Below are 57,671 nucleotides of genomic sequence, written 5' to 3'. Positions count from 1 at the left end.
ATGCACAGCAAACATCCCCGGCGCTGGAGCCAAGCGGTCAACATGACCTGGATTTCGACAAAGGCAGTTATTATTTTGTCGACCACTTAAGTGCACAGCTGACCCGATTAGCCGATGCCAATAATGCGCTGCTGGCGAACTTCGGCACCGCCGCCGCAGGAGGGAATACTTCCCTACAGGCTCGTTACCTGGCTCTACGTAAGCAGCTACAGGATCTGACGGTGCAACTGAATGAATTTGAACATCGCAGCGAAAAGCTGCTAGTGTCGGCCTCGCCATTGTTAAAGCGAAAAATCCATGCTTCCCTGTCCAGTGGCTTGTTGTTGGCGGCGCAACTGCCGGCGCAACTTAAGGACAACACCACCTTGACCCTTTCCTTGGAGGCCTATCGTTAATTGATGGCCGAGCGTTAAACATCCTCTTTCCATGTTCTCCGGGCTCTTCAATTGCTGATGTGGCCCGGAATTTTCCCCCGCAAATTCATACCCCTAAGTTAAAAACAACAAGTAAACAAAAATAACATCCTGTTAACTGATAATTGTCAGTTACAGCCCGACGATAGTTTCGTACTTTGGCATGAGTATACAAAAGGCACAAATGTAACGGCTATTTACACGTATCTAGATCGCATAATTTCGAGTTTGGTTACCGGCAGTGCGAATACGTGAGTCATAAAAGTAAATAACAGGAGACTTTTGATGAACTTCAACAAGTCAAAATTGCAAAGCTGTGTGCTTATTGGCTTGCTCGGGCTAATAGGCAGTAATCATGCCTTTGCCGAGATGCCGCAGGCTCCAGTGGTTGGTGAGTCAGTCAAGAATGTAACAAGCCAGAGTACTAGCAATGCAGCCATGGCGTTAAAACCGGTGAGCCCAACCTTGGCCACCGCGGGTAAGGCGCCGCTTTCAAAGTCAGTAACAGGCCAGTTCGAGGATCAGCTCGAATTGTATAACGCACAACAACAAAGCCTGGTTTCAATGGCTTTAGATGGATTTACCGATCCCCTAGTACAAACTACGCTGGGTGAGCGAGCCATCCCCGAACCCAGTCTTAACCTGGATGGCCAGGGCGCCGACTGGGGCGATGCCGCCGTACCTGATACCAGTTTAGATGTAGGCGCCAACCACGTAGTGCAAGTGGTCAACATGTCCTATGCGGTATGGGATAAAAACGGCCAATTAGTTCAAGGGCGTACGCCAACTACACAGCTTTGGCAGGAGCTTGGTGGCGTGTGTGCCGATCCAGATGCCAAGCCACCGGCTATTGTCGGTTGGACAGCGCAACAAGACCGCGATGGCGCGGTCCTGTATGACGTTTTAGCGGATCGCTGGTTACTAAGCCAAACTGCGTTTGACGGCGCCAAGATGCACCAATGTGTGGCGGTGTCGAAAAGTGGCGATCCCACCGGCGAGTGGCATCTTTACGATTTTATTGCCACCGACTCGAAATGGTATGACAAGGCGCAATTCGGTGTCTGGGGTGATGGCTATTATATGGCCGCGCCACAATATTCTCCTGTCGACAAGTCTAAGCAAGGGATGGCGGTTGTGGCCTTTGAGCGTGAAAAAATGCTCCATGGTCTAGCGGCACAAACCTTGTATTTCGACCAAGCCGATATGCACAACGCCTTACCGGCGGATATGGATGGCATGCGCGCACCACAGGCAGGCTCGCCTAACTACTTTATGCAAATGCTCGATGATCAGGTTCATGGCGTTGCCGCGGACGCATTGCAGCTGTGGGGCTTAGAGGCCGATTGGCAAAACCCGGAGCAAAGTAACTTTGCCTTGCTAGCGACCTTGGCTACCGAGCCTTTCGATATCGATCAAAGCTGTGGTAAAACCTGTGTTGCTCAGGACTCCTGGGGTGGCGACAGCTATAACGCCCTAGACGCTCATCAGCAAGCGCTGATGTACCGTTTGGCTTACCGCAACTTTGGCGATCATGACAGCCTGGTGGTAAACCACACGGTGGCAACCGGTGATAAGCATTTTGGTGTGCGCTGGTATGAAGTGCGTAACCCAGGTAGTGAAGCCACGATTCATCAGCAAGGCACCTATGCGCCCGATGCCGCCAGCCGTTGGCTAGGCACTATGGCCATGGATGCGGTGGGCAACATCGCTCTAGGCTACAGCGTTTCCAGTGCCGATATGTTGCCGGCGATGCGTTACAGTGGCCGTTTAGCCAGTGATCCTCTTGGCCAACTTGGCTATGGCGAAGGCAGCGTCACCGAAGGTTTAGCACCTCAGGTGAACTCGTTCGACGGCAGCTGGGGCGAGCGTGCGCAAATGACCATCGACCCAAGTGATGACTGCACCTTCTGGTTTTCCAGTGAGTACGGTGCTGACACCGATTTCGAAACCCTTTGGGGAACACGCATCGCGAAATTCCAGCTCGATCAATGTCAGGCCGAGCCGCAAGGCGTGGTCACTGGGGTTGTCCGTGACAGCGAAACAAATGCAGCACTGGCAGGTGCCGAAGTACGTTTTGGCGACTACAGCACCATAGCCGATGCACAAGGCGTCTATACACTGTCTTTACCTCTGGGCAGCTATGAATTTAAGGCACGTGCCTATGGTCACCCGATGACCGACTTGGGTTCGGTGCAGGTGGCCAGCGAAGGTGAGTTAACTAAGGACGCGTCTTTGGTTTCCCTACCTAAGGCAACCATTAGCGGTAAGGTGGTTGATGGTTCAGGTCACGGTTGGGGATTACCAGCAAGCTTGCAGCTAAGCGGCGAGTTGGTGCCTTATACGGTGATCAACACCGACCCCATCAGTGGTGAATTTACCCTGGATGGTTACGCCGGATGGCCGGTAACCTGATGGCATCGTCCGTCAGTTATAATCCGCAAAATGTGGCGACTCAGGCCAATGGCGATACCGAGCTAGGTAACATTGCCCTGCAGGTGAACAAGGATGTGTGTGTTGCTCCCGGTTACAATAAGGCCGATAGCAGCACCTCCTCTGTGGTCGAATTTGAAGATGTGAACTTCCCACCTACGGATTGGACCGTTGTCGATAATGCCGGTACTGGCGTGGTGTGGAAAACCAGTGAGCAATGGAGTCGTCCTAACTTAACCGCTGGCAGCGGTATGTCGGCGGCGGCGGACAGCGACCGCGGCGGTCGTAACCTTTACGATACCGAGTTGATCACTCCTGTTATCTCTGTTGCTTCGTTGCAAGGCTTTGAAACCGTGAGTTATGAGCAGGCCTTTAAGGCGTATGCCCAGTCGGTGTTCGATTTTGATATCAGCGTTGACGGTGGTCAATGGCTGAACATTCATAATCTGATCACAGACAGCATCGGCAAGGTCGTTGTTGACTTGGGCACTTACCTAGAGGGGGCTGAGAGTTTCAGACTAAGATGGCGTTATTACACCCTGAGTGTTGATAATGCCTATGACTGGTATGTGCAAATCGATAATGTTGAGTTCGGTTTAGGCTGTGGCTTTGCCGAGGGTGGCTTGCTGGCAGGGATGATCACCGATGCCAACACCCAGGCCCCGTTAGCGCAAGCTCAGGTACAAAACCAGCAGGGTAAGGTTACATTAACCGCTCAGGATGGCTTCTATCGTCAGTTTAATGCCGCCGGTGAGCAGAGCATGAGCATCGCGCTTAGCGGCTATGCGCAGGCCGAGCAAAGCGTAAGCATTGCCAACGATCAGGTCAGCGAGCTTAATGTTGCCCTTAATGCCGGTCTGCTAACCAGCTCGGCGCAGGCGCTCGAACTGGATGTGGTTGCCGGACGCAAAGTTGCCAGCGATATCACCTTGGCCAACGAAGGCAGTTATGGGCTTAACTACAAGGTTGCTGAAGTCGCACCACCCAGTGGTGATAACCCGAGTGAGGCAAGCCTGGGCGATAACCAGCAAGCACAGGCTTTGAACATTGCCCGCCCATATGGCATGGTGGTTGATAAGGTGACCAACAGCGTTTGGGTTAACAGTGCCAAAGCCTTCGGCGGTGATAACAAGCTCTATCGTTTAGACGAACAGGGCCAGAAAACCGGCGATGTAATCGACCTGAATCCGCTAGCGGCAGGCGATGATCTGGTTGCGGATCTTGCGTTCAACACCCGCACCAACACCGCTTGGCAGGCCATTTTCAGTGATGCAAACTGTATCCATGAGCTTGACCTTAACGCCATGCAGTTGACGGGCAAGCGCGTGTGTCCAGACCTGGACGGTAATGGGGTTGGCGGCTTGGCCTATGATCCGCATGCCGATCAGTTACTGGTCAGTAGCTACAATGCACAGAAATTGTATCGCGTGAACTTCGATGGCAGCGTCAGCGCCGAATACGACCTTGGTCTACCTGCCTTTGGTTTGGCCTACAACCCGAATGTTGGTCATCTGTATGTCAGCGCCAATGGCGAGAATGGGGTAGGCAGTGACAAGGCCGATCAGATCTTAGATCTGTACGTTGTTGATTTGCACAACGAACTAAGCCTGGTTGGGGCAACGCGTGTAGATGGTATGAATAGCTTTTCGCAAGCAGGTCTAGACCTCGATTGTGATGGCACCTTGCATGCCATGGACCTGGTAATGTCGCGCACCTTTAGCCTTGCCTCGGGGCAGCAACAGGTGTGTGCACAGCCGCAAGCAAGCTGGTTCACCTACTCCGAAAATGGTGGAGCGTTAAATGTCGGCGAGCAACAGGCCCTGACCTTGGGTGCCGACGCGGCCGCCTTGGCTCCGGGTGTCTACCAGACCACCTTGTTACTGCAAGACGATACCGCCTACGCGGCCCACGAAATTGCCGTAACCCTGAATGTCAACGAACCCGTGTTGGGCGAGTTTGGCTTTGCGGTGAGCGCCTATGAAGTTAATGAAGGTGACAATCAAGTCGTGGTGACGGTACAACGTACCGGCGGCAGCGATGGCGCCGTGGCACTGAACTATCAAAGTCTTGATGGCACAGCTAAAGCGCTGGCGGATTATCAACCTGCGTCGGGCATGCTGTACTGGGATGACCAAGATGGGGAGGCGAAGTCCTTCACCGTTAAGCTGGTGGATGACGCCGAGGTAGAAACCATGGAGTCGTTTAATATCCTGCTCAGTGCCGACGATGAGACGTTATTGAACGCCGAGGTGGTTACCACGGTCAAAATAACCGATAACGACAAGCAGAAGGGCAGCAGTGGTTCACTGTTCCACCTACTGTTCATGCTAGCAGCGTTAACTCTGGTTCGCAGAAAAGCGTAAAACTAACCCTAAGGCGCCGAGTTTCGGCGCCTTATTTGCTTTAGGAGACAGTTATTATGAAAACCTTTAAGCCCGGATTATTAATTGGCATGACTGCGTTCATGATTCTGAATGTAAGCGCACCCGTTTTTGCCCATAACGGCGAAGTTGACACCAACCAAAGCAAGCCTCCTAAGGTGACAACTAATGTCAAACCTGAAAAGGAAGCACAGCCTGAACAAGTGGCTTCTAAACCGGAGTGTGAGGGCGAAACCAGGGTGATCCCTTTGCATCAATTGCCCGTGGAGCGCAAACTCAATGAACAGAAAACGTCTATGACTGAGCAACAAAAGCCGAACCAAACACAGCCTGCCAAGGCTAAAATAGCTGCTAATGCGGCCAAGGGCGAATCAAAATCGCTACGTGATATCAGCGCCGAGGAGCGTCAGCAAGAGTGCGCAAACGCCAAGCCCGTTAAGGTGATGCCCATTGGCCGACTGCCGGTAGAAAACGCCATCAGCAAGCAGAAAAAGGACCAAAAGGATAAAGGAAACAATTAATTGTCGCTGTGTTTATAGTGGCTGTTTGCGTCATTTAAGGTATGGTAAAGAGAGTAATACACCGCCTTGGCGCAGGCTAAGGGAGGTAGTCAGTTGAGGACTCATACCATGCGTACCTTTTCTTCTCGGCATAGAACGGTCAGACGGCTGATCCTCTATATCATCCTGTTTAGCTCGGCGATCACTCTAATATCGTCGGCGCTGCAACTGTACTTGGAATACACTCAGGGGGTGGCGGAGATCAATGCCGAGATCCATCAAATCAAAGACAGCCAGCTTGAAAGCATTGCCCTCAATGTGCAAGACCGCAATATACAGTTGCTCCAGCTGCAACTTGATGGACTGGTTAAACTGCCTGGGATCGAGCGTATCAGTATTGTTACCACCGACAGGGTGAAATGGCGTGCCGGTGAGGTGATGTCCAATGAAATTATCGATGAACGTTTTGTCTTGTATCAGCATGGCAGGGAGCAAGAGCCGCCCCTGGGGATTTTGCAAATCGTGGTGGGTCTGGATGAGTTATATAGCCGCCTCACCGACCGAGTGTATTTTATTGTTATCAGTAATGGCATTAAAACCTTTTTGGTGGCCGGTTTTATCCTCTATCTGTTTCAATACCTGGTCACCCGTCATCTCAGTAAAATCAGTGACTTTGCACAAAACCTGACCTTTGATAAGCCTATACCACCCTTAGTTCTGGATAGAGATGCTAAGGAAAGAAACGCTCCGGATGAGCTGCAAACCGTGGTGAGCGCCCTCAACGGCATGCAATTACGTCTTGGCGATGAGCTGCAAAGACGCCAAGAAGCAGAGCAAAAACTATTGGCCAGTCGCGACCAAATCGCCCACCTCGACAGGCTCAACAGCATGGGTGAGATGGTCAGCACCATCACCCATGAAATCAATCAGCCTCTAACCGCCATTGCCAGTTATGCCCAAAGTGCCACCCGCCGTATCGACAACGCCCGTCCCGAGCAGCAGGCTGAGCTGCAGCAATGGTTAGCGACTACCTTAAAGAAAATTTCCGAGCAGGCGCTGCGCAGTGGCAAGGTGCTGCAACGGATCCGCAACTTTGTGAAATTGCGGGCCATGGATATGCAGCGGCTGGATGTGAATACCATGCTTCGCGAAGTGGGCGATATGGTGGAGACCACGGCCAACAGTAACCAGGTGAGCCTGGTACTCAAATTCAATCCGTCGCCCTTGTATGTAGAGGGCGATCCGGTTCAGTTGCAACAGGTGAGCATTAACCTGATTAAAAACGCCATTGAGGCCAGTCACCCGGGCGCTCAGGTGGTTATTTCTACCTGCCTTAACAGCGAGAATAATGAGGTGGAGTTGTGCATTCACGACGAAGGCGTGGGGGTGAGTGGCGAGGCCGTCGAGCATCTTTTTGAACCCTTTTATACCAGTAAGAAGCAAGGCATGGGTGTGGGACTGTCAATCAGCTTGGCGATTGCCAAGGCGCACAATGGTACCTTGAAGTATCAGGCCAATGCTCAGGGCGGATGCGACTTTACTTTGACCTTACCTGCCGTTGGCGAGGAGGTGGCTTATGACGTTTAAAATGAGCTTTGCGCTGCGAGTGACCCTGCTGCTGTGCGCCATTTTTATCATCATAGCGGCCTTGGCGTTTTCTCAGCTGCAGCGAGTTGAACAAACACAGGTTGAAGACGAATTATCCAAGGTGTTGCAGGTCAATTTACACGGTCACTCCAGCTATTATTCCTTTGAGGGCGAGGGCGACCAAGTACTGGATGACTTTGCCAGCTTTTGGCCAGGGACCTTGCACGGCGCCGTGCGCAGTGCCGGTAAAACCGGCAAGGGTCTAGACTTCTCGGTGCATCAGGACGCTCATATGGGCGTGGATATTTGCTGTAAAATCGGTAAGCCGCTGTCGACTACGCGTTGGCGTGAGGTGACCTTTGAAAATGGTGGCATCAGTATCGCCATGTGGCTCAAGCCCCTGGCCCTGGAAGACAAGCAAATTTATCCCTTGTATGGTGGCTGGTATGGCGATGTACAAAGTAACAAGCTCAGGGTGGTGGATAGGCGTGTAGAACTGTTGATCTACTCAAGCTCCGGATACCAGCCAAAATCAGTGGTTAAAAGCAACACTCGCCTGGTAAACGGCCAGTGGACGCACGTTGCTGTGGTGCATAATGGTAAACAAGCGCGGCTGTTTATTAACGGCGAGCTTGATGCCGCCCAAGACGCCAACATTAGCGTTAGCTCTATCGTCAATGATGTGTTTTTAGGGGGGATCCCCAAGCAACATGCCACCCAAGGCAAGCATGCCTTTGCCGGCGTTATCGACGACTTTTTTATGTCGGAACTAATTTTAACGGATAAAGAAGTCAACGCATTGTTTAATAAAGACAAGCTGGCGGCACAGCAGTTGGGCGAAAACTAGCACCCAACTGCTTCAATAGCGCTCAAAACTGGTAGGTGATGGCAATGCCCACGTTTCGCCCCGGCGCGTAGGGTGCACTGTCATCGGCGCTGACGCGATAGAGGCGATCACCAGCATTGTCGAGCCACAGACGTACCTTGGTTCGTTCATTGAGCTGATAGGTCAGCTTGGTCGAAAGCAAGGTATGGCTGGGCAGGGGTAACTCGGAGGGTCCCACCTCGTCCTTGGCACTGCGTAATGTTGCACCCAGATCCCATTGCCAACGGTCGCCCTGGTAGATCGAAGTGAGTTTATGTTCGCCGGCGCCAATGTCGGCAAGGGGGCGACCCTGTTCATCCTCGCCGTTAAGCCACTGACCACCGAGGCCGAGGGAGAAGTTGTCGGTTACCTGATATGCCGCCTTGTATGCCAGTCCTTTAATTTTCCCGGAGCCAACATTGATATAGCGACGCGTATCGGCATCGATATCGATGCGCTCGATATAGTCGTCAATGTGCTGGGAAAAGGCGCTAAGGCTCCAGTTAAAATCCGATTTCTGGTAGGAGAGCTTGGCTTCAAAGCCCAGGCTTTGCTCCGGCTCGAGCTCCAGATTGCCCTCCACGCGGCCGCGGGGGGTTTCACCAAAAAAGTAGCTTTCCGTCAGCGCCGGCTGGCGAAAGGCCGTACTGGTGATAAACTTCGCCGCTAATTCGGGCGTGAGTGCCCAGCTAATACCGGCAAAGCCACTGACATTGGTGTCGTTGCGGCTCCCTTGTTGTGCCTTGGTTTTACTGTAATCGAGGCGGCCACCAAGCAACAGGTCGATGTTATCCAGGCTACGGGTGGCATCGTACACAAGGGCGCCCTGGTACTGGCTGGCGTCCAGCACGGTGTCGCTGCTGGTTAGGCCCGAGGCTAAATCAAGCTCATTTTCTGTCGCTTGCACCTGGGTTCTGGCATCGAAGGACAAACGCCATTTGCCCTGCCAATCGCCAAAATACTGATAGCCGTAAAGCGCCGCCCCATAATCCAAGGATGAATTACTCAGGGTATTGATGCGCTTGTTGGGGCGCTCAATATAGGTATCGAGATGGGCATTGTGCACATAGACATCGGCATAAATCTGGTCAAAATCAAACTCCGCCTTGGCTAAGAGATGATCATTGCGTGGGTAGAGGGTGCGTTTCTTGCTCAGTGGCGAAGCACTGGCCTTACCCAGATTGTTGCCTTCGCTATAGAGCACCCAGGCACGCGTGAGGTAGGGAAGCTCAAGGTCGGCACTTAAAAACACGTTGCGGTTTTCATAGCCGTTGTAGATGCTGTTGCCGTCGGCGCTTTCTCCTTCACTAGCGGTGCGGGTCGACAGTCCCCAGGAGATGCCTTCCTTGCTTCCTTGCCAGGCTAGATGTTGCGCCTGGTTATTGCTTTGCCATTGGGCATCCAATTGTTGACCCTCGAGGCGGTTCAGTTTGATATCCACGGCGCCGCCCATGGCTCCGGATCCATAGTAGGTTGAAGCGGCGCCAGGAATTACCTGCACCTGGCCGATTAACGCCGGGTCGATAAACTCTGCGGCGCTGCCGGCGCGGCGATCGCTGTAAATGGGAATGCCCTCTATCAGGGTTTGCACCCGCCAGCGGGAAAAGCCGCGCATACTGTACATCTGCATCATGCCGCCTTGACCGTTTAGGGAAATGGTCGGCTCCTGCGCCAGCAATTCCGACAATTGCAATGGTGAGCCCTGGGCTTGCTGCGGGTCGATGTGCTGGACCTCGATTAATTGCAGACTGGATTGATAAAAGTTTGAGGTGCTGCTGAGCACCTCAATATGCTCCATGCCATCGGCGTGGGCAGCCACGGTGACAAATCCTGGAGCGGATAAAACTAAAGGGGTGAGTGCGGTGCGTATTAACTTCATGGGCAAGGCCTCGACCTAAAAAACAACTGATAAGGCACGCTACCATGTTCACTTTTACGTCAATATAAGTAGTTTCCGATCCCCCATAGGTACATCTACGCATAGCGAGCGCCCCATTGAATTGGCTAAATTAGCAGCATGCAAGACACGAACAGCGAATTGAATGTAGCGAGGCACCCATGATTGATCACAACATGCCATTGAACACTGTGAATTTGGAGCTGGCTATGCAAGGAAGTATTTTTAACCTGTTGGCACCTAAGCTGGGCTTAGGCAAGCAGGCCAAGGCCGCTCAGAAGACACCTCAGGTGCGCCTAAGCGAGCTGGTAAAGGGCAGCAAATCCCTTGACGCCGAGCAGCACTTGTTCCGCCAAGAGGATGAATTTAAAGCGCTTTACCTGGTGCAATCCGGTGCATTCAAAAGTTATCGACTAACGGCCTCGGGCAAGGAAGTGCTCACCGGGCTGTATTTTCCCGGCGATGTTATTGGCGTTGGCGGTTTGGCACAGCAGCAACACTTTTATTCGGTGTCGGCGTTGCAGGACTCGCGAGTGTGCGAAATTCCTTTTGCTCGTCTGCTACAGGACTCGGTTGCCAACTCCGATGTATTGCTGACCATGCTAAGTCTGATCAGCCAGGAGTTTTCCGCCGATCAGCACCTACGTCAACTGCCGACCAAAAGCATTAAGTCGGCCGTCGCTTCCTTATTGCTGAACCTTTCCTCGCGCCTGGGCAGCTCAAGGGTGCCGACCCTGTGTTTTGAGTTACCCATGAGTCGTGCCGATATTGCTAATTTACTGGGTGTGTCCTCCGAGGCGGTCTGCCGCGAGTTCACCCGCTTAAAGCAAGAGGGCGTGCTCGAGGTTAAGCGTAAAAAGATCTACATCAGTGATATCGATGAGTTATACGCCCTGGCCAATGAGTAAAGGGCGTATTGGTTAGGCTGGCTCATCAACTATGCATAGACTTCTTCTGAGCTCATCCATATAGTCCCAACTTGGGTGCAGGCGCGTTTTTAACGCGTCGGTGCCCATACTTTTCAGCGCTGCCGGAGCAGTTATCTCGGCCGTTGGATTACCCCAAAACGCATAACTGCCAATCGAGGTAACTGAGTCGGGCAGGATCACCTCGGTGAGCTCGTTACTATCAAAGGCGCTGGTGCCTATATGGATCAGCGAGTCTGGCAGGGTGACGGCCGTTAGGTGTTGGCAATCAAAGACATGAGGCGCAATGCTGGTGACCGAATCGGCCAGGGTAATGGCCTTACGCTCGCCGCCATAGGCAATCAAGGTGCGGTTAGACTCTTCCCCATAAATAAAACCATGTGTGATCTTGCCGTTTACCTTTTCAATTCGGTTATAGCGAAACGCGGAATAGTGAATATGCTCCAGTGTTTTTGGCAGGGTGATGGCCGTGAGGGTATTGTGCTCAAAGGTGCCTTCATCAATTCGTGTCACCGCCGCGGGAATAGCGACCGAAGTGAGCTTGTTGACCCGAAAAGCATCCGCCCCCAAATGACTCAGCGAGTCGGGCAGATTAACCTGGGTCAGCTGATTGTACTCGAACGCCCCGGCGTCAATCCTGCTCAGCGTGTCCGGTAAATCTACGCTTACTAACTCATTAAATCTAAAGGCATCTTCGCCAATGTGTGTCAGGGCTGCGGGCAGGCGAACGCTGCTGAGTTTGCTGTCCCAAAAGGCGCGCTTGCCGATGTGGGTGGCCGAATCGGCAATAATGACCTTGGATAGCCGGATACGCTCAAACGCAGACGGCGCGATGCGGGTGATACTCACCCCATCGAGATTACTGGGAATACGTACTGCAACATAATCCGACCAGGGGGTGCGTGGGCCGTATTCGCCTTGGTATTTGACCAGGGTGCCACTGGTGCGATCTAGGATGACATCCTTGATTGTTAGCGTGTAAGGGGTATAGGTGTAGGTGACAAGGCCAGGTAAAACAATGGCCAATAAGGACACTAACACAAACACCAGGGGTTTACTTAATCGGCGTGATTTCATTTTTTCATCCATGATCTGTGTGGCTTAACTCGGTTCCTTGCGTCATAGCCCTTGGGGCGCGCCGCCGGCCCATTGTAGCGCATCTGGGCCAAGCAAGTTAGTGTTTGCAACGTTTTTTAAATCAGGGGGTTATGTAGCTTGGCGTTGCTCTCTGGGTCGATAAATTCAATCTGGGTAAGGTGAAAGGGGGTGCCCCACTGCTGTATGGTCATTATCTCGCGCTGCTCGTGACCGCGCAGTTTGACCTTGGCGCCTGGTTTGCAGAATGCCTTGGGCAGGTTTAATGGCAGCAGGCGTTTACCGTCGTTGGTGAGCAGGCCAAAAAAGCCACCTTCCAATTCGATGTAGCAAACTTCGGCATCCAGCCAGTTATCGTCTGCGTTGTGCTGCCTTGCTGCTGATAATTCGGTCATGGCATGAGTTCCGTTTATTTATTAGTCTGTTATTATCGCTGAACCCAGCTGTGAGCTGTTACCTTGCTCAACCTTGGCATCAGAGGTGATAAACAGGCGTTCAAGCTCAGTTGCAGATATCGGCTTACTGAAATAGTAACCCTGGTAAGAGTCGACCTGGTAGCTTTTCAGTAAATTAAAATGTTCTTGCGTTTCAACACCTTCAGCGACCACGGTGAGATTAAAGTTATTCGCCAAATCGATAATGGATTTCACCACCAGGTGGGCATGTTCATCTGTGACCATGTCTTGCACAAAGGAGCGGTCGATTTTAATTTCATCTATGGGCAGCGAGCGCAAATAACTCAATGATGAGTAGCCGGTGCCAAAGTCATCAAGGGCGATGGAGACACCAAACTTTCTGAGTTTATTGAGCTTGTCTGTGGCATCATTGATATCACGAATAAGCACGGACTCGGTCACTTCAACGATCAACTTGCTGTGGTCAATCTGGTATTGCTGCACCACCTTAATAAAGTCTTCGACAAAGTGGGCGCGCCAGATCTCTTTAGCGCTAAGATTAACCGCTATATGCAGGTGTTTGCTGTGGTCATGACGCTGCCATTGCTCAAGTTGCTGGCAGGCGCGCTCGAGCACTATGGCGCCCATGGGCACGATCAGATTGCTTTCTTCGGCCATGTGCATAAATACATCAGGAGAGAGCAAACCCAGGGTAGGGTGCTGCCAGCGAATTAGGGCTTCGGCGCCAATCAGGGTGGCTTTCATATCGAACTTGGGCTGCAGATAAATGCAAAAATCACGATTGGCGATGGAGTCATGCATGGCTTTTTGCAATTCACTGATCTGGCGCAGTTCATCCTGCATATTGGTATCGAAGATCATCGCCTTTTGACCACCGCTGGCCTTGGTGCGGTACAAGGCCATATCTGCCAGCTGCAGCAATTTCATGGTGCACAGATCATCGGCGGTAAACACCACACCGCCAATGCTGCCGGTGATCGAGTAGTCGATATCTATATTCTGTATGTCGCTGGCCAAGGATATTGATTTGGAAATTTCTTTAAGTACTAGTTCGGCATAATGTTCTGCGATGCGCAATGCTTCACCTTGAACCTTGTTGAGCTGGGGAAGGACAATCACAAATTCATCGCCACCAAAGCGGGAAATGATCCCCTGGCCCTGATTGATATGCTTTAGACGCTCGGCCACTACCTTGAGTAGCTGATCACCGATATGGTGGCCAAAACTGTCGTTTAATAATTTAAAACGATCCAGATCGAGAAACAGTAATGCACTATAACTGTCTGTTTCCTGGTTTGATTTTATTGCTTTTTCTAACTCTGTTTCCAATCGTGTGCGATTGAGTAAGCCGGTGAGCTGATCATAATAGGCGAGGTTGACTATCTTATCCTGATTTCTTTTCTCTTCGGTAATATCCAGTGCCAGGCCTACCAGCCACAGTGGCTCGTTATTGTCGTCGAATTCGGCCACACGCCCTCGATCCCATATCCAGATCACCTCGCCGTTGGGCTTTCTCATGCGAAATTCGATGCTGTAGGACTTGTGGTTGCGCATCAGAGTTTTCAGCACCTTGGCAACCATGGGACGGTCTTCAGGGACGATACATTGCTCAAATTCCTTAAATGAACTGTCGCTATGTTCAATGCCGGTGATCAGTTCCCACTGGCGATTATGCAGCACCTGATTGGTCTGTACGTTCCATTCCCACAGCCCTTCTTCGGACACGTCGAGCACATGCTCAAGGCGTTTTTTGTTTCTGTCTGCTTCTTCTTTTAAGCGGGTGATCTCTGTGATGTCTTTGGCGATAACTGCAATATGAAGTCGGTCACGAACGTCGCGAAATGGCACCTTTATGGAGTGAAAGTGCCGGATTTCTCCGGTATTTGCATCTGTGGTCGACTCGTACACTTCTTCTATTTCAAAGCGGCGCATAATGGCCTGAACATTTTCTTTGAAGAAGTCGGCCTGCTCTTTATTGTTTATAAAGTAAAAGTCGTCTTTGCCAAGCATTTGCTCCGGCGAGCTGTTGTACAGCTTGGCCATGGTGTCGTTGCAAAACTGGAAGTTGCCCTGATAGTCCTTGATCAGCACTACATCGTTAATGGAGTTGAGTAGCTGCTTGATAACGCCTGCATGCTTGTTAACCTTCTTGAACACCAGAAGCAACAAGGCGAAGGTTACCAGCAGTTGTGAGCTGAGCAAAAAAAGCACCTTGGCGGTGTTGTTCATATTTTGCGCAAAAAGCTTATAAAACAGTATCATAGATAAGGTTGATAAAGCCGATATGGCCACTGCAAACAAAAAAATCTTACCTTTGTAAATTTTGCTTATATCAAACATTTATAATCCTAAATCAGCATGATCTGGCAAGTCCTTACCCTTATCAATACCCTATAAGCTAGGTGAATTTCGCGTTTATATACACTTCCTGTTGGTAACCGCGTTATTATTATTTGTGTTCTTGTGTTCTTGTGTACCGTGCTGAAAACGGCCTTATTAGGAAGTAAAGCCCACATTTTCCCAGTTGCAAACCGATTATCCAATAAAGCCACATAATTGTGTCTGGTGTCGATCCTGCCAGATTTGCTCTTATCCAAAAGGTTAAGGAGGCTTTCCCTGTATATCAGAGTCTTGCCTCACCAGGATAAAGTTTACTCACGCTCGGGCTCGTCCCCATGTATTTTTAACTTTTGTCTTGAAAGCCGCTCAATCCGAGGGAGCCGCAATTGTCGCGTTAACCAAATCTTATAAGTTGACGAGAACACTGCTTTAAAGTTACACAAGTGTTACCTATTATGCCTAAAAATACTGACGAATCTAGCAGCAAAAAAAATATAACTAACAATAAGATAAATTAAGTATGGGTTCAGTGTGTGAGGAATACTATGGCCATTCACTCCTGTTAATGTTCCTTGAACCTTTATTGTTGTTAAGCAGGTTAGCCAGCTACATTTGTAGCTGGCTTTTTTTTGCCTAGGCGTTGCCAAGCTGGCATCATAGGGGCTGCAAAAATAAGAGAAAAAGGATCTAAGCATGCTGAAATGGGCGAGTTACCTGCTATTTGGTGTTATTTTGAGTGTTTCAACGGCGCAAAATGCGTGGGCACAGGCCGAGCAGGAGCCGGTTACGCTCCCCGAGCAACAAGCGAAAGGACTTTCTCAAGAGCAACAAGCTCAGGCGCAGCAATCGGTTTCACAGTTGGATGGGCCCATGTACCGCCCCTTGATCGAACGTTATATTCTCGATGAACTGCAGGCGGTTCGCAAAGATCAGCAGGCATTGCGCGCCGAATACGTGGAAAAAATAGCTCATGCTCAGTTGGACACCGCCGACCGCGCCCTTGGCTACACCACAGATACAATGAATAACCTCTTTATTCTTATTACCGCCACAGTATCCATCCTGGTATTGGTGGGCTGGAATTCATTGCGTGATGTGAAAAACAAGGTAGAAGATATAGTTAACACCCGGGTAAAAGCGATTACGGAAGAGTATGAATCGCGACTGGCCGGGTTAGAAAGTCAGTTGCGTGAACGCTCTGAAGCCATACTCAATAATCAGAAAAAGATCACCATTACCAATGAAATCCACTCCTTGTGGATGCGCGCCAATCTTGAAAGTGATTACGGCACTAAGGTGGAAATCTATGACGAAATCCTTTCCCGTAAGCCCGAAGACGTTGAAGCCATCGCCTACAAGGCGGATGCTTTATTGGAGTTAGGCGATACTCAGCAGGCCATTATGTTGTGTAATCTGGCTTTGGATATCGACTCAGACTATGGTTACGCCTATTGGCAGCGCGCCTGTGCATACTCTTTGCTGCATAAGCACAGCGATGCCCTGGCGGATATACGTATGGCCCTGGAATATTCGCCAAATCTACGCAATGAGCTGCTTCACGAAAGCGCTTTTGCCAGCCTGCACGATAATGCCAGCTTTAACGACATAGTTAACGGCTAATCGAAATAGATTTAAATATAAAAACGGCGGCCAATGGCCGCCTTTTTTTCTGTAAGAGTGCTTGCTGAGCGGTAGTTATTTACCTCTAAAAAACAAGACCTTGGTTACCTTGGCATTATTGATTTCATAGCTGGCAACCACTTCGCCACGCTTATCCACCACCTCGGGGTCTTTGGAGCATGACTCGGAAAGCTCCTGATCTATCACGTATTTACCATGAACTATGCGTTTAATGGGTGTGCTTTTTACGCATTGCAGGCTTTTAAACATGGCGCCATAGCGGGCGATTAACTGTTCCTTGCCACTAAACATCAGCTGATCCGGGAACATATAAAAGGAAATGTCTTCGGCAAAATAGCTAATAAAGGTATCGATATCCTTGTCGTTGTAAGCGCTCAGCAGGGCATCGACCACGGCAACGGCCTGTTGTTGTGCCTTGCTTAATTGCTTTGCGGTTTGCTGCTCGAGTTGATTCTCAACCAGCTCGCTTGCTTGGGCGCTTAGCGGTTCTGCGCTGTCATTGGCCAGTGCCGGTTGCCAAAGCAGGGCTGCCAAGATAGCGACAATATGGGTTTTCATAGTGGGTGTTAGTCCTTTGGTTACTACCAGTATTGCTCTACGGTTATTTGCCCCGGGCTTCGGCGGCGGTTGCGATTGTAGCCTAAATCCATTAAACATTGACTGGTTTCTTTGACCATGTCGGGATTACCGCAAATCATAAACTGTGCCACATCCGGGGTGGCTTCAAGCTGAACGTGCGCAAAAAGTTCGCCACTTGTAATCAGTTGCGGAATGCGTTGTTTCAGTGGCGTGGCTTCGCTCTCGCGGGTGACCACGGGCACATAGTGTAATTGTGGGTATTGCTCCTGTAATTCTAGGATCATCTCTTTATAGCTGAGATCCTTGCTGTGACGAACACAGTGTACCAGTACCAGATGTTGAAATTGTTGCCATACCCGTTGCTCTTGCAGCATAGATAAAAACGGGCCGATGGCGGTGCCCGTGCTTAACATCCATAGCTGCTCGGCGCTTGGCACCTCATCCAGGGTGAAAAAGCCATTGCTCTTGGCGGCAATTTGCACGCTGTCACCGGGCTCTAAGCGTGCCAGGGCTGCGGAAAGGGCGCCATCATCCAGCTTGATCAGGTAAAACTCCAGGTTCTTTGAGCTCGGTGGATTAACAAAGGAATAAGCTCTTGCTACGCGCTCATCGCCGATTTGCAGCGCCAGCTTGGTGTATTGTCCGGCCGTAAATGGTTCTATATCAGCGGTAACCACTAAACTAAATAGCTTTTCATTCCACCAGATCAGCCGTTTTACTTTTGCCTCTAACCAGTTTGCCATTGTTTGCTCCAAAGCCTTTAGCTTCAATAGCTTAAATCTGGCAATACAATGGGATAAAGTCAATGAACAATCATTATGTTAATGCCTCCCAAACCCTCAGTATCGCGCTGAATTACTTACGCATGGGGTGGAACGGGCGAGGTTATGACAAGGTACCCACACTTAAAAACGCATCGCTTGTTCAATAACGATACCGTGACGCGCCGCTAAGCGGGCATGATCCTTGTCATAGCCACCGCCTATTACGGTTGCTACCGGGGTATTGTGCTCCAGGCAGCGTTTGAGAACCAGGTGATCCCGACGTGCTATGCCCTGCCAACTGATATCCAACTTGCCCAGGCCATCCTCTTGCCAGATATCGACGCCGGCATCGTAGAGCACTAAATCCGGGTTTAAGCTGTGCAATAAATGGCTGAGGGTGTCATCGACTATGCCCAAATATTCATCATCGCCCATATTATTGGCCAGGCCTATGTCGAGATCGCTGGCACATTTCCGAAACGGGAAGTTCTTCTCACAGTGGATTGAACAGGTGTAGGCATAGGGCTGATGTTGCAAAAGCGCTGCGGTGCCATCGCCCTGATGTACATCCAGGTCAAAGATAAGCACATTGGTCACCTCGCCCGATTGGATCAGGGTTTGGGCGGTGAAGGCCAGGTCGTTGACCATGCAGTAGCCGGAGCCGAAATCATAATGCGCATGATGGGTACCCCCGGCGAGATGACAGGCAAGCCCATTTTTAAGTGCCAGGCGGGCGGTTTTCAGTGTTCCCAGCGGGGCGGTAAAGGTACGGGCCATTAAGCTGGGTGACCAGGGTAAACCGATGCGCCGCATGGCCTTGGCATCGAGACGATTGTGCCACAGATCGTCGATATAGGTGTCGCAGTGCACCAGGGCGAGATCTTCCGGATAGCCTATTTCCGGCTGATGCAGGTTGTTCCGCACTAAGCCCAACTCCTTCACATGCTTATACAGGCGCGCAAATTTGCTCATTACGAACCTGTGGTTGGGATCAAAGCTGAATGAGTAATTTGGGTGATAAACCAGGGGCAAATGCGGGTTAAAGCTCATGAGATTCGACAACGGGACTTTTGTAAAGAGTCTACCGAATGATGAACGCCTTTGCCCAGGTTTCTTCACTGGCGCGCCTCGACTTGTTAGGGCTAATAACGCTTTATTACCTAGAATTACACTTTGCAACGCTTTGCCGTCTTGAAAGCCGAGTGACCATCCCAATTATACTTGAGTAACCATTCAAAAATGTTTAGGAATTAATAATGAATACAGTTAATCGTCAAGTCCTGTTGAACTCACGCCCGGTCGGGGAACCCACAGCCGAAAACTTTCGTTTGCACCAAGGGGAGATCCCGAGCCCAAAACAAGGGGAAATGCTGCTGCGTACCGTTTATCTTTCCCTCGACCCTTATATGCGTGGGCGCATGAGCGACGCCAAGTCTTACGCCGAGCCGGTTGCTCTTGGCGGGGTGATGTTCGGTGGCACGGTGGCGCAAGTAGTGGAGTCTAACCTGGATGGTTATGCCGTCGGTGACTGGGTGCTGTCGATTAACGGCTGGCAGGACTATGCAATCAGCACAGGCGAGATGGCGATTAACCTGGGTAAAAATCCCAGTAAGCCATCCTGGGCCTTGGGTGTCTTGGGTATGCCCGGCTTTACCGCCTATATGGGCTTGCTGGATATCGGCAATCCTCAGCCAGGCGAAACCGTGGTGGTCGCGGCGGCCAGCGGTGCGGTGGGCTCGAACGTGGGTCAGATTGCAAAAATTAAAGGCGCCAAGGTGGTGGGCATTGCCGGTGGCGAAGAAAAATGTCGCTACGTGGTTGAAGAGCTTGGCTTTGATGCCTGTATCGACCATAAGGCGGATGATTTTGCTGAGCAATTAGCCGCCGTCTGTGACAAGGGCATAGATGTGTATTTTGAAAACGTTGGCGGTAAGGTGTTCGATGCGGTATTACCGTTATTAAACCCCTGCGCCCGCATTCCCTTGGTGCGGCAATATTTCCCAGTACAATAGTGACGAGCTGCCGGCAGGGCCGGACCGCTCATACCAGTTGATGTCATTTTTGCAGGTAACGCGCGTGACGGTAAAAGGCTTTATCATTTACGATGATTACGGCCACCGTTATGACGAGTTCGCCAAGGATATGCAACAGTGGGTGAGCGAGGGCAAGATCAAGTACAAGGAGCATATGATAGAAGGCCTTGAAAATGCGCCGGCGGGATTGAACGACGTACTCAATGGGCGCAACTTCGGTAAAATGGTCGTTAAAGTTAACGAACCGCTTTAATCAGAAAAGAAAAGCCGAGCTTCTGCTCGGCTTTTTTATTCTATTTACTCAACTTTATTGAGCAGTCTTAGGCTCTGATATGAGTAGTCACTTGCACCACTTTTTACGGCAAAGCTGTAACTAAAGAGGATCTGACCACCTTCGCTGTGCAGCGGACGTAGCGAACGCATAAAATACACTGCTTCTGGAGTCGCCAGCGTCTCGGTATAACATTCATCATAGTTTGTAGCAGTAGGGCAATAATAGTTTGAGATAAACTGAATTCTGCCTTCTTCATCAAGCTTCCATAGGTCTCGTCCACTGTAGAGCTCATTCAGGTTTGGCTGATAATTAAAGAGCTCGCTATAATTGCCAAAGCCGTCGCTGTGCAACCACATATAATTAGTGGTGTCTTTGCTATCCAAGCTGGTGAATGCATCCTGATGCTGGTATATGCCTATAACATCGCTCAGCGTGTTAGCCGATGCCAGGTTGGTATCCACTTCCATAAAGGGGTAGGCAAGATAACTTTCTGACTCAGCAAAATACCGAGCTGCCCAGGTTCTCTCTCCATTACTAAAGAAGCTGTATTCCGTGGTCGTTGTTCCATCATTTACTGCCAGGATATCCGCGCCCTGAGTCAGTGTGACAGTGCGTTCCTCACTTTGCTTGGTTTTAGGGCTGTAAATTTGCGTTTTAGCCTTGCTCGCCGACTCCAATGTCAGGACCGTACCACCAATCAAATACTCTTCTTCACCAATTGTGGTCGCCTCTGTAATAAAGCGTCCCGAGTAGCTAGCACCAGTCGCTAGCGCTGGCGCAGAGATCTTATCTACCTTACTATAAATGAGCACATCCGCCTGCGGCATAAGTGCGTCTTCTAGCTCACTGGGATTAAGCAAGCTGACACCTTGAGATTCTGCCTTTAAATCATTGTAGTGCAGTAACTCAATGGCTAAGCCTTGCTCCGTTTGCGCCAGTACTTTAATGCCGTCTATATGATGGGTAAAAAATAATTCCACATAGTTATAATCGATATCATAGAATGACCTCGAAAAATCCTCTGAAAGAGTAGGGATAACCAGCCGATTACCTTCTATTTGGGTATTGATAGTCGTGCTATTGAAGTCTTTCCCTTTTATTCTTGCAAAGAATACAGGCAGGCTGGCTTTATTGGTGCTTGGCGCAAGCTGGCCGACCCCATAATAGCTTGATGGCTCGTCGATGAAGAAATAGCTCGGTTGTAACTCAGGGTGAACCGTTTTATTTAAATTCATAACGGTTTCTGTTTCACCCGTGCTCAGCACCACACGAATCTTATCCTGCTCTTGAGCAACAATATTGAACTCCAACCAGTCATATTCTGTGCATGATAGACAGGCATATTTTTTGATATCTGTAGTAAAACCTGTGTCACTCACTTCATAGGAAAAATGATGGATATCACCATTGGCATCGGTCATAACCCCGTTGTTGCTTTCGGTGAATGCTAAAGAATTGCCGTTAGCAGGGTTAGTCCATAAACCTTCGAGTACCCCATCTCCAAGCGCAATGTCTTGCCATTTATCTGGGTTATCCCCTACGGTTAATGTCAGTTGATAATCGACACTGGCCTTGCCATCGCTTACTTGTAAAGTAACTGCGTGTTCGCCAATATCAAAAAAGCCTGGAGCTAAGGTTAAGGTGAGCTGCGAATTTGCTACCTCTGTGTTTAACCACGCAGGTTTATCTGCTACCGAAACCGAGATGGTGTCGCCATCGGCATCGGCTAGATTTAATACCGCTTGGTATTCTGCGGCGGCTTTTACATCGTAAGTGAGGGGGCCGCTAAGCGTCGGGGAAGTGTTTTTGTTTATCGGAGTCGGGGTCGAATCGTCATTATTGTCCGAGCCCCCACAACCCACGAGCGTGGCAGAGATCAGGGCAGCTAAGGTGAGCTTCTTCATGGATAATTCCCTTATTGTTGTTATTTATTTGTAATAATCATGTAATTATGTCATTTTTTAAGGGACGAATTCTAGTCATTTATTCCGCTTTTCCCCCTTACATAGTGCATAGCCTAGTTATATTTTAACTAGGTATAGGTATAAACCCTCCCTCAAATGCCAATATAGCGCCTTGTGTAATGTTAAGTAATGTTAATAGAGGTGCACTTGGGATATCATGCCCGCATTCTGAACGCCTGCTATCTAGCTTGCAGATTGCTTGATGTGTAGCCTGGCGTAGCAAAGCAATAATAAATCCAATTAATGAGAATAACGCAATGACAACAAAAATAGCGCTGCCTCTGGCCGTGTGCTTTATGCTGAGTGCCTGTGATTCCAGCGATACTCAAACCCAGGAGCCACCCGCCGTTGAGGCCTCTGCGGTAGAAGTCGAGCTGCAAAGCCTGATCGCCACAGACAAGATTGCCCCTTTAGCACCACCGCAAGAGGCCGTCGCCATTGACAGCCCGATGGCACAACTCGGCAAGCAGCTATTTTTTACCAAAGCGCTCAGTGGCAATTTAGACACCGCCTGTGCCAGCTGCCATCACCCCAATTTAGGCGGTGGCGATGCCTTAAGCTTGCCGGTGGGCGTGGAAGCGCTGGAGCCCGACCTGCTTGGGCCGGGTCGTCTTCATGATGCCAACGGTTATCACCATGATGGCGGGCCCACCGTTCCCCGTAACTCCCCCAGCACCTTTAACCTGGCATTCTATCAACGCACCTTGTTCCATGATGGGCGTATCGAAGTGCTAGATGAACAAGGCGAAATGCGCACTCCAGACTCTTTGTTCGGCGAGCGTGATGATAAGGCCGGTGTTTCCCTGGCGCAGGCACAAGCGCGATTCCCGGTGACCTCAAAAGAGGAGATGCGTGGCTTTGACTTTGTTATTGATGGTAATAACGACGATTTACGTGCCGCTCTGCAAGCGCGTTTTCAGGGCAACACCGACGAACTGGCCATCAACAACTGGCTGGAAGCCTTTCGTCAAGGCCTGGAGCAACCCGAAGGCAGCGCTGCTTCATTGCTGACCTTTGATAACATCACCCTGGCCATTGCCGCGTATGAAAACTCCCAGGTGCTTATAGACAACCCCTGGGCCGCGTATCTAAACGGCGAGCAAAATGCCATCAGCGAACAAGCCAAGCGTGGGGCACTGCTATTTTACAAAACGAGCGAGCAGGGCGGCTTTGCCTGTGCCAGTTGCCATCAGGGTGGCTTTTTCACCGACGAGTCTTTCCATGTGCTGGCGGTGCCGCAAATAGGGCGTGGTAAAGGTGATGGCGAGTGGGGAGACGATGACTTTGGCCGTTACCGGGAAACCAAGGCGGCGGATGATAAGTATGCGTTTAGAACGCCGACCCTGCTGAACGTGACTCAAACCGGACCCTGGGGACACAGCGGCGCCTTTACCGAGCTCAGCGATATGCTTGTGCATCACCTGCAACCTCATCAAAGCATTGGCGATTATGTGCCCGATGACACTCAGCCGGGAATACAAATAGCGCATTGGCGAGACAACACCGAGCTGGCCTTGGCGCAACTGGACCGACTTCAAAGTGAGGGTAAGTCACAGTTGCAGCCACAGAGTTATGAGCCACAGCAAATCGAAGACTTATTGGCATTCTTGGCAACCTTAACCGATCCCTGCACACAAACACCCAGCTGCATGAACAAATGGGTGCCGGGCGAGAATGAACAAGACGCCGATGGTTTGCGCTTAAAGGCCTATGCTGACGACGGCAACTTGCTGTAATAGGGAGCGGCGGCGTTACAGCGAACTACTAATGACGCAGTTGCGCCGCAAGCGTTTGCCCTGATACAAACACAAGTCCGCCTGTTTAAACAAGGCATTAACCTGAGACTTGGTATACTCGGTGCTGGCTACCCCTAAGGTGGCGGTGATCTCGACCATCTCCTGATTAATGCAAATGCTGGCCTGAGCAATTTTCTCGCGGATTTTTTCCGCCACACTCACCCCTTGCTCCTGTGTGGTATTGGGCAGAATAATGGCAAACTCTTCGCCGCCAATGCGGGCCACGATATCGTATTTACGGATCACCGTATTGAGCAGCTGGGCCACGGTTTGCAGCACCAAATCGCCGCCATGATGACCGAAGTTGTCGTTAATTTGTTTAAACAGGTCAAGATCGAGGATGATCAACGCCAATGGCTGCTCTTCTCGCACCGCCTGGTCGAGGCGCAGTTGCAATTGCGCGAAGAAAAAGCGGCGATTATAAAGCCCGGTTAGGGGATCTGTGGTCGACTCTTTACGCAACCTCAGTTCCAGCAGCTTGCGCTCGGTTATATCTATCACCATGCCGGTCCACATAATGCCGCCGTCGCTTTGGCGCTGCGGAATAGCGTGGGCAAACAGCCACTTGTAGCCAACGCTCAGGGTGACTTTAAATTCACATTCGAAGTCTTCCAGCTTGGCCGCCGAGTGGACGATTTCCTCAAGCATATTCTCTCTGTCGCTGTGGGCCACCTTGCTCAACATGCGTGCCGGGTTTTGCAGCGCCTGCTCGGGTGTCACCTCGAAAATACGTTTTACGCCCTCACTGGCATAAAGAAAGTGCCAGGAGCGCGAGGCCGTCAGCACAAATTGATAGATCATACCCGGGATGATCTGTGCCAAGGCATCCATGCGCGTATGCAGGCTCATGTTCTCGGTTTTATCGAACAGTGAGCCAACTAGGGCATCCTCAGCGCCATTATTGCCTTTTGGCGCTTTAATGCGTTGGCTATGTTCGCACAGCCACACATAATGGCCCTGACTATGGCGAAAGCGGTAATCGCATTTACACACGCCTTGCGCTCCCTGGGCAAGCCAGTGATTATACTCCGCCTGCAGCGCTTCTCTGTCTTCCGGATGTATTTGCGCCAGCCACCAATGACTGTTGCGCTGTATGTCGGCGACCTTATAGCCGGTGATGCGCTCTACTTCGACCGACATATAGGTAAAGTAGCCAAGTCGATTGAGCGGGCTTTTAAACACCGCTGCGGGCAGGCTGTCGATAATGGAGTTAAGCTCGTTACGTACCTGCTGCAGCTCGTTAATGGTGTTGATGCGGTTGCTGATATCTATATGGGTGCCGGTGATCCACTCCGGCTGATTATTGGCTGTACGGGTGGCTACCCGGCCGCAATCCCGAACCCAAACCCAGTGGCCATCCTTGTGTTTTAAGCGCACCTCGCACAGGTAAACCTCGTCGTCACCGCAAAAGTGGCGCTCCAGGGCACTGTTGGAACGCTTAATATCATCTGGGTGGGCAAATTCCAGCCAAGTATCTATGGAGATGGGGGAGAGTTCTTCCAGGGTATAGCCGAGAATTTGCGCCCAGCGCTCGTTTAAGATCACTTCCCCGGTTTGATAGTTCCACTCCCAGGTCCCGGCTCGGGTGCTGTTGATAATGTTTTGCAGACGTTCGGCATTACTCAGTTGGTGGTAGCCGGACAGGCGTCTTTGCAGGGAAACCATAATATACGCCTGCTCACCGCTGCACACATGCAAGTCACCTTGATACTCACCGTTCTCGCATTCGGTCTTCACCCAATAATGCTCATCTAAAAGCAGGGCGCTAAAGTTCAGAGTTTCGACACTGGTACGAAACGCAAACTCGTCTATATGCAGGCCCAGGTAGCGCTGCAAATGACGAGGGAAGACAGCATTGCAAAGCCCGCCACAATCGAAAAGCAAGATGATGGTATTTTCATTGTTGCTCAAATTGGTTCCTACAACTGTTTAGCTAAGAGTTATCGAGCCGGATTCTTTAGTGTTAGTTGTTGGTAGTAGAGCTCGCGGTAGTAAGAAAAAAGTATAGTGTAGGGATTGATATCTGCGTAACTTTGTTCAGTTTTCATTAAGGAATTTTTGGCGTGTGTAAATAAATGTAAAGGACACGTTGGTTTATCTGGGGTTCATGGAATTGCCACTAGAGTAAAGATATTACAAAGAGGTCAACAGACCGAAAAAGGAGGTCCTTATGCGACTCACTACATTTGTTATCGGTGCGGCACTATTTTGTTTGGCACCCCTGGATGCAGCTCTGGCGAAACCCGAACACTTCGTACCGCCGGGCCAAGAGAAAAAACTGGTGAATCACGACGATCGTGATCACAAATATCGCCATGAAGGTGACAGAAAGCGGTATGACCGCCACGAGCGGGACAGAAAACGCCATGATAAACATCATAGTAAGCATAAAAGGGACCGCCACTATGACGGTCACCATGATCGCCGCTACTATGGCTATCATAAAAAGCATAAACGTAATCGTCACTACTACTGCGACCATTACAGCCATCGCCGCCATGACCGCTACTGGCGTGTAGGTCATCATATTGATTACGACCTATACCGTCACGGCAGAATACTGCGCCGCGACCGCCACGGCCACGTGATTGTTGATATGCACGGCGACATTTTCCGGGTACTGGAAAACAGCCTGGAGATTGTAGAAATCCTAAGCCGTCGCCATTAATTCATATACGCACTGGAACGCCCCGAAAGGGGCGTTTTTTTGTGCCAAGAAAAGTTTACCGGCCTTTGTTATTGCTATTTGGTGTGTTACTTTTCCTTCATAACTATAAGTAGTAGAAAGGATTCTTCTTGAGCGCTCAGTTTTATAACCAGCATGCTTCGCAATTGGCCGAGCAATACTTAAGCACCGATTTTGAAAAGGTACATGCGGCTTGGTTGCACCTGCTTCAGCCGTTACTGCAAAAGCCACAATGTCGTATGCTGGATATTGGTGCGGGAGCCGGTCGGGATGCCTTATATCTGGCTCAGCACGGACAAGATGTTGAGGTATATGCGGTTGAGCCGGCGCAAATGCTTGCCGAGCTAGGCGCCAGACATACCAAAGACTATGCGGTTCATTGGCTGGAAGATTCCTTGCCGGAATTAGAAAGTGTTACCAGCAAAGAAATCAGTTTTGACCTTATTTTGCTCAGTGCCGTTTGGATGCATATTCCCGAAGGGCAACGTCCGCGAGCGATCCGCAAGCTGGCAAACTTACTGAAACCTGGCGGCCAACTGGTTATCTCCCTGCGCCATGGGCAAGGAGAGGTGGAACGCAAAGAGCGTGGTATGTATCAGGTATGCGCCGATACGTTAAAGCAATTAGCAACGCAAGTTGGCTTGCAGTGTATTTTGTGTACCGAGCTCCAAACTGACGAGCTCAATCGTGCAGATGTACATTGGCAAACAGTGGTACTGCGCTTGCCTGATGATGGGAGTGGCTCTTTTAGTTTAATTCGTCATGTAGCCCTCAATGATGGTAAATCTGCGACTCATAAATTGGCACTGATGCGGGTGCTGTTGCGCATTGCCGATGGTCACCCAGGAGCCGTGATACGCAGGGAGGACAATCGCGTCATTTTGCCCGCGGGTTTGGTCGCCTTGTATTGGTGTCATCAGTATAAGGATTTGATCGATCACTACGATCTGTATCAAACGCCCAACGCCAGTCCAAACATGGGGTTTATGAAAGACGATGGCTGGCATAAATTAAGGCACCTGAACTCAACAGATTTTCGCGTCGGCAACCAATTTGTGGGTGAGGATGCGCGAGCCTTGCATCGAACTCTCTCCCACGCAGTGCAGAATATCCGCAATATGCCCTGCAAATACATTACCTTTCCCAACACCGAACGTTGTGTATTCGAGCTTGCGAGCCAAGTCGTTCGTGCCAAGGACACCCTGTTTTTAGATTTTGAGGGTCTGTGCCAATGGGGCGAATTTTCCCTGCCCGAGCATGTTTGGACAGCTCTGAATCGTTATGCCTGTTGGATTGAACCCGTTTTAGTCAGCGAATGGGCAAAAACCATGGCAAGTTATCGCGGTAATGCGATTCACTTAAACCAGCAGCCATATATCTTTTCTCAGGCATTAAACTGGCTTGACCCTAAGCGCACGACCACAGAAGTGCGCCAGCGAGTGACCGATATGGCTGAAGAGGGTGATGCGATTCATTGTGTCTGGACGCAACGTTCGCTGCAGCAAGGTTTTGATGTTGATCATTGCATGCCTTTTTCACGCTGGCCAAATAACGATTTATGGAATTTATTACCGAGTACACCCAAAGCCAATAATGAAAAGCGCGACCGATTGCCTAGCAATACCCGTTTGCTTCATGCAGGGGAACATATACGCCACTGGTGGCAACAAGCCTGGGAAACGGAAAAAGAAAGCATGCTTTCGCAGCGCTTTTTCGCCGAGGCCAATCTGGCGCTACCTGGCTTAGGAGTGGGCAATCGTTCGATAGACGACTTGTTTGCCGCTTTGGTATTGCAGCGCGGGCGTTTACGTGAATTGCAGCAATTGCAGGAGTGGTAACTTATCGGCTCTATTGCACTTTTTCACACAATAAAATGGCGCCCATTGGGCGCCATTTCTCATTAGGACTTTTCGCTTTCCAGCGGGCCGGCGCCTATATCTATCTTTTCTTCCTGAGGAGTGAAGTCGGGATCGAGCGACAGGTTGGCGAAGGGGTTGGCCTTGGCTTTTTTGTTCTGCTCTTTGTCTTCTTCAACCTCGGTTTCTGGAGTCAGTTCTTGCTCTTGAACAGGCGTTTGTTGTGCCAGGGCCGACTCCAATTCCATTAGGGCGTCGTCCAGTGATTGTGTTTCGGGCTCGTTGAGTTCCAGATTGAGCTCTGGCTCAGGCTCGATTTCGCTCGGCTCGTCAGTAATGGCTTGGGTGTTGAGAGGTTGCGCTTCGGCTTGCTCTACTTCGCTTTGCTCGTCTTCAAGCATTGGCGTGGCGAGAGGCTCAACTATCTCAGTCTGAGTTTCAGTAGGTTGGGCCGCATTCGGTTGGACCGCATTCGGTTGGACCGCATTCGGTTGGGCCTCAATAGGTTGGGCCGCATTCGGTTGCTCTAGAACCTGCTCATTAACGGCTTCTTCGAGATCTTGCTGTGATTCGGGCGTTTGCTCGATCTCCTCAGCGTGAGTTGGATTTTCCATGCTGGGCTCGTCCTCAGCAGGAAGCTGTGACTCTTCGCTGTTTGGTTCACCTTGGTGACTTTGGGGCTCTTGCTCAGCTGGCGTGCTGTCAGTCGTTTGCGTGGTGTTTGAGCCGCTTGCCTGGTTTAAATAGGCCTGAAATTCTTCATCTGACATGCTCGACCAATCTTTACTGGTCGGTTGCGATGTGGCTGCACGCGTATCTTCTTGCGGCTGTGCGTTTGTCTCGGCCTCTGGGGTAGCCGTGGGCTCGGTTGCAGGTGTCGGGCTCGGCTGCTCAGCATTGGCTTGCGCTTTTTTACGCACAAAGGGGTGGATTTCGGCGCAATGCTGTGGCTCGCTATGGCTAGCGGCTTTGCTGGTAGCCGCAGTACGGCGCAGCGGCGCAACATTCTGCGGCTGTGGCTCGTCGTTGCCATCGACTTGCGGTGCTTGCTCGGTTGGGGACTCGGTCGAGGACTCGGCTGAAGCTTCAGCTGACGGTGTTCCCAACAGGGCATCCGCTTTTTCGTTCAACAGTGTTCTGGTCAGTTCGGGGCTGAGCGCTGCGTGGGCACCATAGGTCTGCAGATGTTTAATCATGTCTTTATGGATGGAGCTTTGCTTTTCGCCATAGTCAGATGTGCTAATGCTCAACACATGGTCAACAAACTCTTTTTGGTGAAGCACGAAACTCGGCATTGGAGACTTAAATACCGCCTCGTTGTTAAACACGATAAGACAGTGGATCTCTTCCATTGGTAGAGCCAGTAGCTCAGCCAAGGGCTGCGCTTGTTCACGCAATGCGGTAAGAGGGTTAGCAAACTTTTCGTCTTCGCCATGGTGGCGGTTGGTCCAGTCCTGGGCCTTTTCGCCGCCATAAATATCACCGACTGCATCGATATGGGCGACCATAAAGACACCAAAGGGGCTTAGCAAAAGATGCTCTATGTTAGTGCTTTTTCCTTCCTCACCCGTGGCGATGGGCACATTGGTAAACTTGCTGTAGAGCTGCGGATCCAGGGTGGCTTTTTGATTGCCAAGCAACTTCTTCAGCGCCTTTTTAAATTCTGAAGGCTTACTCATGACTTGCGGTTTGCCTTCGGAAGAGAGTTTCGGTTTGGCGACTTTAATTGAGCTCTGGCGTTTTTTACGCACCATGATGAGTGCGGCAATGCCGACTATGAGCACGAGTAAACCAATTAGCGCTGGGAGCATCATGTCCATCAGGCCGGATGTTTCGGTTTGTGCAACTGGCTGTGGTTTCGGGCTTACCTTGGCCGCTGCAAGCTGAGTTTTGGCGGTTTCAGTTGGAGTGCCCTTAGCTGCCAGCTTAGTTTCGAGCGGCGTGTTATCTGCTGGCGTGGTTAACTCACTGGCCTGCGCCGCAACAGCGCTTTTGGTTTCGGTTACTAGGTCGCCAGTGGCTTGTTGTGGCTCAGTCAGGGGATCGCTGGTTTCGAGCTTGGTGTTTTCGCTAGCGATACCTTCGCTCAGCTCGCTTTGCACCTGTGCCGAGGCCAGCGCTAGGTCGGCACCGCTGGTGCTTTTAACCTGCTCTGTAAAAGGCTCTGGTTTTACCAAGGCCGTGCGCTCGGGCGCGGTTGAGGTAACCTGAGTTCTTGTCTGTTGCTGTGCTTGTGCCTTATCAATTTGCTGGCAGTTGTTGCTGTCGTAATCCCGTCGCGCCTTACGGTAACTGGGGTGCGTACGCGCATGATCGAACTGCGCCATTTGCTGTTTTAATAGAATACACATAGCGCGGTTATATTCTCGCGCCTCGGTCTCGCTAGCTTGCAACAGGGCTAGGGTGAAAAGTAGTAGAAAAGCTAATCTCATTTCCGAAACATAAGTAAAATTTCTGTTATCTATCCCTAGTCTAACAGCTAATCCATAAATTATGCCATACCCTTATAGAGTCATTTTAAAATTCAATAGGTTAATTGCCTGTTCTGTGAGATATTAGTGCTTTAGAGAGTAAGGTAATGGTGCTTATTTTGTGCGATTACATTGACTAATAACAAATTATTAGCATGACTTTTTGTTACTCTCGCTTAATGAATAAGTATTAGTGGTGAATGGTTAATGCGTCTTCCGCGATTGTTTATACTCGATCTGCGCCAAGTAATTTTAGGTTTTACTCTGCTCTTGGTGCTTATTACCCTGGCTAACCAGTTTGTGATTAGCGACCGGGTTTATACCCAACAGGCCATGACGCAAAGCCTTGAGGCAAACCGTGCCTATGCCGGTAAACTGGCCGATATTACCAGCCAGTTTATTCAATCATTGCAAATGCAACTGTCTTATAGCGCTAAGTCGCTGAGCGGTGATCTGGATAACGCCGCCCGCCGTGAGCAAGAAGTACAGCGTTTACTATCACAAACCCAGTCTTTTAATTCGGTGGTGATTGTCGACCGCCGAGGCGAGGTGATCAGTGCCGCACCTGAGCAATTGGGTGCCGTAGGTATTATTTTGCACGCCTCTGCCACCAAGCAGTCATTAATGGTGCCGCAAGCCATGATGCCGCAGCCCTATGTATCGCCCTTGGGTAACCTGGTGGTCAGCCCCTCGCATCCGATCATGTCAGACACAGAGCCCCAGCGTTATCTGGGCTATATTTCCGGCAATATTTATTTGCATGGCAATAATATCTTGTCGCGCCTGCTGGGCACCCATTTTCATGGTGCGGAAGCGCGTATTATGGTGCTCAGTGAGAATGGCGCCGTGGTTTACGACAGTCAGAGCCGGCAGATTGGTATGACAGTGGGTGAAATGCACCCGTTGTGGGACGCGTTTATGCAAGCGCAAGCCGGGCAAAGCGGTGCCATGGTCAGCACGCAGGGCAGCGCCCAGTTAATAGGCTATGCACCGGTTAAGGACATGCGCTGGGTGGTGTTGGTTTCGAGTGCACAGCAGCATGTGGTCAACAGTGTCGGCAATACCATAGGCAACCTGATGGAAAAAGGTGCACCGGTGACCTTAATCACGCTTTTGGCCATTTGGTTGCTTGCCGGCACCATCAGTGCGCCATTGCAAATCCTGGCCCAACGGGTGCGCGATAACGACAAAACCTTTAACGATATTCCCGCCTGGTATGCCGAGGCGAAAACCCTGAAGCGGGCCATTGCAGCCTATAGCCATGAACAGTTGCAACGTATCAGTGCGCTTAATCTGGCGAGTAATACCGATCCCCTGACCGGCATAGGCAATCGTCGCTACCTGCAAACCTGTCTGGACTCGATGCGAGAGCAGGGACAAACGTTTGCCGTACTGGCCCTGGATATCGACCATTTTAAGTGTATCAATGATCGCTTTGGTCATGATGTTGGTGATCAGGTGATCAAAACCCTGGCCCGATTGCTTAAGCTGGGATGTCGCGAGTATGACTATGTGTGTCGCAGTGGTGGTGAGGAGTTTATGCTGTTGTTGCCTGGGCTTGATATCGACAGGGCACAAGAACTGGCCGATCGCTTGCGCCAGCAAGTTGCCGAGCATAGTTTTAAGCCAGTGACGCAGGTTACAGTGTCTGTGGGTGTGAGTCTGTGGCAGGGCGGTGTAGAACTAAAGGCGGCATTAAAAGCCGCTGACAATGCGCTGTACAAGGCAAAAAACAATGGCCGTAATCGCACCGAAGTTGCAGAGCTTTAGGACAAGCTCCTGCGTTATCTCTGATCACCTAATTAACAGAATTTGGTATGATTGCTCTTTGTATGTATAAGTGGTACAACTGGAAAGGCTGACTTTTTGTCACAGTGATAAAGCTGTCATCTTGAAGTCATTGTTTTATATCGCTTTCATATATCGCAATACACTCAGGTTCAGCGGCGATATTGTGCTAAGCTACAAGAAAATAATACAAAAAGATTAACACTATTTCATGACCCAGTCCTTCAACGCACTGTACCAAACAAGCAGCAGTGAGCAAGCTTATGAGCTGGCCTTGTCAATGATTGACCAAGTGTTTGCCGCTAAATACTGTTTTGTTGGTCGCCTAAGTGACGATGGCTTACAGGTGCGCACCTTGGCCTTTCACTCTCAAGGTCAGGTGCTGGACAACATAGAATATGAGCTTGAATCGACTCCCTGTGCCGATGCTATCTGCAGCGTCGATGTCTGTATTTATCAGGATCAAGTCGCGGCCTTATTTCCTCACGATGCCATGCTCAATGAGCTGGGTATTAAGGCCTACTTAGGCATGACAATGCGCGATGTGTCCCGTCGGCCCATAGGTATTCTGGTGGCCATGTTTGAGCAACCGCAAAACTTCAGCGCGCAAAGCCTGCAGTGGTTTCAAGACCTGGCCTTTATTGTAGCCGCGCAAGCCCGCCACGAGATAGACATAGAAAGAAAAAATGCCATGCTGGCGGAGCTGTCGCTGCGAAATATAGTATTTGAGCAAAGCAAAGAAGCCATTATGATCACCGACGCTGAGAATAAAATCCTGCGCGTGAATCCGGCCTTTGAATTCTACACGGGTTATCATGAAAGCGAATTGTTAGGGCGCTCTCCCGGGCTCTTGGCCTCAGGTCGTCATGATCAGCAGTTTTACGCTAATATGTGGCAGCAGTTGCACACCCATGGGCACTGGCGTGGTGAGGTTTATAATCGCCGCAAAACCGGTGAGGTGTATCCGGAGGAATTATCGATCACCGTCAACCGCGATGAACAGGGCGAGATCTCTCATTATATCGGTCTGTTTCGCGATATCAGCGATTGGAAAGAAAGCGAGCGACAACTGCGCTTTTATGCCTCTCAGGAGCCGCTCACCGGGTTACACAACAGGCGCAGCTTTTTAGAGCGGGTCGAGCAGCATATTAGCCTGCATCATGATCAAAACACCCCCAGCTCTTTGTTGTTTTTAAATCTCGACCGTTTTAAAGATATTAACGACCTCTATGGCCCAGAGGTTGGAGATAAAGTGTTGGTGGCGGTGGCCTTACGACTGCAGCACTGCGTTGTCAGCTCGGATGTGCTTAGCCGTTATGGTGGCGATGAGTTTACCCTGCTGCTGGCCAACAGCACAAAGCAGCAGGCCTATGCCTGTGCGCAGCGTATTTTAACCCATGTCTGTCAGCCCGTTCGCCTGGGCGAGCTGAATATCGAGCTCAGCTGTAGCCTGGGTATCGCCCATATCGACGAGCAGATAGATAGCGCCACTGTGTTTGTACGCAATGCCAATCATGCCATGCTCAGCGCTAAACGAACTCAGTCGCAGAGCATTGCCATCTACAGCGACGAAATTGAAGGTCAGTACCTACGTAAAATTCAATTGCGCGATAAACTCGCTAAGGCCCTCAAAGCCAATGAGTTGACCGTCGCCTATCAGCCCATTGTCAATTTTCGCAGTGGTAAAATCATCAAGTTTGAGGCCCTGGCCCGTTGGCATGATGCCGAGCTTGGCACCATCGATCCCGAAGAATTTATTGTCATTGCTGAGGAGTTTGGGCTGATTTCCCAGCTCGGGCAATTTGTGCTGCAGCGGGCCTTGGCAGACTTATCCACCCTGCACAAACGGGGTTATCCTCATATCTGTCTGTCGGTCAATCGTTCGGTATCAGAATTCAATCAGTTATTGCAGCCGGTCGAAGCCATTTTAGCGGCGCTGCACGAACATCAGATCGCCACCCATCAGCTCACCATAGAGGTGACCGAGTCTGTGGCCATAGGCGTGCAACAGGTGCAGGATCAACTCAATATTTTGCGCGAGCAGGGCGTTAAGGTAGCCCTGGACGATTTCTGTACCGGCTATTCTTCACTTAGTCATCTTATTGATTTACGTGCTGATTACCTGAAAATTGATAAATCTTTTACTCATAAACTGCTGAGTGAACATAAGCATCAGGTGGTGATCGCCAGCCTGATCAACATAGCCTCAGAGCTGGATATGGAAGTGATCGCGGAGGGCGTCGACTGCGCTGATCAGCACCAACAGCTGCATGATTATGGCTGCCATTTCAGCCAGGGCTATTATTATTCCAAGCCGGTCAGCCTACCCCAGGCACTGGCCTTGCTAGAGCAAGCCGACTCTTTTGTCGACACCTTGTAGGTCGGAATTTGCCACCAGGGATGCAAATTAATATGGGGAAATAGTAAGTTTTCAGTGTGATATTTTATCGCCACGATAAAATATTCTTGTTTTACCCATGTTGACGCTCAACGCATAATGCCGCCTTTTGCTTGTCGAGAGGGCACTATGCGCGGCTGGATTATCTACACTGATGGCGCCAATCTATTAAAACCAGAGCGGTATGAAATTGAACGGTTAGTGGCCGTTGCCAAAGAAGAAAATATCGAACTGGAGGTCTATGCCCCGGATCAATTCGATCTGCTGGTGACCCGTGAAGACGAAAAAAGTATCCTGATCGACGGCAAGCCCGTGCCCTTACCGGACTTTGTTATGCCGCGCATGGGTGCCGGAACCACCTATTTTGCCCTTGCCATTATCCGCCATTTGGAGCGCCTTGGGGTGTACTGCGTTAATGGTGCCCACGCCATTGAAACGGTCAAAGATAAGCTTTATGCCCAGCAAATCTTAGCCAAGCAAATCTGCCGACACCGACCACCATGTTGGTTAAGTTCCCGGTAAATATCGCCCTGGTTGAACAGCAAATTGGTTTTCCCGTGGTGGTGAAAACCCTTTCCGGCTCGCAGGGCAGCGGCGTGTTCCTGAGCAAAACCCGCAATGAATTTGACGATTTGATGCAGCTTATTGAGGCGACCAGCCCTCAGGCCAATATTATTTTGCAGCAGTTTGTTAAAAGCAGTCATGGTCGTGATTTAAGGGTTTTGACCATAGGTGGCAGAGCGGTTGCCTGCATGGAGCGCAACAGTGGTGGCGATAACTTTAAGGCCAATGTCAGCGCCGGCGGCACAGGTTCCTTGTATGCCATTACCCCGGAAATCGAATGGTTGGCAACGCAAACCGCCAATGCTCTGGACTTGGATGTGGCTGGTATCGATTTGCTGTTCGATGAGCAGCACTTTAAAATTTGTGAAGCCAACTCCAGCCCGGGTTTTGAAGGCCTGGAGCAGGCCACTGCCATAGATGTGGCGCGAGAGATCTTCCACTTTATTCGCATTCGTCTGGGTATTTTTGATAAGCCGCAGTCGGCGTCAAAAGCAGAGTCGAAAAAAGCGACCGCACAAGCCGCTCAGGAAGCGCTAGAAGAGCTGTAGTTTAAGCCTGTCGGCAAACTGCTCCAGCGCATAAATACCGGCGCTGGAGTTGCCGTATTCATTGAGCTTAGGCGACCAGACCGCGACCGTAAACTTCCCCGGCACCACGGCAATAATGGCGCCGCCCACCCCGGATTTACCCGGCATACCGACCCGGTAGGCAAAATCCCCTGCAGCATCATACAAACCACTGGTAAAGAGCAGGGAATTGAGCTGGGAGTTTTGCTTGGCGGCAAGAATGCGCCGCTTTGAGGCTACATCAACCCCCCTGTTTGCCAGATAGGAAAAGGTGCGCGCCAATTCGGCACAATTCATCTCGATGGCACAAAAGCCGAAATACACCTTCAACACTTCTTCCACTTCGTTTTCAAAGTTATTAAAGGACGCCATTAAATAGGCCATGGCCGCGTTGCGGTGACGGTGCTGATACTCGGATCGCGATACCCGCTGATTGATATTGATACGCGGGTTGCCGCTGAGCTGACGCACGGTTGCCAGCATATGATGGGTGGGCGCACTGAGACGCGAATAAAGCGCATCGCAGGTGACTATAGCGCCGGCGTTGATAAAGGGATTGCGGGGAATACCCTGCTCAAATTCGAGCTGGGTCAGGGAGTTAAAGGCCGTGCCCGAGGGCTCCTTGCCTACCCGTTGCCACAGGGTATCGCCATAGCGCTGCAGCGCCAGGGTGAGGGTCAAAACCTTGGAAACTGACTGAATGCTAAAGCACTGTTCGCTGTCGCCGCTGAAATAGCTCTGTCCATCAACTGTATGCACCGCCATGGCAAACTGCTCACCTTTTACCTCGGCGAGCGCCGGAATATAACTGGCTACCTCGCCTGCCATCTCAGGCAAACGGGCCCGAACGTCCGCGCTAATGTCGTCAATTACCTGTTGGATATTCATAGCACCCCATTTACTACCTGGCGAAAACGCAATAATACGCAATACCGTGGGCGCTAAAAAGAGGCGCGCAGAAATTTACCCGCCTCCTGATAACAGGGAGATGGCGCAGCATATATAATGGCCAAGTTGCAAAAACATGATCTAGAATTTTTGCCTTAAGGCGTTGTTGCGTATTGAATAGGGCAAAAATGCGCACAAATCTCCATCTCTACGAGAATAAGATGCGGACGGGATTTGAGTTCTGCCGGTCATTCGCTTAGATTGGCGGTAATTAAATTTTAGGTTCCCCCCTATGCATGCTCATATTGAACGCCTTTATGATATCGCCGCCAAGTCGGAGCGACTTATTATCGGATTAATGAGTGGCACGTCCATGGATGGCCTTGATGTGGCTCTGTGTCGTATTCGCGGCGCCGGCTCGAATACTCAGGTGGACGTGCTGCAATTTACCACTTGCCCCTACCCCGAAAGCTATCAGCAGCGGGTGCGCCAGATTTTTGCCAGGCGCGATATAGACCTGCAGCACCTCACCTTGCTCAATCCCTGGATAGGGCAGTTGCACGGGCAATTGGTCAATGCGTGTCTGGCAAGTTGGCATATAGACCCACAGAGTGTTGATATCATCGCCAGTCATGGGCAAACCGTTTATCATTGCCCGCAAAGTCAGCATGGGCTTAGCGATTATGGCAATGCCACTTTGCAACTTGGCGATGGCTGTCACCTGGCGCGAGAAACTGGAATTATTACCCTGAGTGATTTTCGCCAAAAACACATAGCCGCAGGAGGTGAAGGGGCGCCCTTGGCCGCCTATGGTGATTACTGGTATTTCGCCAGCGGTGATGAGCATAGGGTGCTGTTGAATATGGGCGGTATTGCCAATCTGACTGTGCTGGCGAAAGATGCGCCGTTAGAGCAGACTTTATGCGCCGATATTGGCCCAGGCAATACCATGCTAGATGCCTATGTGCAGCGCTACTTTGCTCCCCTTGAATATGATAAAGAGAGTGCTTTGGCAAAGCAGGGCAAGGTTGCACCGGCATTGCTGCAAGCTCTCACGGCCCACCCCTTTCTTGCCAAGGCGATGCCCAAGACCACGGGACCGGAAGTGTTTAACCTCACCTATTTGGCACAATGCCAAACGCAGAGTCAAACTCAGGAGTTGGGCCATTACGATGTGCTGGCAACCTTGTGCGAGTTTGCGGCGCTGGAAATTGCCAGACAGCTGAATGGCTTGGCGGAAAAACTCGGTGACATTAAGGTTTATGCCAGTGGTGGTGGTATTCATAACCCCTTGCTGATGGCTCGCATTAGGGCGCATTGCAGTGCAGGTATAGAGCTGCATTCATTGCAGCAACTGGGCATCAATCCGGATGCTAAGGAAGCCGTATTGTTTGCCCTGCTGGCCAATGACACCTTGGCCGGTAGCACAAGCAGTGAGGCTGGTCACCCGGGCATGCCGGGCGTTACCATGGGCAAAGTCAGCTTTCCTGATTAAGCCCAAATACGTTGGCAGTAGTTAACTAAACGGCGGGCTTTTGATTGACTTTGCAGATCTGGATTTAGGCTTTGGTACAGGCTTTGCGGGTGCAAATGAACGCTGAACTGAGCGCTTTCTTTGATGATCTCGTGGCGACCGTGAAGGCTCAGCTGTAACAGGCCTTGTCCCTGAACTTGCTGTTGCATCGACTCAGCGCCTGGGCTTAGGGTCAGCACCACCATGGTGCTTAGAAGATCGCGCTCATGGACGCTATGGCGCGCCTGCAACAAGGCATGGCGCTGTTCGGCAAAACTCACGCTGGCATGTAAGCAGTCCCCAGGCTGGGTGTTGCTGGGCAGACGGCAAAGCAGTTGCGGCGGCTGCCCCGGCGCACCTAAAAGCACGGGCTGCTGCGTTAAACTATCAAAGTCTGCTAAAGCATTGTCGTTACGCAGTGAAAATACTGCCAACGCGGAGCGAAACTGGGTCATATCCTGTCTATTATTGCCGATTTGTGGACAATTATGCGCTATAAATATGACGGTTTTATGACTTAGTTTGAAATTTATACTGTAGGTCGGAGTTTACCGCCATGGATGGCGGTAGTAGAACAATGCAGGAGCACATTGTCGAAAACCCCGACAATAGAGCACATTAGCCAAGCTAAAGCCTCGCCCACGGATAATCGCAGCTATTCTCGTGTAGGCAACAATGCAAGAGCAATTGCCGATAGCCCCGACAACGATGCATACTTTTCTCTTTTTGTCGGCGCGAAGCACCGACCTACAGGCTATTTAAACACCACTTCTTTTTGTGAGCGGCTGTAGTGACGCTTTTGTTCTGGGGTCCATTCACCATTTTTTAGATATTGAGTAGTAACCACAAACTGGCCGCCCACATAAGAGCTGGTGGACTTCACCTGGGTGATCCCCTCGCTGCTGCCGGTAACATCTTCATAGGCAACGAAGGAGCCATCCTTAGTGACTTCCAATGTACCCTGGGTATAAAAGTCGGCGGTGGTGAAGTAGTAGAACACTAGGGATTCTTTACTTTTATCCCAAAAAATCAGGGACTCGCCGCCATAGGCACCGTCATTAATACTGTGCACAGTGCGTATAGCTTTGCCGTTAAGTGCTCGTTCCCACTTGCCAACGTCGGTGACACTCGGTTGCTCGGGGCCCATGCTGAAGGTGGACTCCCAGGTGCCGAGGTAGGGCTCAAACACTTGCAGCTCGCTGGCAAGTTTGCCGTTGGCATTTGCTAGATGGGTACAAAGGAGCAAGAGGGTGCTGATCAGGTATTTCATCGGTATCTCTAATTGTGAATGTTTTGTTGCACTAAGAGTGAGCGAAATTTGCTGATGGATCAAGAAAGAAGCAATGAATACAGCAAATTAGTATGTACACCCTAGGCCCTTTGCGGACAATAAAGGAGCTTCAGGCATTAGAGCAGTGAAACTAGCTTATAAGCACTTAAGCCTACCACGGTAATAATGACAGGCAGGCTCAAGAGGTTCACGAGCCAGCCATTTTTATACTGACCCATAACGGCTTTGTTATTGAGAAGCCACAATAAATAGATACAAACTATGGGCAGCAGCAAGGCATTGCTGGCCTGGGCAAAGATGATCACGGCGACGGGGTCGAGTCCGAGGCTCGCTACCACAGCGCCAAATACCAAGATGGCAATGGCCACCAGTTTAAAGCGGGTGTCTTCTACCTTGTCTTTACCGCCGAGCATGCCACAAACGGCATAGGCACCGGCTAATGGAGCGGTAATGGCACTGGTGAGGCCGGCGGCAAACAAGCCGATGGCAAAGAAGTACTGAGCATAGGTGCCGAGCAGGGGCTCAAGCTGTTTAGCCATGGTGGCGGCATTGAGAGTACCCGTTTGTTGGCCAAAGAAGGCAACACTGGCGGTGGCGACTATGGCCAGGGTGATCAGGCCGCCAAGACCAACCGACAGTCCGGTATCCCAATTATGAACACGAATGGCCTGGTCTACCTCCTGCTGCCGGGTATCTTCCCTGGCAATGACTCCCGAGTGTAAAAACAAGTTATAAGGCACTATGGTGGTGCCTATCAGCGCCAGCACTGTGGTTAATGAGTCAGTTGGCAGGCTGGGCTTAAAACCGGCAAAGAGATCGCTAAGGGATGGTTGGGCAAGCACCATGGTAGCGACAAACACCACACTCATAACACCAACCAGAAGTACCAAGGTGCGCTCAATCAGCTTGTATTTGCCGCTATAAAGAAGCAGGGCGCTGACCAGGGCTATGACGGGTGTCCAGATGCTTCCGGTGTGCTGGCCGAACAGACCTTGTAAGCCGAGACTGGCGCCGCTGAGGTTACCTGCCTCGTAAGCGGCGCTGCCGATACCTATGGCGCTGATCACTAAAAAGATCGCCAGATACTTTAATAAGGGTTGATTAATATTGGCGCGCAGGGCCGGTGCTAGACCTTGCCCGCTTACCAGGGCTAGGCGGGCGGCCATAGTCTGCAATAAAATGGTGGCAACGACCGAAAATAACAGCGCCCATAGCAGGGTAAATCCGAAATTGGCACCGGCTACCGATGCGGTGGTAATGGTGCCTGGACCGATAAAAGCGGCGGCAACGAGCAGGCCGGGACCGAACTTCTTCATATTGTTAACCCTGTCATTTTTGCGCCAATTTAGCTGGGCGCTATTTATTATTGTTTTTCGCAGTTAATAAGATATAGAAAAGCGGGTCTAATCTCCACTTCGTTCTAGTTCTGGATGTTCGAGTAACACGGCGCCACTGTCTTGCTCGCCCAGGTAGTCGTCGGAATTGTAAATGGGACAATTTACCATGGACAGGCAGCCGCACCCAATGCAGCCGTCGACCCTGTCTCTAAGCCTTTGCATATAGGCAATTTTCTCATCCAATTGCCGCTGCCAATGCTGCGCCAACTGTTGCCAGTCGGCTTTTGTTGGGGTGCGCTTGTCCGGTAGGGTACTGAGTGTTTCTTTTATTTCTTCAAGGGTGATGCCCATTTTCTGCGCAGCTTTGATCACCGCAATGCGCCTGAGCACATCACGTTTATAGCGGCGCTGGTTACCCTGGTTGCGCCAGCTGCGAATAAGCCCTTTTTTTTCGTAAAAGTGTAATGCTGAAATGCTCACGCCGGCGCGGTTGGCCACCAGTCCCACGGACAAGTTCGCTTCTAGTGTCATGTTTCTTGACCTAAACTTAAGTTGAGCTTTTAACCTATTGCTAAACTTCAAATAAGGCAATTAGTTATGACTCAACACATTATTATTTTCAGCAGTGCCAGACGCCACGGTAACACTTATAAAGCGGCACAAACGCTGGCGCGGCGATTAAATACCTACATCTTGTTTTTAGACGATTTTAGAATAAAACCTTATTGCTATGAAATAAATAAGTATAACAATGATGGCGAGGATGATTTCCAAGCACTAATGGCTAAATTACTAACGTTTGAGCATTGGGTTTTTGCCTCACCAATGTACTGGTATAACACCACACCTCAGCTAAAGAACTTCTTTGATCGCCTCACCGAATATATGACTGAACATGAGTTGCGTCCGCAATTGAGACTATTGCGTAAAAAGCAAATGTCGTTGCTGTCTACCAGTAATGTAGAACTAGGCCTAGACGCATTTGCCGCGCCATTTAAGTTAAGTGCTGAATATTTGGGGATGAGATTTATGTCCCATTACCATGCAGCTGCTAACACACCTGAAGAAATAGCAATTTGTTCACAAGGAAAGCCTTTGAAAGCAAACTTATGGCATCGTTTATTCGTTGGGGTAATGGAAAAAAAGTAGTAGCCAAATAAAACCTTGTTAGGACATTTAGCAAAGGAAATAAATTATAACTATATGAATTTAAATTGCTTTATTTAAATTTACGTTGTTGCTATTTTCAAACCAAACTGTTTTCTATTTTCATTTCCACTCTTTTTTGTCAAGGGAAAAAATGAATTAAAGGGTGTTAAATTGTATTATTTTGTACGGTTTAAGGCGGTATAAGCTTGATTGTTTCTTTAAGGTAAATTAAATACTTCACCCTAATGAGAAAGTGTGTATTTTTTTGTCTATTTTTGTTGTAAAAAGTTAGTAGAGTAGGTAAAACAAAACAGGGCCCAATCTCAACAAAGCTATTCAGCTCAATTTTTAAGGTACTTTGGGCAGTTCATAATAATAATGTTAGGGAATAAAAATGTTTAACAAATCTAAAATCGGCAGAGCGATTCAATACTCTTTGCTTCTAGGTTCAAGCGTTACAGCGTTTTCTTCTGTTGCAGCTGAAGCTGAAGCAGCAGTTGAAGAAGCAGCTCCAGAGCGTATCGAAGTAACCGGCTCTCGTATCCGTACCGACAGTTTCGCAAGTGATACTCCTATCGATATCATTTCTGTAGAAAGTGCTACCGAGCAGGGTATCAATACCCTGGGTGAACTACTACGTACAAGTACTATTGCAGCGGGTTCAAGTCAGATCACGTCAGCATTAACCGTAGGTTATGTAACCTCGGGTGGTGCCGGTGCAGAAACCATTTCAATGCGTGGTCTAGGTGCAAACCGTACCCTAGTACTACTTAACGGCCGTCGTGCCGGCCCAGCGGGTACACGTGGTCAGGTTTCTGCGTTTGATATGAACGCGCTTCCTATTTCTGCTATCGAGCGTGTAGAAGTTCTTAAAGATGGTGCATCTTCTCTATACGGTTCTGATGCGGTAGCTGGTGTAATCAACATCATCACTAAAAAAGGCGATGATAAGTCAGTGTCTGTGGACATCAGCCAGCCATTCGAGTCAGGCGGTGAAACGCAGCGTGTTAACTTCTCTATCGGTGAAGAATTCCAAGACGGTTCTGTTCGTTTAGTAGGTGACTACAACATCCAACAAGAATTAAAGCGTGGTGATCGTGACTTCTTCGATTGTTCTGCTCGTCGCTTATATGATGCGGATGGTAACCGTGCCGATCCTATCGATCCGCGTACTAATGACTATCATTGTAACGACACGCCTTACGGTTTGTGGCTATATAACGCCGGTGCTGAAAACCTACCTTCTGGCGTACGTGCATTCTACGACTATGATGGCTTCTTCGCTGCTAATAACTATGAAAACTTCAACGATTGGGCCCAAGGTCCAAATGACTTCACAACTCCAGACGGCTGGTACCCAGTTGCCTATGACAAAGAAAGTGACGGTTACTGGCATCGCGATCACCCTTTCCTAGACAAGGAAAGCATGATCCCAGAGACGGAAACTTGGTCACTATTCTTCCAGGGTGACTTTAACTTTACCGAAAATGTACGTGGTTACACCGAGTTACTACATAGCTCACGTGAAACAACGACACAGGGTTATCGTCAATTCTGGACTGGGGATTACGGCCCACAACCAGCCCCGCTTTTTGATGGATTTGGTGGTGCTGCTTACGTAATGCCAGTTGCATTGACTGACCACTACGGCTCTGACACCGAAGTAGACTATACCCGTGGCGTTATTGGCTTTGAAGGTATTGTTGGTGATTGGGAATGGGATGTTTCTTACCAGAACAGCTACAACAAAGGTACTTATGGTAACAAGGTTATCTTCCGCGACTCAATGTTGATGGCACAAGACCACTTAGCTAATGGCACATCTTGTAGTGGTGAAGTAACGGCTGTATCAGGTAAAACCTGCGTAGACGTGCCTTGGGCAGATCCACAGCAGATTTATGGTAACCCTTCTGCCGAAGTGCGTGACTTCCTATTTGGTACGGAAAAGGGCGAGACCATTTATAAGCAACAAACTGTTGAAGCTTATGTTACTGGCGACCTATTCGAACTTCCTGCCGGTGCGGTAGGTAGTGCGTTTGGTATGTCTTTCCAAAAGGATGAGCTAGACGATTCTCCTGGTTTACACAGTGCTAATGGCAACTCTTGGGGCCTATCAAGTGCTAGCCGTACAGCGGGTGATCAAAATACGCGCGCGGTATTCGGTGAAGTCCGTGTTCCAATCGTAGAAGGTCAGGCGTGGGCTAACCGCATGGACTTAACCGCATCGGGTCGTTGGACCGATGTGTCAACTTACGGCAGCGACACTACTTATAAACTAGGCTTGACGTGGGAAGTGGTTGACGGCTTCACTGTCCGTGGTTCACGCGGTACATCATTCCGTTCACCTGCTTTGTTTGAGCTATACCTTGCAGGTCAAACAAGCTTCGGTGGACAAATGTCAATCGACCCTTGTTACGACTGGGGTAACCGTTTAGAAAGCGGCAGTGTGTCACAACAAGTGGCTGACAACTGTTTGGCGGATGGTGTTCCTGCGGATTATGATGGTTCTTCTACCAGCAGTGCAACGCTTGTAACAAGTGGTGGTGCCGGTCGTCTAGAAGCTGAAACTTCGGTATCTGAAGGCTTTGGTTTTGTTTGGACCAGCCCGGAAGACACCTATGCGTTCTCAGCAGACTATTATAATGTTGATATCAGCAACCAGGTTGCGAACCTAGGTGGTTCGGATATCACTGGTAGTTGTTATCGTTCACAGGACTTCCCGAACGATCCACTGTGTTCACAGTTTACTCGTAACGACGGTACGAATGGTGACTACGGTATCGACACTGTTTTCGGTGGCTATACTAACGTAGCAAGCCAAGGTACACGTGGTGTGGACTTAAACTTCACCTACCAGGACAACTTTGACTTTGGTTCACTTCGCTTTAGCCTAGAGCACACAATCCAGCTTGAGCGTACGTACCAGTTGTTTGCTGACAGTGAAGAAGATCAGTACATCGGTGAAATCGGTGATCCTAAGCACGTAGGTATCGGCCGACTAACTTACTCTAATGATGATTGGAGCGTTACTTGGACTACTCGTTATGTCGATAAGACAAACGATTATGAATACTATGACGATACCAACGAAACTACCTACCGTGGTGAAGACGTGACCTTTATCGCGCATACGCCTACTACCTTCTATCATGCACTTTCAGGTAGCATGCAGTTCGAGAATCTAGACGTAACCATGGGTATTTCGAACCTGTTCGATAAGGTACCACCTCAGGTTTCTCCTTCTTACGTACGTGCAACGGGTAACTCTGCATTGTACTCACAGTATGACAACCTAGGTCGTCGTTTCTTCGCAAACGTGACTTACAACTTCTAATCTAGGTCTTAACTTGGATTAGATACTGAAATGCTAATAAAAGCCCTTCGTTATGAAGGGCTTTTTTTTGCAAGCTAACCCCTCCTAAATTTGGTTGACACTTTTTCAGCACCCTTTGGAGAGTGTTTTCAAACCAACAACTCAGCGTACTTAAGGTGATTATTCGCTCGCCTTTAATTCATCATGTTGATGGGGGTATTCAATACCGCTCAGGTGGATAGCCGCAGCTTTACACTCAGTTTGGGAGAGGTTGCGCGACGACAGATGGGTATGAGTGTTATCAGAAGGTCCTTGCACAAAGGGTTAAGGTTATATTGAAAAATGAGTACCTGCTGGCCAAGCCAAAAGATCTGAAACAGGTAAGAAGGATGGTTGCTGAATCGGCGGCTACTTGTAATGAACCAAGGTGGCAGTTGGCTTTAAAATAAAAAACGCCCGATGAAGTACATCAGGCGTTTTAAACGCATATCTGTCAACCCACGTTAGTGCGGGTCAAAGGGCTTGCTTAAGGCGGTGCCTTAATCTTCTTTTTGTGCGTCTTTTACCGCTTTTAGTTTGGCGGCATGGTCAATCTCAAATTCAGGCATTTCTTTGTTGCCAGCCATCAAGTAGTTGTCCATCCAGCGCATTAAACGCAAGCTGTAGTCGTATTGCGCCGCAACCTTACGGTTACCATGGCCCTCACCCGGGTAGTACACCAGGCGTACGTCTTTACCTTGCACCTTCATATAGCGATATAGCTCCATGGATTGTGCCGGGTGAACGCGCGGGTCGTCTTTACCATGCATAATAAGCAAAGGTGTTTTTGACTGGCCGGCCCAGTAGATTGGGCTGCGCTCCAGGTACCACTGCCACTTATCCCAAGGGTAAGAGCGGGCGTGTACCAGGTGCATTTCGGTGGAAATATCCGTGGTACCAAACTTGGAAAGCTGGTTGGTTACACCCACAAACATCACGCTGGCGGCAAAGTGTTCGGTCAGTTTAGTTGCACCCCAGGCCGAGGCATAACCACCGTATGAACCACCGGTAATACCCACGCGCTTGCTGTCAACCAAACCCATATCTACTAGGTATTGCTTCATATCGACTAGGTCGTCGAACTCTTTACCTGCATAGTCGTTTTGACCCAGCTTAGAGTACTCAACGCCTTTACCCGTTGAACCACGGTAGTTAGGATAGAAAACCGCATAGCCGCGTGCTGCACCCATTTGCCCCGGATCTGAGTAACTTGTTACCCAGCCGTTTTTATCGTGGCTTTCAGGACCGCCGTGTACCGCCATGATCAGCGGATACTTCTTACCTTCTTCATAATCGAGCGGGTAAACCAGCACACCACCGATCTCAACGCCATCGCGGGCCTTAAAGGTCAGGGCTTCTTGTTTGGCGAAGCGCTTGTCGTTTAACCAAGGGTTTGAATCGCTTAAACGGGTCGCCTTAGAGCCGCGCACCATATACACCTCGTTCGGGTGCTTGGCGCTGTTGGCGCTCAGGGCCAGGGTTTTGTCCGAGTCGGAAATGCTCAATGAGCCGGCGATAAACTTACCTTCTTTAACCAGCTTCTTGTATGTGTTTGAGCCAACCTTGATCTGACCGATAAAGCTCTCAGGGCTGACCTGGGCCACAAAGTTCAGGGTGTTGCGCTTGTTTGACCATTCAAAATCGCTGATATGGCCCATAAAGTCAGGCAGCCATTCGTTGATCTCACCGGTTTCGGTGTCCGCAAGGTATAAGCGGCCCGTTGCCGGGTCGTGCTTGTCATCGGCACCGAGAATCGCCACATAGCGACCATCGTGCGACAGCTCGGCGGCGCCTAGCTTGCCTTCGGTTTTAAACGACAGGGTTACTTGCTTGGAGGCCAGATCGAACAGGTGCCATTGAGACTTCATGTACTTGTCGTCAATCAGCGCCGTTGGCTGGGTCTTAACCAATAGCTTTTTGCCATCGGCAGAGTAGTTCATATCGCTGACATAGCCGTCGATGCTGATGGCTTCTGGGTCAAGAGGCTTATCAGAGGCGGCAAGGTCAACCAGGTGCAGCTGTTTGTTATCCAGACCTAGCTCATACACTTCGGCCATAAAGCCAAGCTTTTTAAGCTCTTTTTCAGACTTGTCTTTGGCTGGCATGGCCAGTAGCGCTACCTGTTCACCATTGGGGCTTAGCTGATAGCTGGCAATGGCGCGGCCTTTAAGGGCCATGACTTTTTGTGCCTGACCACCATCGACAGGGATCTGGTACAGGGCAGTGAATTTATCGTCGCCCAGCTTGGCCAGGAAATAAACATGCTTGGCATCGGCAGACCAGCTGATGCTCTTAATATTGACCTTGCCGGTTATAAACGGACGTTCAACGCCTTCGTCATCAATAACATACAATTCGCTGTAGTTAAGACCGTTTTCGTCCTTGTAGAGCTCACGTGGCAGGGAGCGGGTAAAAGCAACCTGCTCGCCATCCGGGCTGATAGCGGTTTGTAAAACGCTTTTTATTTTTGGAATGTCTTCAACCGTGATGGTGTCATTGGCAAATGCTGGAGCGCTTACACCCACGGCCATGGCCAGGGCTAGCGTCGATTTCAATAATTTCATCTCTGTCCTTCGCTTGTTGTTATGCCAATTCTGTTAAGTATGTGATCAGATATAGCGTTGGATAAATGATGTGATAACAAGGCGGAATTTTTCCTATGTAGTTATTCTACATATAAAAATTCCAACACCGTTAGCACGATATTTAGCCCGCTAGAATGATTAGCTATTTAAGTGAATTGGTATTAGTGGTCGCTATTCTACAAAAGCGCACTGCGAAAGCCAGTGTTTGCGATTAAGCTCGTAATCGGTGGGTTAAACAACGGGTAGCAGTAAGATGTCGGTGGGAACTGGGGAGCAGCTACCCACCAACAGGGTTGGGATCTGGGTAAGGATCTCAGGCGCTAGGAGCTTATCCTGTCCGTCACTGAGCCAGCTCTTCGCCTTGCGCCGCCACCGTATGCAGGCTAGTAAGCTTGTAACCGGAAGTTGTGCTGGCATCGGCCTCTAAGATCATTATATAGTTACCATCGGCGGTCACATCTACCGCACCTTGTTGATGCAGCACTATCTCCTGACCATTGTCCTCTAAAATGGCGTAAAATCCGTACGTCTTATCGAGTAGGGTTAAAGACTTGGCGCCATAGCTGTTTAGGCTGTCGAGATGATGTTCGGTTTGCGAAATGGGCTGACCATCTAGGGTAAAATAAATGTCCAGTTTATTAACCGGCAAACCGGCGTACTCATCGACCAGATTCACCACAGTCACCTGATGGCTGACGCTGTGAGGCACCAGGTTTTGCGCCACACTCATCAGTCTTGGGCCGTGTTCGGCATCCTTATAAAAAACGCCCAGAGCGCTTTGCTCCTGCTCCAGGGTTAGCAGGTAATTATCTACCAGGGTATTGCCTTGTTCATCAAGCATGGAAATGGAATAGCTGTTCGGTGCCAGTTGCAGTGTCTGCGACAGGGTATCAGCGTCGGTACTCGCCGTACTTAGCTGGAAATCCCCCTTACTGGCGGTGAATTGGGCGCTTGGATACTCGTCCATGCTGTTGTAAAACTGCACCTGAGCCTGGGCATCCTTGTTTTTCAGGCTATAGGGAGTATTGCCATTAGTGATAATGTCCACCGTCAGATAGTCGCTGCTATTGTCATAACTGGGGCGAATGGCCATGACCAGGGCATCATCGACATTGATGCGGGTTTCATCGGATTGCCAAATCGGCGTCGTGCCGCCGGCCTCGGTCAGGTAGAAGGTATAATCATCTATCTTATGCTCTGTGCTTGCACTCAGGGTTTCAAACATGGCCGAGCCAACCAGCTCTGCTTGCTCGAATACACCATCATCCGCGGCCATATAAAGATCGAAATTACGTTCTGCATTGGTCACATTGAGCATTTGCAGTGAGAACATATCGCTGGTTTCACGATAGGGCAAGTCGACACTTAGCAGCTTCTGCTCTTCGATATTGCCATACATCATGAGTAAGGTCTTAGTGTCGTTACGAATACTTAAGGTGTCGCTGATTATATCGACCAGATTCCCCTGATCGTTACGGTATTGAATGGCGAAGTCATAGTCATCCGTGGTGTAGCTGTGCGTTGATGTGACATTGCCAAGCTCCGCCGTGGTGCGCGCTACATCGGCGATGCTCAGGGTCATGGTGGGACCATTGGTGGTGCCGTTGTATAGCTGAATGCTGCCGGAGTCGCTGCTGCCGTCGGAGCTGCCGCCGCAACCGCTGAGGCTGACTAAGGCGGTGCCAAAAAGTGCCGCCAGGGTTGGCTTAAGACCTTTATTATTGTTGTGTTTCATACTTGATTCCATCGTGAACTAGATGCTCAGTATGACCGATAAAAAACAAAAAAATCCCATGTTTTACATAGTATTACTCCGCTTAACAGATGTTTACACAAGTGTGAAAAAGTGTGCGATTTTACGCTGGATAATTACATATGTAGCGCCGCAGAAACCCGAGCGCTGTGCATCAACATAAGGCGCTTATTTAGGGCGATACAGGGAGTCCAGATCAGGGATATTCAACTCCCAGCGGGGCACGGTCTCGCCGATATAATGTCGCACCGCATCCAACAATAAGCGGGTGCGCACAGGTAGATCGCGATGGGGGTAGAGGGCGTACATGGCGCTGTAGTCGGGCAGGTTTATCTCGCTCAGCAGCGGCTGCAATTGGCCAGAGGTGATCTCATCCTGGATCAGCAGCGCCGGCACCAGGCAATAGGCGGTGCCGGAAAGCACCTTGTCTATCAGCACCTCGCCATCATTGGAGGTATAGACGGCGTTGATCACCTGCTCGCAATGCTCACCTTCGGCATTGATATAGCTTATCGAGTCTAAGCGCTTATGGGAGCTGGTATAGGTGGCCGCGGGCAATGCGCCTAGCTCCTCCATGGTCCTAGGCTCGCCATAGGTGGCGATAAATTCCGGGCTGGCCAACAAGAGCATGCGGTTGCGGGCAATTTTACGGGCAATCAATGACGAATCTCTGGGCTCGCCGATGCGAAACGCCAGATCAAAGCCTTCGGAGATCATATCCACCGGGCGGTCGTCCAGACGCATATCCACATTGACCTGAGGAAAGCGTTTTTGGAAGTCGTTAATCACCGGCTGAATATAGCGTCGCCCCAGGGTGTGAGAGGTGGCGATGCGCAACAGGCCGCGTGGTTCCTGATGGTAGTTTTCCGCCAGTTGCACTGTGTCGGCCAGCAGCATGCGTAAGTCTCGGGCCTTTTTGACCATTTCGGCTCCGGCGGCGGTCAATGAAAACGAGCGGGTGGTGCGATTAAGTAAGCGTACGCCGAGCTCGTCTTCCAGTTTGCTGATCTGTTTAGATATCACCGACCTGTCTATATTGCGCATGGCCGCGGCCTTGGAAAAAGAACCCTGCTCCACTACCTCAAGTAGCATAATAAGTCGGCTGGTGGTATCCATAGCTGGCGTCTCGGTGGGGCAATAATTTATTGATGCCATTCTGGCATTAATGTTTTTATAAAACCAGTGTATCTGATGACGCGGCGGTTATTTACCATGGTAAGGTTGAATCTTGGCGCCTATTTGCTCAGTATGAGTATTGCAGCGGCGTCAACCGCGATAATGATATTCGCCATCAGGCGTTGAAACCACTTTTTAATCATAGGAAATAGCTATGTCCGGCCCCAACCCCACCATGCAGGCTCTTGTACTACATGAAGCTTCGCCAAGTCTGGCGCTGAAGTTGCAAGAATTGCCGGTGCCGTCCATTGGTGCCAGCGAGGTGCTGGTGGAAGTCGAATATGTGGGTCTGAACCATATAGATGCGCGCCTTGGTGCGGAGGGCTTTTGTCGTTGGCAATATCCTCATGTGCTTGGTATTGATGCGGTAGGCACTGTTGTTGAGGCGCCGGTCGGCGTGTTTCCTAAGCGCGGCACCCGGGTGATCTTTACTACCAGTTTGGCGGATCAAGGGGTACTTAAGCGCTATACCAAGGTGGCCAATTATGCGGTTGCTGAAGTGCCCGAGTCCATCCCCAGTGCTGTGGCCGCCACCTTGCCCAATGCCGGGATGACGGCGCTGGCGGCGCTGGACAAAATTCAGCTGCAGGCCGGCGAGAGTATTTATATTAATTCCGGCTGTGGAGCGGTGGCTCACTTTGCCATTCAATATGCGCGTCAGCGCGGTGCCAAGGTATTTGTCAGTGCACCTGAGCGTGAGCACGAGCGCATTAAGGCGTTGGGCGCCGATGTAGTCTTTGCCAGCACTGAAGAGCAACTGGCGCGGGATATTAAGCATGAACTCGGCCCCGATGGTTTTGACACCATACTCAATAGTTGTGGTGGTGACACCTTTGTTACCGATTTGGCGCATCTGCGCTTTGGCGGCCGTATTGCCTGCCTAAATGGTTTTGCCGAAATTCCTCAAGAGCTGTTATTTAGCCGCGCGCCCATTATCGCCGCCGTGTCTTTAGGCGGTGCCTGGCTGGCTAATAGCTTGTGTGCGCAGCAAAAATTAAGCTTTATGGGGCAACAGCTATTGCAGGATGTGGGCTCGGGTAAGATTCAGGCACCCGGCCATCGTATTTTGCCTTTTGATACCGAATTGGTGGGTGAAGCGCTGCGTCAACTCTATCAACAAAGTACCGCCGTGCGCCCCGTGGTAGCGGTTAAGCCACGCTGAGGCTCACCGCATGAATAAAATTAGCCCTTATCTGGGCACACTAAAATGAACGTGAGTAGGACAAGGAAATAAAGTCCAGCCCCGGGTTAGGGCTTTCAAAACCGGCATTGGAATAATGCAGGTAGCGCAGTCCAAACTCGGCATTATCCAGTTTGTAGACTACGCCTATTCTGTCTTCAAACTGGTAGTGGGTGCTTACGTCCTTGCCTGCGAACTGGGTGTCATCTAAGAGCGACAACCCTATGCCAAATTCAAACAGCACCGGGTGGCCCCGATATTGGGTGATGGGGTATTGAAATACCGGGGTTAGTGCCACAACAAAGTTGCGATCATAGTCATTGTTGTCGCCATAGCGCCAGAAGTTCACACTGCTTTCAAAAAACACCTCAAAATTATTGAAGCGCTCCGGCAGGTATTCGCTGAGATAATACTGATAACCTAATTTGATCCCTTGCACATCCCCTTCACCCTGAATGTAATGCAGGGTGTAGCCATGTCGTGGCGTTTCCTGTGCTTGGCTGGCAGCTAGGGGAGCCAGGCTTAAGGCCCCGGCCAAGGTGGCTAACATTAGTGATTTCATACGCTTAACCTCACAACAAAAAGGGCGCGTACTATTCATTGTGAGGGGCTAGGGATCAATGGAGGAAAATGCACAGTGGTGGTGCGAACTTGGCACCAATAATCTAACTATATGAATACTAAGAATAAATTTATATGTGCATAAATGGAATCAATAATGTGCGTATTTGTTGCTTATATTTCAAAATACGATCCGCTACCATGGCTGCCAATTCGATGTGAGGAGAGTAGCCAATGCGCGCACCTAAGCTGTTTTTACTGTTTATTACCACCGCCATGCTGAGCTTGTCGGCCGCCAAGGCGCAGGCAGCCAATGCTGAAGAGCCTTATACTATGCTTAAGCAGGTCGGCGAACAGCTATTTGTAGATATCGGCAATATAGAGGCCGATGAACAACAGAAAAAGGCCGAGCTACGCACCCTGGTTAAGACGCAGTTGATCCCGCATATCGACACCAAATTCGTGTCCTTTAAACTCCTTGGTAAGCATGTACGCGAAATCAATAAGCAGCAGGCAGTCGCCTTTATTGATGCCGTTGAGTCGTATTTGGCTCATACCTATGCCAATGCTTTGATGAGCTACAAGGGCCAGGAAGTACACTTTATTAAGCCTAATGCGGCGCCAAGCAATGGTTATACGGCGGTGAAAACCGAGATAGTTGAGGCGGGCAAACCGACCATAGATATCGTCTTTAAACTGCGCCAAGACAAGGCCGGAAGCTGGCGCGTCTATGACCTGGTCGCCGAGGGTATTTCACTACTCGATGCCAAGCAAAAAGAAATTATTGCCCGTATCTCTGAGGTGGGTATCGACCAGGTGAATCAAGAGTTGTTAGCCAAGGGCTAATGTAGAGTTCTGTTCCTGCAGTGTTTTGGGGTGAACTTGTAGCCTTAACCCATGAGGCTCCCTCCCTAGGAGTTCCCCCTTTTTTTTCTGCTGGAATACGGTGAGTACAATTTGCTAGTACGTTGTTGTTATTGTTGTGACAACATTTTCAGGTGAACTTATGGCCTTTTCCCTGTGGCCTCCTATCAATAAGTTCACCTTTTTTTTGCTACCAATTCTGTTAAGTATGTGAGCAGATATAGCGCTGGATAGATGATGTGATAACAAGGCGGAATTTTTCTTATGTAGTCTTCTCCATAGAAAAATTCCAACGCCGTGAGCATGATATCTAGCCCGCTAGAATGATTAGCTATTTAAGTGAATTGGTACTAGAGACTTTTCTTTGGTGGCAACACCACGTTCGCAAAAATAAGCCCGGCTACAAGGGACATAAAGATCAAAAAGGTTTGCTGGCCGATATGGTCGGCATAGACAAAATCCTGCCCTTCAATCAGTGAATTAAGCCCTATATAGGTTTTTGACCCAGGCACCAGAACGATCAAGCCCTGCATGGCAACGATGGAGGCCGGGGCATTGGCGATACGGTTAAAGAGGTTACTAAAAATCCCCACCGCCAGGGCGCCAACAAAGGTACCCAAGGTGTAATCCAAGTAAGCTGCAGAGCCGATACTGGCACCATAGGCGATAAAGCCGGAGGCCAGCGACCACAGTGCATGTTTGGCTTTGGTTCTAAAAATAACCACTAGCGCCGAACAAAGCAGGAGGATAGCGAGCCAGGCAGTCCATTTGGGTAAGGGCTCAGGCGTTACAAATTCTGCCTGCCCAAAGAGTGCAAAGCCGATGCCGATGCCGATAAAGGCACCGAAATAAAGCTTAAACAGCAGCATAAAGGAGTCCATTACTCGCGCCGTACCAGACACCAGATGCCGCGCCGCCAGTTCGGCCAGACCCAGCGCCAAGGCGAGGCCGGGGATAAAGACGATAATACTGGAGAGCACCACTAAACGTATATTGATCTGCGCGTCTAAATACACGCTAACGGCACAGGCTAAAATGGCAGAAACCACGGCCACCAAGGGTTCAAGCATGTGTCCTACACGGCGCGAATAGCTTGACCAGAGCACGAATAAATACACCACCAGGGTGAGCAGGCTGGAATAAAAAACATCGGTCCAGCTGGTGCCCATCAGCATGGCAAAGGCGCCACCAGACATGGCAAAGGCACCGGCAGTTACCAAACGGTTGTAGGGGGCGGGCATCACGGCGATTTCATCGAGGCGCTTATCCGCCTCGTTAATGGTTAATTCGCCCTGGATAAGGGAATTTACCACTTCGTCGGTGTTGGCTAGCGAGCCGAGATCATGATCGCCCGGATCAACGCGGGCGACATGGGTGTACTCGTTCTCATGACCTTCGGTCCAGATCACAAAGGTCACCGAGGTGGGTGACATAACAAAGGAAGATTTCAGCTCCAAATAGGTCGCGACCTCCATCAGGTGCGCCTCGAGTCGATAGGCCGGAGTGCCGTATTTATGCAGCATTTTACCGAGCTTAACGATAAATTTACGTTTTTCTTTAAAGAGAGCGTCTTCCACGCGGGGTCCTCGGTTGTTGTTCAAAATGCACAGAGCGTGCGCATTTTATTAATCTAAGGTTACCTGTCTACTGATTTCTATCAAGATTTTATTGAATTTTTTGCCTCAATCCACTGTGCCATGTATTGGGTACTGCGCATGGTGTGGTGTTTGAGCATTTGCCCGGTGAAGTTATCTCGGCGGTGCAGTGCCAGGTTTTGTTGCATGTCATTGATGCGCGCCAATAAGGCGGACGCCAGGGTGTTGCTGTCGTAAACCTGGTTCAGTATTGCTCGGCCATGCTCCTGAGCGGTAGTAAACTCGGCCTCATTTTCATGCAATTGCACCGCGGCATCGGCAAACGCTTGCGGGTCGTTGTGCAGCGCACCATTCCAAGGTAAATCCAAATGCATGCCCTCGGCGCCAATAGAGGTGGTTACCGACGGCGTTGCGGTGATCATGGCTTCCAGCAGCTTGCCCTTAATACCGGCACCAAAACGCAGCGGTGCCAAACACACCCGCGCCGCGCTCATAACCTTAAGGGCATCATCGGCCCAGCCCTTGATCAAAAAGCCGGTCTTGGGGTTATGCAAGGCGGTGGCTTTTGGCGGCGGGTAGGAGCCGTAAATATGCAGTTCCGCCTTGGGCAGTTGCTTGCGGATAAGCGGCCAGATCTGTTGTAAATAGAGCACCGCATCCCAGTTGGGCGCATGTCTGAAGTTGCCTATGGTCATAAAATGTTGACGTTCGGCAAAGCTCGGTGTGTGCTTGGGCAGGGCGCTTAAGTCGACCATAAAGGGCAGGTGATGTAAGAGCTGAGAGTCGACTTTAAATACCTGGTTGAGCAACTGCATTTCGTAGCTGGAGATGATCAGGCTGAGATCGCTGCGCAAAATAGCGGCGATTTCACGCTTGGCCAAATCCGTGTGCAGGTCGGCGGTATCGAATTCCTTATCCGCTTTATGGGCTTCATGGCGGGCGCCACGTAAACATTGTAGATCCTCGGTATCGAGGATTTTTAATGCGTTGGGCGCATATTTATCGACCCGCCAGCCGAATTGTTCTTCCATCATAAAACGGTCGAACATCACAATATCCGGCTTTAGTTCGCCAAGATAAGCATCGAAACTGCTGCAATTGAGGGCAATATCCGTGCTGCTGATGCCATATTGCGCCAGGTCTTCCATATGCTCGGTGCGCTGTGCCGGTGAGGCAAATTCTACCTGCCATCCTTGTGCGCGAAACAGTTTTAATAGCGACATCATATGGCTGCCGGCCGCCGAGGAATTTGGCTCTGGCCACACATAGCCAATCACTAATACTTGGGTCATAAACAAGACGCTCGTTTGATAAGGGTTACATCGATAAGGGTGCGACGGGGTACGCTTTGGCCATTGAGTAAGGCGGTTAAGATGCTCAAGCTGTGCTCGGCAAGGTCGGTACTGCGATAAGCCACAGAGCTAAGCGGGCAAGGCAAGATGGCGGAGTCCGGCAGGTCGCCAACGCCCACAAGCTTCACCTTATTGCCAGCACTTAGGCCAAGACTTGGCAGGGAATCGAGCACACCATAAGCGATTGGATCGCCGGCGCATAATATGCCCAGGGGCGATGCCAGCTCCGTAGAGTCCGCCTCATCGAGCACGTCTGCCAGCGCCGAGTTACTTAGGGCCTGCTGGCCAGCTAGGCGGGTATTGTCACAGGCAATCAATTGGCGCGTCAGAGGCTCTTGATGCAAATGCAGCGCCTGCTCAAATCCTTCCACCAGCTGGCTGTAATCGCTGATTGAAGGAGCGCCCAGTAGGGTCAGGGATTTACAGCCCTCGGCTATTAATGCCTGAGTCGCCAAAAAAGCACCGCGCTGGGTATCGGCAAGTACACAAGGAGCTTCGCTAAAAGGCACTTCACGGAGCACATTAATGATCTGCATGCCGCTTTCGCTAAGCGCATTTTGCCAGGTGACATCCGTGCCAGTGGCCGGACACAAGATCACCGCGGTAACATTAGACTCCCGCAGGCGTTCCATCAGTTGTTGTTGGGTCTCAAGCTCATCATTGCTGCACAGCAACATGGGCACAAAACCCAGCTCAAGTACCCCTTGCTGCAAAGTGATTGCCAGCTCATTGAATCTGGGATCAGTCAAGGTCGGCAGCATAATGGCCACCAAGGTCGAGCGTTTTGAGCGCAGCGCCGCCGCATCCCGGTTATACACATAGCCCAGCTCAGCCATTGCCTGGCG

At 50.2% G+C, this 57,671-nt stretch carries 40 protein-coding genes and 2 pseudogenes (2 of these 42 cut by a window edge); 20 read left to right on the top strand and 22 right to left on the bottom strand.

The window, feature by feature from the left end; genetic code table 11:
- From C2M34_RS11555 to C2M34_RS11530, 6 genes are all read left to right on the top strand, one after another.
- Window positions 1-395, top strand: the 3' portion of a protein-coding gene (locus C2M34_RS11555) for a hypothetical protein (RefSeq protein WP_105258842.1). 208 nt of this gene lie to the left of the window's left edge; only the last 395 of its 603 coding nucleotides appear in the window; its start codon lies beyond the left edge, outside the window; it ends in the stop codon at window positions 393-395.
- 303 nt (window positions 396-698) lie between these two features.
- Window positions 699-2,825, top strand: a complete 2,127-nt coding sequence (locus tag C2M34_RS11550) for a carboxypeptidase-like regulatory domain-containing protein (RefSeq protein ID WP_105258841.1) — start codon at window positions 699-701, stop codon at window positions 2,823-2,825.
- Window positions 2,810-5,206, top strand: a complete 2,397-nt coding sequence (locus C2M34_RS11545) for a Calx-beta domain-containing protein (protein ID WP_105258840.1) — start codon at window positions 2,810-2,812, stop codon at window positions 5,204-5,206. Before C2M34_RS11550 ends, C2M34_RS11545 begins: the two co-directional genes overlap by 16 nt.
- A 56-nt stretch (window positions 5,207-5,262) precedes the next feature.
- On the top strand, window positions 5,263-5,745 hold the full coding sequence (locus tag C2M34_RS11540; RefSeq protein WP_105258839.1) for a hypothetical protein: 483 nt from the start codon (window positions 5,263-5,265) through the stop codon (window positions 5,743-5,745).
- 108 nt (window positions 5,746-5,853) lie between these two features.
- Window positions 5,854-7,311 carry a sensor histidine kinase gene (locus tag C2M34_RS11535; RefSeq protein WP_105258838.1) on the top strand — a complete coding sequence of 486 codons (1,458 nt, stop codon included), beginning with the start codon at window positions 5,854-5,856 and terminating at the stop codon, window positions 7,309-7,311.
- Complete coding sequence (locus C2M34_RS11530; protein ID WP_105214503.1) at window positions 7,301-8,158, top strand: LamG domain-containing protein; 858 nt, start codon at window positions 7,301-7,303, stop codon at window positions 8,156-8,158. The genes C2M34_RS11535 and C2M34_RS11530 overlap by 11 nt, the downstream gene beginning before the upstream one ends.
- Window positions 8,159-8,180: 22 nt before the next feature.
- On the opposite strand, the gene C2M34_RS11525 is transcribed toward C2M34_RS11530, so the two are convergent.
- A complete protein-coding gene (locus C2M34_RS11525; protein ID WP_105258837.1) occupies window positions 8,181-10,055 on the bottom strand; it encodes a TonB-dependent receptor plug domain-containing protein in 1,875 nt (624 codons plus the stop codon).
- Between the two features lie 227 nt (window positions 10,056-10,282).
- Here C2M34_RS11525 and C2M34_RS11520 point away from each other — a divergent pair, with 227 nt between their 5' ends.
- A complete protein-coding gene (locus C2M34_RS11520; protein WP_158677882.1) occupies window positions 10,283-10,981 on the top strand; it encodes a Crp/Fnr family transcriptional regulator in 699 nt (232 codons plus the stop codon).
- Between the two features lie 12 nt (window positions 10,982-10,993).
- On the opposite strand, the gene C2M34_RS11515 is transcribed toward C2M34_RS11520, so the two are convergent.
- The 3 genes from C2M34_RS11515 to C2M34_RS11505 all read right to left on the bottom strand — a co-directional run bounded on the left by C2M34_RS11515 (window position 10,994) and on the right by C2M34_RS11505 (window position 14,739).
- Window positions 10,994-12,076, bottom strand: coding sequence for a leucine-rich repeat domain-containing protein (locus C2M34_RS11515; protein WP_158681439.1), 1,083 nt, complete (start codon window positions 12,074-12,076; stop codon window positions 10,994-10,996).
- Window positions 12,077-12,192: 116 nt separating this feature from the next.
- The gene (locus C2M34_RS11510; protein WP_105258835.1) at window positions 12,193-12,489 is read right to left on the bottom strand and encodes a hypothetical protein; all 297 of its coding nucleotides are present in this window, start codon (window positions 12,487-12,489) and stop codon (window positions 12,193-12,195) included.
- A 21-nt stretch (window positions 12,490-12,510) separates the two neighbouring features.
- Window positions 12,511-14,739, bottom strand: a complete 2,229-nt coding sequence (locus tag C2M34_RS11505; RefSeq protein WP_158677880.1) for a bifunctional diguanylate cyclase/phosphodiesterase — start codon at window positions 14,737-14,739, stop codon at window positions 12,511-12,513.
- A gap of 804 nt (window positions 14,740-15,543) precedes the next feature.
- Here C2M34_RS11505 and C2M34_RS11500 point away from each other — a divergent pair.
- Window positions 15,544-16,470, top strand: a complete 927-nt coding sequence (locus C2M34_RS11500; RefSeq protein WP_105201642.1) for a tetratricopeptide repeat protein — start codon at window positions 15,544-15,546, stop codon at window positions 16,468-16,470.
- Window positions 16,471-16,545: 75 nt separating this feature from the next.
- Here the strand turns inward: C2M34_RS11500 and C2M34_RS11495 are convergent, their stop codons facing one another.
- From C2M34_RS11495 to C2M34_RS11485, 3 genes are all read right to left on the bottom strand, one after another.
- On the bottom strand, window positions 16,546-17,049 hold the full coding sequence (locus tag C2M34_RS11495) for a nuclear transport factor 2 family protein (protein WP_158681438.1): 504 nt from the start codon (window positions 17,047-17,049) through the stop codon (window positions 16,546-16,548).
- Between the two features lie 23 nt (window positions 17,050-17,072).
- Window positions 17,073-17,813 (bottom strand): ferredoxin--NADP reductase, encoded by a 741-nt coding sequence (locus C2M34_RS11490; RefSeq protein WP_105201640.1) that lies wholly within the window; start codon window positions 17,811-17,813, stop codon window positions 17,073-17,075.
- 162 nt (window positions 17,814-17,975) lie between these two features.
- Complete coding sequence (locus tag C2M34_RS11485) at window positions 17,976-18,884, bottom strand: histone deacetylase family protein (RefSeq protein WP_105258834.1); 909 nt, start codon at window positions 18,882-18,884, stop codon at window positions 17,976-17,978.
- Window positions 18,885-19,090: 206 nt separating this feature from the next.
- Between C2M34_RS11485 and C2M34_RS11480 the strand changes: the two are divergent.
- Window positions 19,091-20,120, top strand: a pseudogene (locus C2M34_RS11480) (NADP-dependent oxidoreductase).
- Between the two features lie 44 nt (window positions 20,121-20,164).
- Here C2M34_RS11480 and C2M34_RS11475 read toward each other — a convergent pair.
- Window positions 20,165-22,045, bottom strand: coding sequence for a hypothetical protein (locus C2M34_RS11475; protein WP_105258833.1), 1,881 nt, complete (start codon window positions 22,043-22,045; stop codon window positions 20,165-20,167).
- A 317-nt stretch (window positions 22,046-22,362) separates the two neighbouring features.
- Between C2M34_RS11475 and C2M34_RS11470 the strand changes: the two genes are divergently transcribed.
- Window positions 22,363-23,841 (top strand): cytochrome-c peroxidase, encoded by a 1,479-nt coding sequence (locus C2M34_RS11470; RefSeq protein WP_105258832.1) that lies wholly within the window; start codon window positions 22,363-22,365, stop codon window positions 23,839-23,841.
- Window positions 23,842-23,856: 15 nt separating this feature from the next.
- Here the strand turns inward: C2M34_RS11470 and C2M34_RS11465 are convergent, their stop codons facing one another.
- Window positions 23,857-25,812, bottom strand: a complete 1,956-nt coding sequence (locus C2M34_RS11465) for a GGDEF domain-containing protein (RefSeq protein ID WP_105258831.1) — start codon at window positions 25,810-25,812, stop codon at window positions 23,857-23,859.
- A 259-nt stretch (window positions 25,813-26,071) separates the two neighbouring features.
- Between C2M34_RS11465 and C2M34_RS11460 the strand changes: the two genes are divergently transcribed.
- Window positions 26,072-26,569, top strand: a complete 498-nt coding sequence (locus C2M34_RS11460) for a hypothetical protein (protein WP_105258830.1) — start codon at window positions 26,072-26,074, stop codon at window positions 26,567-26,569.
- Between the two features lie 128 nt (window positions 26,570-26,697).
- Window positions 26,698-28,425, top strand: a complete 1,728-nt coding sequence (locus tag C2M34_RS11455) for a class I SAM-dependent methyltransferase (RefSeq protein WP_105258829.1) — start codon at window positions 26,698-26,700, stop codon at window positions 28,423-28,425.
- A gap of 62 nt (window positions 28,426-28,487) precedes the next feature.
- Here C2M34_RS11455 and C2M34_RS11450 read toward each other — a convergent pair whose 3' ends face one another.
- Window positions 28,488-30,875, bottom strand: coding sequence for a nuclease-related domain-containing protein (locus tag C2M34_RS11450; protein WP_105258828.1), 2,388 nt, complete (start codon window positions 30,873-30,875; stop codon window positions 28,488-28,490).
- 246 nt (window positions 30,876-31,121) lie between these two features.
- On the opposite strand from C2M34_RS11450, the gene C2M34_RS11445 reads away from it, so the two are divergent.
- From C2M34_RS11445 to C2M34_RS11435, 3 genes and pseudogenes are all read left to right on the top strand, one after another.
- On the top strand, window positions 31,122-32,684 hold the full coding sequence (locus C2M34_RS11445; protein WP_105258827.1) for a sensor domain-containing diguanylate cyclase: 1,563 nt from the start codon (window positions 31,122-31,124) through the stop codon (window positions 32,682-32,684).
- 229 nt (window positions 32,685-32,913) lie between these two features.
- A complete protein-coding gene (locus C2M34_RS11440) occupies window positions 32,914-35,082 on the top strand; it encodes a bifunctional diguanylate cyclase/phosphodiesterase (protein WP_105258826.1) in 2,169 nt (722 codons plus the stop codon).
- Window positions 35,083-35,229: 147 nt separating this feature from the next.
- Window positions 35,230-36,212: pseudogene (locus C2M34_RS11435) on the top strand (ATP-grasp domain-containing protein).
- Here C2M34_RS11435 and glsB read toward each other — a convergent pair.
- A complete protein-coding gene (gene glsB, locus C2M34_RS11430; RefSeq protein WP_105201623.1) occupies window positions 36,198-37,118 on the bottom strand; it encodes a glutaminase B in 921 nt (306 codons plus the stop codon). The pseudogene C2M34_RS11435 and the gene glsB overlap by 15 nt on opposite strands.
- Before the next feature lie 292 nt (window positions 37,119-37,410).
- Here glsB and C2M34_RS11425 point away from each other — a divergent pair, with 292 nt between their 5' ends.
- Window positions 37,411-38,613, top strand: coding sequence for an anhydro-N-acetylmuramic acid kinase (locus C2M34_RS11425; protein ID WP_105258825.1), 1,203 nt, complete (start codon window positions 37,411-37,413; stop codon window positions 38,611-38,613).
- Here the strand turns inward: C2M34_RS11425 and C2M34_RS11420 are convergent.
- The 4 genes from C2M34_RS11420 to soxR form a co-directional block, all read right to left on the bottom strand.
- Complete coding sequence (locus C2M34_RS11420) at window positions 38,610-39,086, bottom strand: hypothetical protein (protein ID WP_105258824.1); 477 nt, start codon at window positions 39,084-39,086, stop codon at window positions 38,610-38,612. The two genes, C2M34_RS11425 and C2M34_RS11420, sit on opposite strands and share 4 nt — an antisense overlap.
- A 299-nt stretch (window positions 39,087-39,385) precedes the next feature.
- Window positions 39,386-39,901 carry a hypothetical protein gene (locus C2M34_RS11415; RefSeq protein ID WP_105258823.1) on the bottom strand — a complete coding sequence of 172 codons (516 nt, stop codon included), beginning with the start codon at window positions 39,899-39,901 and terminating at the stop codon, window positions 39,386-39,388.
- A 137-nt stretch (window positions 39,902-40,038) separates the two neighbouring features.
- Complete coding sequence (locus tag C2M34_RS11410; protein WP_105258822.1) at window positions 40,039-41,238, bottom strand: Nramp family divalent metal transporter; 1,200 nt, start codon at window positions 41,236-41,238, stop codon at window positions 40,039-40,041.
- 87 nt (window positions 41,239-41,325) lie between these two features.
- Window positions 41,326-41,790 (bottom strand): redox-sensitive transcriptional activator SoxR, encoded by a 465-nt coding sequence (soxR, locus tag C2M34_RS11405; RefSeq protein ID WP_105258821.1) that lies wholly within the window; start codon window positions 41,788-41,790, stop codon window positions 41,326-41,328.
- 66 nt (window positions 41,791-41,856) lie between these two features.
- On the opposite strand from soxR, the gene C2M34_RS11400 reads away from it, so the two are divergent.
- Both C2M34_RS11400 and C2M34_RS11395 read left to right on the top strand, forming a co-directional pair.
- Window positions 41,857-42,408: a flavodoxin family protein gene (locus C2M34_RS11400; RefSeq protein WP_105201617.1), complete on the top strand. Its 552-nt coding sequence runs from the start codon at window positions 41,857-41,859 to the stop codon at window positions 42,406-42,408.
- Between the two features lie 394 nt (window positions 42,409-42,802).
- Complete coding sequence (locus C2M34_RS11395) at window positions 42,803-45,742, top strand: TonB-dependent receptor plug domain-containing protein (protein ID WP_105258820.1); 2,940 nt, start codon at window positions 42,803-42,805, stop codon at window positions 45,740-45,742.
- A 518-nt stretch (window positions 45,743-46,260) separates the two neighbouring features.
- Here C2M34_RS11395 and C2M34_RS11390 read toward each other — a convergent pair.
- The 3 genes from C2M34_RS11390 to C2M34_RS11380 all read right to left on the bottom strand — a co-directional run bounded on the left by C2M34_RS11390 (window position 46,261) and on the right by C2M34_RS11380 (window position 51,214).
- The gene (locus C2M34_RS11390) at window positions 46,261-48,324 is read right to left on the bottom strand and encodes a S9 family peptidase (protein WP_105258819.1); all 2,064 of its coding nucleotides are present in this window, start codon (window positions 48,322-48,324) and stop codon (window positions 46,261-46,263) included.
- 361 nt (window positions 48,325-48,685) lie between these two features.
- Window positions 48,686-50,080, bottom strand: coding sequence for a hypothetical protein (locus tag C2M34_RS11385; RefSeq protein ID WP_105258818.1), 1,395 nt, complete (start codon window positions 50,078-50,080; stop codon window positions 48,686-48,688).
- Between the two features lie 186 nt (window positions 50,081-50,266).
- Window positions 50,267-51,214, bottom strand: coding sequence for a LysR family transcriptional regulator (locus C2M34_RS11380; RefSeq protein WP_105201613.1), 948 nt, complete (start codon window positions 51,212-51,214; stop codon window positions 50,267-50,269).
- 214 nt (window positions 51,215-51,428) lie between these two features.
- Here C2M34_RS11380 and C2M34_RS11375 point away from each other — a divergent pair, with 214 nt between their 5' ends.
- Window positions 51,429-52,436 carry a zinc-binding dehydrogenase gene (locus C2M34_RS11375; RefSeq protein WP_105258817.1) on the top strand — a complete coding sequence of 336 codons (1,008 nt, stop codon included), beginning with the start codon at window positions 51,429-51,431 and terminating at the stop codon, window positions 52,434-52,436.
- A gap of 40 nt (window positions 52,437-52,476) precedes the next feature.
- Here the strand turns inward: C2M34_RS11375 and C2M34_RS11370 are convergent, their stop codons facing one another.
- Window positions 52,477-53,016 (bottom strand): acyloxyacyl hydrolase, encoded by a 540-nt coding sequence (locus tag C2M34_RS11370; protein ID WP_105214443.1) that lies wholly within the window; start codon window positions 53,014-53,016, stop codon window positions 52,477-52,479.
- Between the two features lie 233 nt (window positions 53,017-53,249).
- Here C2M34_RS11370 and C2M34_RS11365 point away from each other — a divergent pair, with 233 nt between their 5' ends.
- Window positions 53,250-53,861, top strand: coding sequence for an MlaC/ttg2D family ABC transporter substrate-binding protein (locus C2M34_RS11365; protein WP_105214441.1), 612 nt, complete (start codon window positions 53,250-53,252; stop codon window positions 53,859-53,861).
- Window positions 53,862-54,229: 368 nt separating this feature from the next.
- On the opposite strand, the gene C2M34_RS11360 is transcribed toward C2M34_RS11365, so the two are convergent.
- The 3 genes from C2M34_RS11360 to C2M34_RS11350 all read right to left on the bottom strand — a co-directional run.
- Complete coding sequence (locus C2M34_RS11360; protein ID WP_105201610.1) at window positions 54,230-55,456, bottom strand: threonine/serine ThrE exporter family protein; 1,227 nt, start codon at window positions 55,454-55,456, stop codon at window positions 54,230-54,232.
- An 80-nt stretch (window positions 55,457-55,536) separates the two neighbouring features.
- Complete coding sequence (locus C2M34_RS11355; protein WP_105258816.1) at window positions 55,537-56,766, bottom strand: glycosyltransferase; 1,230 nt, start codon at window positions 56,764-56,766, stop codon at window positions 55,537-55,539.
- On the bottom strand, window positions 56,763-57,671 hold the 3' portion of the coding sequence (locus C2M34_RS11350) for a LacI family DNA-binding transcriptional regulator (protein ID WP_105258815.1). 132 nt of this gene lie beyond the right edge of the window; 909 of the gene's 1,041 nt are visible here — the last part of the coding sequence; the start codon falls outside the window, past its right edge; it ends in the stop codon at window positions 56,763-56,765. The genes C2M34_RS11355 and C2M34_RS11350 overlap by 4 nt, the downstream gene beginning before the upstream one ends.

This window comes from Pseudoalteromonas sp. T1lg88 (assembly GCF_002964765.1).
Classification (GTDB): domain Bacteria; phylum Pseudomonadota; class Gammaproteobacteria; order Enterobacterales; family Alteromonadaceae; genus Pseudoalteromonas.
Note: the sequence above shows the minus strand (reverse complement) of the source record. Positions and strands in the feature narration are given on the sequence as shown.

What these genes read in the sequence shown, in the direction of transcription:
- C2M34_RS11475 (WP_105258833.1), bottom strand. Translation starts at nt 22,045, where the DNA reads ATGAAGAAGCTCACCTTAGCTGCCCTGATCTCTGCCACGCTCGTGGGT.
- C2M34_RS11490 (WP_105201640.1), bottom strand. Translation starts at nt 17,813, where the DNA reads ATGGCAAACTGGTTAGAGGCAAAAGTAAAACGGCTGATCTGGTGGAAT.
- C2M34_RS11530 (WP_105214503.1), top strand. Translation starts at nt 7,301, where the DNA reads ATGACGTTTAAAATGAGCTTTGCGCTGCGAGTGACCCTGCTGCTGTGC.
- C2M34_RS11370 (WP_105214443.1), bottom strand. Translation starts at nt 53,016, where the DNA reads ATGAAATCACTAATGTTAGCCACCTTGGCCGGGGCCTTAAGCCTGGCT.
- soxR (WP_105258821.1), bottom strand. Translation starts at nt 41,790, where the DNA reads ATGACACTAGAAGCGAACTTGTCCGTGGGACTGGTGGCCAACCGCGCC.
- C2M34_RS11390 (WP_105258819.1), bottom strand. Translation starts at nt 48,324, where the DNA reads ATGAAATTATTGAAATCGACGCTAGCCCTGGCCATGGCCGTGGGTGTA.
- C2M34_RS11470 (WP_105258832.1), top strand. Translation starts at nt 22,363, where the DNA reads ATGACAACAAAAATAGCGCTGCCTCTGGCCGTGTGCTTTATGCTGAGT.
- C2M34_RS11500 (WP_105201642.1), top strand. Translation starts at nt 15,544, where the DNA reads ATGCTGAAATGGGCGAGTTACCTGCTATTTGGTGTTATTTTGAGTGTT.
- C2M34_RS11445 (WP_105258827.1), top strand. Translation starts at nt 31,122, where the DNA reads ATGCGTCTTCCGCGATTGTTTATACTCGATCTGCGCCAAGTAATTTTA.
- C2M34_RS11355 (WP_105258816.1), bottom strand. Translation starts at nt 56,766, where the DNA reads ATGACCCAAGTATTAGTGATTGGCTATGTGTGGCCAGAGCCAAATTCC.
- C2M34_RS11495 (WP_158681438.1), bottom strand. Translation starts at nt 17,049, where the DNA reads ATGAAAACCCATATTGTCGCTATCTTGGCAGCCCTGCTTTGGCAACCG.
- C2M34_RS11485 (WP_105258834.1), bottom strand. Translation starts at nt 18,884, where the DNA reads ATGAGCTTTAACCCGCATTTGCCCCTGGTTTATCACCCAAATTACTCA.
- C2M34_RS11380 (WP_105201613.1), bottom strand. Translation starts at nt 51,214, where the DNA reads ATGGATACCACCAGCCGACTTATTATGCTACTTGAGGTAGTGGAGCAG.
- C2M34_RS11510 (WP_105258835.1), bottom strand. Translation starts at nt 12,489, where the DNA reads ATGACCGAATTATCAGCAGCAAGGCAGCACAACGCAGACGATAACTGG.
- C2M34_RS11520 (WP_158677882.1), top strand. Translation starts at nt 10,283, where the DNA reads ATGCAAGGAAGTATTTTTAACCTGTTGGCACCTAAGCTGGGCTTAGGC.
- C2M34_RS11535 (WP_105258838.1), top strand. Translation starts at nt 5,854, where the DNA reads ATGCGTACCTTTTCTTCTCGGCATAGAACGGTCAGACGGCTGATCCTC.
- C2M34_RS11515 (WP_158681439.1), bottom strand. Translation starts at nt 12,076, where the DNA reads ATGAAATCACGCCGATTAAGTAAACCCCTGGTGTTTGTGTTAGTGTCC.
- C2M34_RS11400 (WP_105201617.1), top strand. Translation starts at nt 41,857, where the DNA reads ATGACTCAACACATTATTATTTTCAGCAGTGCCAGACGCCACGGTAAC.
- C2M34_RS11450 (WP_105258828.1), bottom strand. Translation starts at nt 30,875, where the DNA reads ATGAGATTAGCTTTTCTACTACTTTTCACCCTAGCCCTGTTGCAAGCT.
- C2M34_RS11460 (WP_105258830.1), top strand. Translation starts at nt 26,072, where the DNA reads ATGCGACTCACTACATTTGTTATCGGTGCGGCACTATTTTGTTTGGCA.
- C2M34_RS11440 (WP_105258826.1), top strand. Translation starts at nt 32,914, where the DNA reads ATGACCCAGTCCTTCAACGCACTGTACCAAACAAGCAGCAGTGAGCAA.
- C2M34_RS11415 (WP_105258823.1), bottom strand. Translation starts at nt 39,901, where the DNA reads ATGAAATACCTGATCAGCACCCTCTTGCTCCTTTGTACCCATCTAGCA.
- C2M34_RS11365 (WP_105214441.1), top strand. Translation starts at nt 53,250, where the DNA reads ATGCGCGCACCTAAGCTGTTTTTACTGTTTATTACCACCGCCATGCTG.
- glsB (WP_105201623.1), bottom strand. Translation starts at nt 37,118, where the DNA reads ATGAATATCCAACAGGTAATTGACGACATTAGCGCGGACGTTCGGGCC.
- C2M34_RS11420 (WP_105258824.1), bottom strand. Translation starts at nt 39,086, where the DNA reads ATGACCCAGTTTCGCTCCGCGTTGGCAGTATTTTCACTGCGTAACGAC.
- C2M34_RS11385 (WP_105258818.1), bottom strand. Translation starts at nt 50,080, where the DNA reads ATGAAACACAACAATAATAAAGGTCTTAAGCCAACCCTGGCGGCACTT.
- C2M34_RS11505 (WP_158677880.1), bottom strand. Translation starts at nt 14,739, where the DNA reads ATGAACAACACCGCCAAGGTGCTTTTTTTGCTCAGCTCACAACTGCTG.
- C2M34_RS11425 (WP_105258825.1), top strand. Translation starts at nt 37,411, where the DNA reads ATGCATGCTCATATTGAACGCCTTTATGATATCGCCGCCAAGTCGGAG.
- C2M34_RS11550 (WP_105258841.1), top strand. Translation starts at nt 699, where the DNA reads ATGAACTTCAACAAGTCAAAATTGCAAAGCTGTGTGCTTATTGGCTTG.
- C2M34_RS11540 (WP_105258839.1), top strand. Translation starts at nt 5,263, where the DNA reads ATGAAAACCTTTAAGCCCGGATTATTAATTGGCATGACTGCGTTCATG.
- C2M34_RS11395 (WP_105258820.1), top strand. Translation starts at nt 42,803, where the DNA reads ATGTTTAACAAATCTAAAATCGGCAGAGCGATTCAATACTCTTTGCTT.
- C2M34_RS11525 (WP_105258837.1), bottom strand. Translation starts at nt 10,055, where the DNA reads ATGAAGTTAATACGCACCGCACTCACCCCTTTAGTTTTATCCGCTCCA.
- C2M34_RS11545 (WP_105258840.1), top strand. Translation starts at nt 2,810, where the DNA reads ATGGCCGGTAACCTGATGGCATCGTCCGTCAGTTATAATCCGCAAAAT.
- C2M34_RS11410 (WP_105258822.1), bottom strand. Translation starts at nt 41,238, where the DNA reads ATGAAGAAGTTCGGTCCCGGCCTGCTCGTTGCCGCCGCTTTTATCGGT.
- C2M34_RS11375 (WP_105258817.1), top strand. Translation starts at nt 51,429, where the DNA reads ATGTCCGGCCCCAACCCCACCATGCAGGCTCTTGTACTACATGAAGCT.